Origin of the sequence: Devosia psychrophila (assembly GCF_000971275.1) — a bacterium.
In the GTDB taxonomy this organism is placed as follows: Bacteria; Pseudomonadota; Alphaproteobacteria; order Rhizobiales; family Devosiaceae; genus Devosia; species Devosia psychrophila.
Window position 1 is genome coordinate 1 of record NZ_LAPV01000056.1, and the last position, 57,671, is coordinate 57,671.

The window sequence follows — 57,671 nt, forward strand, 5'->3', positions numbered from 1 at the left end:
GCGCCCCTGTTCGAGGCACGCACTCGATCACCCCAAAACAGCAAAACCCATAGCGCAACACCTGCGGACCACGGGTTCCTGCATGAGAGGCTTTCGTACGCCAAGAGGCACCCGAAACCCTTCACCACAACGGACCTCGGGAACAAGATGCTGGTTCTTGTTCGATATCGCTCAAACTCTCGCGGTGCCTGTACGCGCTTGGGCAAAGGCATATGACGCCGACCCCCAACTGAGATCCAAGCCAAGCCTGCATCAAGTGCGTTTGCCACGTTCGTGAGGAGGGGCATTGAGTGCCAATCGCATTTGCTCCTCAACAATTTCACAAGCGGTCCGGTCAGCCTCTAACGCAGCGCGTTTGATGTCTTTGATCAGACCGGGATCCAGATAAATCATAAACGGCCTACGACCATCCTTGCGAGGCGGCGCTTTTGGGACTTTGTCGACTTCAGCCACGAAGATGCTCCCGGAAAGATCAGGCTCGCTTGGTTTTTCGCGTTTTGGGGAGGCGATACCTGTGCGCGCCCCACTTTAGCGCAGCGGCAGCCAAAATACAGCGAGCCTTTCACAAAGCCTCTCAGTCGATTCAGCGCGATTTCTAAGTGCACGAAGGCTGGCCGATGATCTCGGCTGGGGGGCGTCGGCATTCGTTACCTGAAAGTTGGTTGAGACCATTGATTTTCCACAGACTCCGCCATCGTTATGGGTAACCGAAAGGGGAAATTATGGGTTCCCTTCTACATCTTGCGCCTAAAAGACTTATTGACGGCGCCCCGGCATCGGGCGTATCTCCCGCCTCAGGACATCTCGCCCTAACGCGAGACGCATAGACCTGGGAGGGTCGCTGAATATGGCTCCAATGCCCCACATCGCGCCGGCGGTTAAACCGGCAAACCCCAATTTTTCGTCGGGCCCTTGTGCCAAGCGTCCTGGGTGGACGGTTGAAGCGCTTGCCAATGCGCTGGTTGGTCGGTCGCACCGCTCCAAGCCCGGCAAGGCGCGCATCCAGCGCGCTATCGACCTGACGCGCGAACTGCTGCAGGTTCCGGCCGATTACCGCATCGGCATCGTTCCCGCTTCCGACACCGGCGCCGTCGAAATGGCGATGTGGTCGATGCTCGGCGCCCGTGGCGTCGACATGCTGGCCTGGGAAAGCTTCGGCGAAGGCTGGGTCACCGACGTGAGCAAGCAGCTCAAGCTCGAAGACGCCCGGATCATCAAGGCCGGCTATGGCGAATTGCCAGACCTCGGACAGGTGGATTTCGACCGCGACGTGGTGTTCACCTGGAACGGGACGACGTCTGGCGTCCGTGTTGAAAACGCCGACTGGATCGCTGCCGACCGCAAGGGCCTGACCATCTGCGATGCCACTTCGGCGGCGTTTGCGCAGAACCTCGATTTCGCCAAGCTCGATGTCGTGACCTTCTCTTGGCAGAAAGCGCTGGGTGGCGAAGCTGCCCACGGCGTTCTTATCTTGTCGCCGCGTGCGGTCGAACGCCTCGAGACATATAAGCCCGACCGGCCGCTGCCGAAGATTTTCCGCCTGACCAAGGGCGGCAAGCTGCTCGAAGAAGTGTTCGAGGCCGCGACCATCAACACGCCCTCGATGATCTGTATCGAAGACGCCATCGATGCCATGGAATGGGGCAAGTCGCTGGGTGGCCTCAGCGCCATGCAGGCCCGCGCCGATGCCAATTTCAAGGTGCTGGAAGACTGGGTCGCCAAGACCGAATGGGTCGAATTCCTCGCCAAGACGCCGGCCAACCGCTCCAACACCTCGGTGTGTTTCTCGATCGTCGATCCTGCCGTGACGGCGCTCGATGGCGACAAGCAGGCAGCGTTTGCCAAGGCCATCGTGTCGCGCCTCGACAAGGCCGGCGTCGCCTATGACATCGCATCCTACAAGGACGCCCCCTCGGGCCTGCGCATCTGGGCCGGCTCGACCATCGAAGCGTCCGACCTAGCGGCGCTGGTGCCCTGGCTGGACTTTGCGTTCGCGGAAGAGCTCAGCGCGCTCAACAAGGCCGCTGCCTAAACATAGAAACCCCCACCCAACCTCCCCTGATAGGGGGAGGGGCTGATCGAGTTTTTGGCACTATGTTGCCTTGAACGCGGAGCCGTTCCTCCCCCTATCAGGGGGAGGCTAGGTGGGGGTATCCCCTTCAAAAACTCTCGATATTTTCAGGGACTCCCCCCAATGCCCAAGGTTCTCGTTTCCGACAAGCTCAGCCCGACTGCCGTCCAGATTTTCAAGGATAATGGTGTCGAGGTGGATTACCTGCCCGATCTCGGCAAGGACAAGGATAAGCTGCTCGAAGTGATCGGCCAGTATGATGGCCTGGCCATCCGCTCGGCCTCCAAGATCACCGAAAAGATCATTGCTGCCGCGACCAATCTGAAGGTCATCGGCCGCGCCGGCATCGGTGTCGACAATGTCGACATTCCGGCTGCGACCAAGAAGGGCATCATCGTGATGAACACCCCCTTCGGCAACTCGATCACCACGGCCGAGCACGCCATTGCCATGATGTTCGCACTGGCCCGCCAGCTGCCGGAAGCCGATGCTTCGACCCGCGCTTCGAAGTGGGAAAAGAACCGCTTCATGGGCGTCGAGGTCACCAACAAGACCCTCGGTCTGATCGGCGCCGGCAATATCGGCTCCATCGTTGCCGACCGCGCCATTGGCCTGCGCATGAAGGTCATTGCCTTCGACCCATTTCTGACCCCCGAACGCGCCCAGACGCTGGGCGTCGAAAAGGTCGAGCTCGACGACCTGCTGGCCCGCGCCGATTTCATCACGCTGCACACGCCGCTGATCGACGCGACGCGCAATATCATCAGCGCCGAGGCCCTGGCCAAGACCAAGAAGGGCGTCCGCATCATCAACTGCGCCCGTGGCGGGTTGATCGACGAAGACGCGCTGCTTGCGGCGCTGAAGTCCGGCCAGGTTGCCGGCGCGGCGCTCGACGTGTTCCTGCAGGAGCCGGCCGAGAATAACCCACTGTTCGACCTGCCCAACGTCATCTGCACACCCCATCTTGGCGCAGCGACCACCGAAGCGCAGGAGAACGTGGCGCTGCAGGTAGCCGAGCAGATTTCGGCCTATCTGATGAGCGGCGAAATCACCAATGCGCTCAACTTCCCGTCCATCTCGGCCGAGGAAGCGCCGATCCTGACCCCATGGGTCAAGCTTGCCGAAACGCTCGGTTCGTTTGCCGGCCAGCTCACCGAAACGGCGATTACCGGCATCAAGATCGAGTTCGAAGGCACCGTCGGCCTGCTCAACACCAAGCCGATGGTGGCCGCTGCGATCAACGGCGTGCTCAAGCCGTCGCTGGGCGATATCAACATGGTTTCGGCGCCGCAGATCGCCAAGGATCGTGGCATCGTGGTCGAGACCACGACACGTGATCGCCAGGGTGCCTATGAGGGCTACATTCGCCTGACCATCACCACCGAGCGCCAGGAGCGCAGCATTGCCGGCACTATCTTTGCCAATGGCAAGCCGCGGGTCATCCAGGTCAAGGACATCAACATGGAAGCCGAGCTGTCGCCGTCCATGCTGTATGTGACCAACGAGGACAAGCCAGGCCACATCGGTCGTCTCGGCACGCTGCTCGGTACGCTGGGCATCAACATCGCCAACTTCAACCTCGGCCGCGTCGAAGTCGGCTCCGACGCCATCGCGCTGGTGTCGATCGACGGCACCCTGACCGAAGCACAACTCGGCGAAATCGCCAAGCTCGAAGGCGTCAAGCAGGCCAAGGCACTGCGGTTCTGACATGTCAAAGCGTCTTGATCAGATGCGGAGGCATCCGCAATCGGATTGGACAAATAGTGACGTAGCAGCGCTTTGCCGCGAGTTTGAAATAGTGTGTGAGCCGCCTCGCGGGGGTGGCTCACACTACAAGATTTATCATTCGGCGATGACCGAGATTTTGACGGTGCCTTTCAAAAGGCCCATCAAGGCAGTAGATAGCAGGCGGTTGGTTGCATTCGTGACCGAAGTGGATCGGCGCCATGGCAAGCCTTGAATACCCAGTGATCGTTTCGCCTCTTCCGCCAGAAGATGGTGGGGGCTTCAGCACAACCGTGCCCGACTTGCCCGGCTGCATGAGCGATGGCGACACGCCAGAAGAAGCCATTGCCCACTTCCAGGATGCCATCGGCGTTTTGATTGAAGCCGCAATGGATATGGGGCGCCCGATTCCACGCCCATCCCGCCATCTGGCTATCGCTTAACTTTAGCCGATCATCCCCAACCGTGCCCATGCCTTCGGCGTAATCCCCGCCAGTTCCTCCACCGCCGCCCATTTGGCGGCATGAACTTCTTCTGCCTGATGTACCAGCGGCGTCGCTGGGTCCGCGATGAACAGATATTGCAGGTCGTGGTGGACATGCGGCTTCTCGTGGCGCGATGGCTTGCCGGGGACGTCGTGGCTATCGATGACGAACGGATTGTCCGTTCCGGCGTGCCAAGGATGCAGCGTTAGGCCAATTACCGCCGTCTCCTCGACCGCTTCGCGTTCCGCTGACTGCCAGAAATAATCTGCGGGTTCGTAATGACCACCCGGCTGCAGCCAGCGGCCGATGGTGGCGTGGTCGATCAGCAGAGCCTGTGAATGGTCGGGTGACAGGACGATGGCGCTGGTGGTCAGGTGGCCGGGCATGGTGCTGCGCTGATTGAGATGATCGCCCTGTTCGATCTGCCATTGCAGTAGCGACAGCATCTCCCGCGGCCCGGCAGTTTCGCGCAGATACTGCTGCACCAAGGCCTCGATATCGGTTAGAAAGTGTTCGTCGGTCGGCATGGTGCTTGTTCCGTCCACGTCAGACTCTATGCCTCGCCGACCATTCGGCCAGCACAATGCCGGCGATGATGATGGCCGCGGCTATGTAATGGTAAAGCTCCAGCCGTTCGCCGAGGATGAGGACTGAACCGAGCGTGCCGAACACCGGGATCAGGTTGTGGCTCGGCGCGGCGCGATTGGGGCCGACCAGTTCGACGCCGCGGGCATAGGCGATCTGGCTGAACATGGATGGAAACACCATCACATAGGCAAGCACGGCCCAGACCACCGGCGACATGCTGGGGATGGTGGCGTAGCTGGTGAAGCCGGGGCCGAACAGCTGCAGCATGACGAGGCCGGTGATTGCTGCGCCGGTGAATGCCACAGCCATGAAGCTCATCATGTGGACCTGCGGTCGAAACCGCAGGGCCAATGTGTAGGCCGTGTAGGTCAGGCAGGCCAACAGCACGAAGCCATCGCCGATATTGATGTCGAGCGTCAGGATGCGCCGCAGGTCGCCATGGGTGGCGGTCAGCATGACGCCGGAAATGGCAATCAGCACGCCGATGATCTGCAACGCCTTGGCTCGCACCCGAAAGACGACAAAATTGGCGGCGAGAATCATCATGGGCAGGGCGCCGGTTTCGATGGAAGAATTGACCGCCGTGGTTGTGGTCAGCCCGACATAGAGCAGAACATTATAGAGCGCATAGCCCAGCGCACCGAAGGCCATCAGCAAGGGCCAGGTGCGGCGGATCACTGGCCAATCAACCGCTAGGAAGCGCCAGGAGAAGGGCAAGATAAACAAGGTTGCCCCGACGCAACGTGCGGAAAGCAGCAGAAACGGGTCGATTTCGCCCACTACCAGCTTGGCCGCAACGACATTACCACCCCAGAACAGTGGTGCCAGAATGAGAAGCAGATAGGGCTGGTCGAGCACTGGCGCGGAAATGCCGCGATTTTGGTTATCTAGCGGCTTTGTCATCGTCGCTCGGGTGATGTAAGGACAATCGGACTTAGCAGTTATTCGGTCACGTTCAAACTCATACCCAAGGTGACCGGGGGGACAGACGTCCAATGGGATAAGGGTGCGGCAAACAGGCCGGGCCCTTTGCGTCGCGCCTATCTGGAGAAGGTATTTTCATGGCTAATGTGGTTGTCGTCGGCTCGCAATGGGGCGATGAGGGCAAGGGCAAGATTGTCGACTGGCTCTCGGAGCGCGCCGATGTGGTGGTGCGCTACCATGGCGGCCACAATGCCGGCCACACACTGGTCATCGATGGCGTCAGCTACAAGCTGGCGCTGCTGCCTTCGGGCCTGGTGCAGGGCAAATTCTCGGTCATCGGCAATGGCGTGGTGGTCGATCCACACCACTTCGTGCAGGAGTTGGCCAAGCTGCGGGCGCAGGGCGTCGAGATCACCCCTGAAATCCTGCGGATTGCCGATAATGCACCGCTGATCCTGTCGCTGCATCGCGAGCTCGATGCGATCCGCGAGGACTCCAATTCGGGACTCAAGATCGGCACCACCAAGCGCGGTATCGGTCCGGCCTATGAAGACAAGGTCGGCCGTCGCTCCATCCGCCTGATCGATTTGTCCGAACCAGATACGCTGATGGTCAAGATCGAGCGCCTGCTCGGCCACCACAATGCGCTGCGTCGCGGCATGGGCCTGGTCGAGATCGAGGCGCAGAAGATTTATGACGAGCTAATCTCGGTTGCTGCTGAAATCCTGCCCTTTATGGACCAGGTCTGGAAGGTGCTCGACGACAAGCGCAGGGCCGGTGCGCGAATCCTCTTTGAGGGTGCGCAGGGCGCATTGCTCGACAATGACCACGGCACCTATCCGTTCGTTACCTCCTCCAATACCGTCGCCGGCCAGGCTGCTACCGGTTCGGGCCTTGGTCCGACGTCCATCGGCTACGTGCTGGGCATTACCAAGGCCTATACGACCCGGGTCGGCGAAGGCCCGTTTCCCTGCGAGCTGGATGACGAAATCGGCCGCCACCTGGCGACAGTCGGCAAGGAAGTCGGCGTCAATACCGGTCGCCCGCGTCGCTGTGGCTGGTTCGATGCCGTCTTGGTGCGCCAGACCGTGAAGACCTCGGGCATTACCGGCATTGCGCTGACCAAGCTCGACGTGCTCGATGGCCTCAAGGAGATCAAGGTCTGCGTGGCCTATGAACTCGATGGATCACGCATTGATTACTTGCCTGCCTCAATGGGGGCTCAGGCCCGCGTTAAACCGATTTATGAGACCCTCGAAGGCTGGTCCGAGACCACTGCCGGCGCGCGCAGCTGGGCGGATTTGCCGGCACAGGCGATCAAATATGTAAGGTATATCGAAGAACAGATCGGCGCCCCGGTGGCGATGCTGTCGACGAGCCCGGAAAGGCTCGATACCATCCTTGTCGTTGACCCATTCCAAGACTGATATTTTTTGTTACAACACGTCGCTGCAATTGTGAGTACCAACTAACCAATGGCGGACTACAAGGAGCTGTTGCGCCGGGCTGTCTCGGCGCTTCCCGAGAACAATGGGGCTGTCCGTAGGGCAGTTTATGAAAAGGCGCGCTCGGCCCTCGTGGGGCAGTTACGCGCCATCACGCCCCCATTGCCGGCACGTGAAATCACCCAGCATCGCCTGCAGCTCGAAGACTGTATCCGCCAGGTCGAGCAGGAAGCCAGCGAGGCCGTCATCACGCTGGGTCGTGATAACGTGCTCTCGCCACGCATTTCTTCGCCGCCGCCCGCCGCACCTCGCCCCGAGCCCGATGCCGCAGGGCCGGTTGAAACACCGTGGCCTGTCGAGGCGCCCAAGGTCGTAGAGACGCCACGGGCGGTCGAGCCCCCTCGACTTGTCGAGGCTCCCAAGCTCGCTGTAAACTCGACTGTAGTTCGGGATACGATGTCCATCGAGGATATCATTTCCCAGGCTGCGGAAACCTCGGGCGCTCCGGTCAAACTGGTCAAGCAGGTCGAATCACCGGCCGAGAGGACGGTCCCGGAACTGCGCTCGTTTCCATCTATAGTGGCGCGTGCCGAAGCGGCAAAAACCGGCCCGACCTCGCCATTGCCCCAGCCGTCCAATGCTCGACCGATCGAAGCGCCCCTCAAGGCGCCCAGTTTTGAATCCCGCCGCGAGCCGTTGCCGCAGGCTGCAAACTCCGTGGTGGAGCCGACGCGCCCGGCGCCACGCGTCGAACCTTCGATGGGCAACCAGGCTGTTGCCCGCCAGCAGGTCATCGCGCCAATCGCCGTTGTTGCAGCGCCGCCCGTAGACAGGGCTTTGTCGACCGTGCGGGAGGTCGAGGTCGAGCGCGACCCAAGCGAAGCGGAAGGCGTCATCGAGCGTGCTATCGAAACGCTGGACCGCGAAGCTCGTGGTGAATCGACCTCGGCGCCGCCGGAGCGCTCGCTCGACAGCTTTGCCATGGCCAATGCCGGCAATGCTCCCGACGATTCCGGCTTTGCCGATGCCCCGCCGCCATCGCGCGGTGGTGGCGGTCTCACCATTTTCCTCGTGGTCTTTGCAATCCTGCTGGCCGGTGTCGGGGGCGCCGGGTTTTGGGCATGGCGTGAAGGCTATGTCGATCTCGACCAGATGTTCGGCCAGGCCACGGCGCCGGTAACGGAAACTGCAGACGCCACCACCACGCCGACGCTCGATCCAATCCAGCCGGTCGATAGCGCTGCCGGCCCAGGCAATACGTCGGCCACCGCAACGACCGATCAAGTTGATCCCGAACTCAGCGGCCTGTCCGCCGATGAACGGCTTGAGCCAACCCCGCAGGCGGTGCAGCCCACGGGAACGGAAACCGTGCTGCCCGACATTGGCACCGGCGAAATCAAGAGTGAAGAGCGCCTGCCGGGTATCGAAGCCGCGACTGCCGCTGCCAACGATCCAGCGGCATCGGTCGATCCGGCCGTGCTGGCCGGCAGCCAGTCACTGTTGCTGGAAGCCAGCCAGGATGGCACGACCGGCGCCGTTCCCTTCTCGGGCACGGTGGAATGGAGCGAAGGCGTCGATGAACTGGGCCTGCCGACACTCAAGGGTACGGCCAGTATTCCGGCGCGTAACCTGGGCGTCGATATCACCATCCGCAAGAACTCGGACCCAAGCCTGCCGGCCAGCCATCTTATGGAAGTCGATTTCAAGGTCAGCGACACCTTCATCGGCGGCACCATTGCCAACCTGCCGGGCGTGTTGCTTAAGGATGAAGAACTGGTGCCGGGCACGGCTCTGGTCGGTGCTTCGGCACGCGTCGTGGGCAATTCGTTCCTGTTCGCGCTCAGCGCGACGCCGGCCGATGCGACGACCAATACCGACTTGCTCGAAAACCGCCGCTGGATGGATTTGGCTGTGGTCTATGGCACGGGCCGCAATGCCATCATCACCCTCGAAAAGGATGACACGGCGCAGGTCCTGTTCGACAAGGTCTTTGCGACCTGGGCGCAGTAGCGCCCGGCTCGTCGCTCACGCCAGTTCACACGACCTCGTCCTTCGACGGGCTCAGGTTAAGTCTATGCACAGATCCAACCCACCCACGGGTTTTCCCTCGGACTTGATCCAAGGGTCTTTCACCGCCTATGCCGGGTTGATAGTGGCCCTCGGGTCAAGCCCGAGGGAGAAAGCGGTGGGGTGTTCGCATCTGGGCGCAGTAGCGCCCGGGTCAGTGCCTAAAGCTACTAGATCGCCAACAATTGCCCATCCCGCAGCACATAACGCCTGCTTGCCAGCGTCTCGACATCATTCGCATGGTGGCTGACCAGTATGGTGTGCCAGCGGTGGCGGACGGTGAGTGTGCGCACCAACTCGCGGATGACCACGCGCGTTTCGTCGTCCAACGCTGAAAACGGCTCATCGAGCAGCAGCACCGGCCGGGCTCGCAGCAGGGTCCGTGCCAGGGCGACGCGCTGTTTCTGTCCACCGGACAGGGTCCCGGCCTGCTGGTTGCCCAGGCCATCCAGCCCAACTTCGGCCAGAGCCGCCGCGATCTTCTGTCTCTGCTCGGCCTTCAGTGTGTGTCGGGGCAGGCCGAGGGCTATATTGCTGGCGGCACTCAAATGCTCGAACAGGCTTTCCGACTGGAGCAGCAGCGACAGCGGCCGCTGCTCAGGAGGCAGTGGCACAAGGTTTTCATGATCGAGCTCGATCTGGCCCGATATGGGCACCAAGAACCCTGCCAACAGGTCGAGCAGCGTGGATTTCCCCGACCCGCTGGCGCCCGACACGGCGGTGACCTCGCCGGCATGCGCCAGCAGCGAAAACTCGTAAGGCACGGTCTGGCGGGGATGGGCGAAGGCCAGCTTTTCAACGCGCAGCATGGGCGATTCTTTCAAACAGCTTGGGCAAGCCGACAAAGGCCACAACGGTGCCAATCAGCAGGATAGCGGCGATGGCCGCGGCATCATTGCCGCGATAGGAGCCGAGCGCGCGGAACATCATCAGCGGCAGGGTCTGGAAATCCTGAGTGCCGAACAGGGCTATGACGCCGAGGTCGCCGAGCGAGAAACAAAAGGCCAGCGCCAGCATGACGCCGATATCGCGGCCGATCAGCGGATATTCCACGGAGGCGAACTGCTGCCAGCCGGACAGACCCAGCGAGCGGATCAGCTTTCCACGGGTGCGGGCGATTGCTTCGAGTGGCGGTCCAAGCGTCGCCATGGCAAAGGGCAGGGCGAGCAGGCTATTGGCGAGAATGACGACAAAGGGGGCGGCAAAGGATGCCTCAAGGCCCAGTTGACGCACCAGCAGGAAGAAGCCGAGCGATAGCACGACGGCCGGCACGGCGAGATAGGCAAAAGCTGGCATGCCGAGCAGCGTCCTCACTATGCCCCGGCCGGTGGCTCCGCGGCCCAGCGCCAGCGTGAGGGCGAGTGCAAGCGTCAGCAGTGCAGAGGCTGAGCCAATCAGCAGGCTGCTGGCCGTAGCCCACCAGAAGCTGGGCTTGGCGACGATGCGCCCGATGCCGGAGCTGAGGCCGTCGACCAGCACCGACAGGAGCGGCAGGGCGAAACCGACAAGGCAAAGTCCCAGTACGGTGATTTGCAAGGCTTGTGCCAGCCCGGCATCGCGCCAGCGCGGCGCGGTCGAGGCGCCGAAGCTGGTGGGGATCGGCGCCAGAGCCGACGCGGCGAGGATTACCAGCGAGCAAACTGCAATCTGGGTAGTGGCCAGATAGACGGCGCCGACCAGATCGAAATCCTGCCGCACGGCAGCGTAGATTGCCACTTCAAGCGTCTGGTTGGCCGGACCGCCGCCCAGCATCAGCACGATGGGGAAGCTGGTGAAGGCGAGCAAGAAAATGATGGCGGCAAGGCCAGGAACAGTGCCGCGGATCGCCGGCAAATCGAGCAGGGTGAAGCGCTGCCACGCCGAGAGACCCAGCGACTGCCCGGTCTTGAGCCGGGCGCTTGGGATGGCATCGAGCCGTGCCAGCATGATGCGCGCGGCAAAGGCCCCGTCGAGCACCACATGGGCCAGCAAGATACCGCTCAGCCCAAACGCCGGATTGCCAATGGACGTGCCGAAGAGCGCCTCGCTGGCCCGATTGATCCAGCCATTGCGGCCCCAGATCGACAACAGCCCAAACGCTACAACCATGCCCGGCGTCACGATGGCCGAAGCGAACAGGCCAACCACCATATCCCGCCCCGGAAAGCGCAAGCGGTTGAGCGACCATGCCAGTGCCGCGCCGACAAGGAGCGACAAGACTGCGGTCAGGCCGGCCTGGATCGAGGTCATGCGCAGCAGGTGTGGGATATCGATGCGCGATCCGGTGCTGTTACCCGTCGCGGCAGCCATGATCGCCCAGAGCACCAAGGCAATGAGCGTGGCGATCGCGGTGGCAAGGGTTAGGGCAGCGAGGATACGGATGGGGCGATGAGGGAGGGTCAGCATGACTTTTGTCCCAATCACCGGGTGGCACCCTCCCCCTTGAGGGGAGGGTTGGGGCGGGGGCTGCTTGGGCACGAGGCCTGCGGGCTAGCGTGCACCCCCACCAAACCTCCCCCGTCAAGGGGGAGGTGCTGCATTGCATTCGTGGCCATCTCTGCGGCTTACTGCACAGCCGCCAGCATCTGGTCGATCCAGCGCTGGCTGTTGGCCGCGATGTCTTCGTCCGTCAGCGTCAGCGTCTTGGCCGGTTGCGGCAGGGTAGCGAAGGCCGGGTCAAGCGCGTCGCCGATATCGGTCACCGGGAACATCCAGTTGGTCGAGGGGATGAGCTTCTGCCCATCCATCGAAGTCAGATACGCGAGAAACTGCTTGGCCAGTTCCGGCTGGTCAGACGACCTCAAAATTCCCGCTACTTCGGTCTGAGCCAGATGACCCTCGCTAAAGATCGCAGCATGGATGGTGTCATCGCCCTCGGAAATGATGTGATAGGCCGGCGAAGTGGAATAGCTCAGCGCCATGTCGGCCTCGCCGGTCAGGAACAGATTGTAGCTCTCGCTCCATTCGCGCGTCACGGTCAGGATATGTGGCTTTAGCCCGGCCCAGATTTCCGGCGCACGGTCGCCATAGGCGGCAGCGATCCACAGCACGAGGCCAAGGCCCGGCGTCGCCGAACGCGGGTCCTGCACCACGATCTTGAAGTCCTCGGGCAGTGCAATCAGCTCCTCGAACGACTTCGGGGGCGTCGCGACGGTGTCGCTGTCATAGACAAATGCAAAATGGGCATAGTCGAATGGCACGAACTGTCCATCGGTCCAAGGCTCGGGGAGGCTGAGCCCCGACAGGTCGAGACCATGATCGGCGAACAGGCCGGTGGCGCGGGCTTCGCCGGCAATGGCGGTATCGAGCCCGACGATGATGTCGGCTTCTGTGCTGGCGCCTTCGAGCTGTACGCGGCGCAGGGTGCCGATGGAGCTGTCTGCTGCTACCCACTCGACGGTACAGACGCACGTGGCCTCAAAGCCGGCCTTGAGGCCCGGGCCGGGGCCCCATTCGGCGGCAAAGCCGTCATAGGTGTAGATGGTGAGCTTGGGCAGGTCCTGCGCAAAGGCAGGAGACGCGATAAGTCCCGTAAGGACCGCAAGCGCCAGACGGGTGGATTTGACCATGGGTCATCCCTTCATTGGTTTGCGGCCATGAGTGAAGGGATGTGTGTCAATGGTGAGGGCGTCGAGAGGCCCTTGCCATCTCGAACTTCCTCCGCCAGCATGACCTGGTTCAGGTTCAATGGGTAACTCTCAGCTCCGGAAACCTCCGGAACACCCCAGCGAGACACCTCACACTTAATGAGAGCTTTGTGACAGTGCAAGACACTTCCGTTCCCATGGCGGATGCGCCAATGGTCGTATCCGCCAGACCCCTGGCGATTGTTGGTGGCGGTGCCGTTGATGCCAACCTGCTGGTGGAACTGGCCGAACGCGGCGTCATGCTGGTAGGTGCCGATGGTGGCGGCGATGCGATCGGCGCTGCCGGATTGGTCCCAGCCGCCATCATCGGCGACCTCGATTCGCTGAGCGATCGTGCCGCCTGGGAGGCGCGAACACGTGTCATCCACATCCCGGAACAGATCACCACCGATTTTCAGAAGGCGCTGTATTCGACGCGGGCGCCCGTGACGCTGGCGCTGGGCATGACCGGCAAACGGCTCGATCACACGCTGGCTGCGCTGAGTGCGGTGCTGCAGTTCGCGCCGAGCCGTAAGCTGCTGCTGGTGGATGAGGTGGATGTGGCGCTGGCGGTGGTCGGGCCGATCAGCTTCGAGGCAGGCCCCAAGGAGCGCGTCTCAATCCATCCGCTGCTGCCGATCAGGTTTGATCATTCATCGGGACTGTTTTATCCGATGGACGGTCTGACGCTTGAGCCAGGCGGGCTGATCGGCACGTCCAACGAGGGGACCGGTGGGAATGTCGAGGTCGTGCCCGCTGACGATACACCGTGGCTGCTGATCCTTGGCAAGGAGCGGTTGTGGGATCTGATGGCGGCGAGCCAAGAGCGCTAGCCCCCACGAACTCGGTGTCATCCCGGACTTGATCCGGGCTCCATCCTGAGATGATTGGGCCCGGTCGATGGCTATTCGAGCTACTTTGCGGCGGGGGAACAATCTCGAGATGGATCCCGGATCAAGTCCGGGATGACATCGCGGGTGGGATGGCTAGGAGAATTTGGATTCAACAAAAAAGGCGGGCCTGAGCCCGCCTTCCGCATTCAGGTAAACCAATTTAATGCGCTGCAGCCGCAACCCTGACGGCGTCCTGCACTTTTTCAAATGCGCGGACTTCGATCTGGCGGATACGCTCACGGCTGACGTCATACTGCTGGGCCAGCTCTTCCAAAGTGGACGGGCTTTCCTGCAGGCGGCGGGCGTGGAAGATGGCCTTCTCGCGCTCGTTAAGCACGCTCATGGCGTTGTTGAGCAGGCCCATGCGCTCGGAATATTCCTCGCTCTCGCCCAGCGTGGTCTCGGCACTTGGGGTGTCATCGACCAGCCAGTCCTGCCATTCCGAACTTCCTTCGTCAGCTCGCATCGGCGAGTTGAGTGAGGCGTCGCCGGACAGGCGGGCATTCATCGAGACCACATCGGCCTCGGTGACCTTGAGCGTGGTGGCGATCTGGGTGATCTGGTCGGGATGCAGCGCACCATCGTCCAGCGCAGCGATCTGGCCCTTCACCTTGCGAAGGTTGAAGAATAGGCGCTTCTGGGCGGCGGTGGTGCCGATCTTGACGAGGCTCCAGCTCCGCAACACATATTCCTGGATGGCAGCACGAATCCACCACATGGCGTAGGTTGCCAGGCGGAAGCCCTTTTCGGGCTCGAAGCGCTTCACAGCATGCATCAGGCCCACATTGCCTTCCGAAATCACTTCGGAAATCGGCAGGCCGTAGCCGCGATAGCCCATTGCGATCTTGGCGACGAGACGCAGGTGGCTGGTGATCAGCTTTTGCGCTGCGCGGGGATCTTCGTGTTCCTTGTAGCGCTTTGCCAGCATGTATTCTTCATTCGGTTCCAGCATGGGGAACTTGCGAATTTCCTGAAGATAACGGCTCAGGCCGCCTTCTGCTGAAAGCACCGGCAAATTTGTCTGGGCCATTAATGCACCCCTTTCCTGTCCCCCACTGTAGCCACGCTGGATTGCGGCAAGATTGCCGAACCGCGTGCCCATCAGGGGCGAAATGTGATTGACGCGATGTCCAAACCCGGCCCATCGGCAAACTACGATGGATATATAAGCCGCAATCAGGCGAATGTAAGAGCACAAGCGCGCGAAAACGTTACAAATGCGAAAGGGTTCCAACCCTTGCATCGCTCCGTCCAAATATTACGCGCGAGCAGCCCACGTGGTTCATTCACCAAGCGGTGACTCGGCACGCTCTAGCGCGCAAACGCCTTGTCGTAGTCCTGCAGCACATCGTCCAGCGCCTGCAAATCTGGCGGCAAGGGCGCCTCGAAGTGCAGCTCCTCGCCGGTCACCGGATGCTCGAAGCCCAGCTCCGCGGCATGCAGCGCCTGCCGACCCAGCGCCTGGATGGGGCCAGCCACGTCGGGTGTCAGCTTGTTGATCTTGGTGGCATAGCCGGATGCATAAACCGAGTCAGCGACCAGCGGATGGTTGATATAGGCCATGTGGACGCGGATCTGGTGGGTGCGGCCGGTTTCGAGATGACACTGCACGCGGGTGATGTCCCAGCCCTCGCCGCCAAAGCGCGCTTCGACGAAATAGTGGGTGATCGCCTCGCGGCCATCCTTGCGCACGGTCTGCTTCAACCGGTTATTCTGGTCACGGCCTAGCGGCGCCTCGACGGTGCCCTTGGCGGTCTCGGTGGTGCCCCAGACATAGGCGATATAGGCGCGGTGCAACGGGCCCGTGCGGCCATGGTCGGCAAACTGCGCCGATAGGTGCTTGTGAGCCAGTTCGGTCTTGGCGGCCACCATGACGCCAGAGGTGTCGCGGTCGAGGCGATGTACGATGCCGGGGCGCTTGACGCCGCCGATGCCCTGCAGGCTATCGCCGCAATGGAACAGCAGCGCGTTGACCAGCGTGCGGTCAGGCGAGCCGGGGGCAGGGTGCACCACCATGCCGACGGGCTTGTTGATGACAATGAGCTGGTCGTCTTCAAACAGGATGTCGAGCGGAATATCCTGCGGCTGCGGATCGGCATCCTCGGGGGGTGGGGCAAGAAGGACGATTGTCTCGCCTTCCGTTACCCGGTATTTGGGCTCGCTAATGGTCTTGCCGTTGATGCTGACGGCATCGGCGAGGATCAGCTCCTTGAGCCGGCTGCGGCTCAGCGCAGGGTGTGCCTTGGCCAAAGCGGCATCGAGCCGGTTGCCGGCCAGGTCTGCATCGACCACGACCTCGACTTCCTCGCCCTCGAACTCTTCAACGGTATTTTCGGCCATGAGCGATTCCAATCAGACTGAGCCGAACGGCTCCAAGGCGGATGAGCCGCTGTCTCCCGAGGCGCTGGCCATGTTCAGCAAGGCGCGCCGTTCGTTCGGGATATCGATCGGCATCCTGTTGCTGGGCTTTATGGCGATTGGCTTCGCCCTTGTCTATCGCGTGATGCGCGATCGTCCCGAGCCAACCATCGTCGCTGAAGTCACCATACCCGTTAGGGCAGAGGTGGTTTCAGCGCTGGTGAGCGATGGGGCGATCAATGTGACGTATATGATCGATGGCATAACGACGCTGGCGCTGTTCGATCAGGCGACTGGCACGATGACGCGTGAAGTGGTGATTGGGGCTGAGTAGGTTGGCTGGTGGGTGTGGGAAGAAGGAAGAATACCCCCACCTAACCTCCCCCTGAAAAGGGGGAGGAATCTGTGCGGCGATTTGGGCAACATGGTGCCATAAACTCGATAAAGTCCCTCCCCCTCATCAGGGGGAGGCCAGGTGGGGTACCCGACAAGGACTCTACCGCCCCTGTATTTCCCTTAGCGCCGCCATGCGATCGCTCACCGATCCGCCCTTGCGCTCGCCCTTCAGTGGCTCGATCGGCAGCATGTCGCTCCCCACCCCGTCATCGGCAAAGCGCTGGACGCGGTCGAACAGGCTTTCTTCCGAGGGCTGGGTCACCGCAGTATCGGTATCCACTGCATAGACCAAGCGGCTGACGCTGGCGGCGATGTCGTTCAGCCGCTCGCGCAGGTGGGCTTCTTCGAGCCGCTCGGTGTCCCAGTCTTCGAGAATGGTGGATTCCACATTGGCCACCTTCTTGCGCAACTGTTCGACTTCGGCTTCGAGGCCCAGCTTGTCGGCCAGCAGTTGCTGGTTGCGGGTGCTGGCCTTTTCCAACGTATCGGTGGTTTCGGCGAGCAGCGCGTTGAGCCGGTTTTCGGCGCTGGCCATGCGCGCTTCGGCGGTGGTCAGGTTGTCGGCATCGGTGGAGCGGTCGTCGCTGTGGCCGGCCAATGCTTCGCGCATCTGGGCGATGGCGGCGGTGGTTTCGGCGCTGCGGCGGTCCGAGCTTTCCAGCCGGGCGATCAGGCTGCGGGCCTGGTCTTCGAGGAAGGTGGCGCGCTTTTGTTCGATGGCCAGCGCCGTGTTCAGCCGGTTGGCGTCCTCGTCATTGTGGCTATCGAGTTCGCGGTCGCGCATGCGCAGGCGCTGGGCGAGGTCGGTGGTCTCGCGCTCTAGCTCGGTGGTGCGAGCACGCAGTTCGGCCTCGCGCTCCTCAAGCTCGGTGACCACGGCCTGGTGCCGGTCGCGTTCGACCTTGAGCGCGCCAAGGTCGCTGCGCTTCTGGTTTACTTCGCCAAGTTGCTCGGCAAGCCGCTTGCGCAAGGTTTCGACATTCATTTCCAGCCGGCGCGTTGACAGCGCAAACTCGGCACGCAATTGATCCTTGTCGGCGCGGAATTCGGCCATGGTGATTGGCGTTGCGGCTTCGATGCGCCGCTTGGTCAGCCGGACCGCGCGTTTCCACACCGCCGGCAGGACGATCAGCGACATCAGGCCAGCGACCAGCAGACCTAGCGCGAAATACATGATGTTCTCGATGACCATCGGCCCAACTCCGGCGCCCGCGTCAATACGCAATGCGGCTCATTCTGTTCTGACATCCGCAAGATAGCCTCGCCAGATTTGCCAGTGGTTAACCCTAACGCTTTGTCTGGACGGCGTCACGATCCAGCCCACATCTGTGATTGGCTGCGTGAGGTTGTTGCGAACAAAACGAGAAACGTGCTCCGCTGCGGCAGCTTTACCGGACCGATTCGTGCTCACCGCCCCAGATTATCTCGACATCCTCAATCCAGAGCAGCGCCGCGCCGTCGAGCATGGCGTCGGCTCGGCCACGTCGGGTCCGCTGCTGGTGATTGCCGGGGCTGGATCGGGCAAGACCAATACGCTGGCGCATCGGGTGGCCCATCTTATCGTCAAGGGCGCCGACCCTCGGCGCATCCTGTTGATGACCTTCTCACGCCGTGCCGCAAGCGAAATGAGCCGCCGTGTCGAGCGCATCGCGGCGCGTGTCATGGGCACCTCGTCCGGCGCGGTCACCGATGCGCTGAGCTGGGCCGGGACATTTCACGGCATCGGCGCACGCCTGCTGCGCGAGCATGCCACCCAGCTCGGGCTCGATCCTGCCTTCACCATCCATGATCGCGAAGACAGCGCTGACCTGATGAACCTGGTCCGGTATGAACTGGGCCTCAGCGAAGCCAAGAGCCGTTTCCCCACCAAGGGAACCTGCCTTGCCATCTATTCGCGCGTGGTCAATGCGCAGGGCGACCTTGAAGAGGTGCTGAAGAACCACTTTCCGTGGTGCGCCATGTGGCCCGAGCAATTGCGCAACCTGTTCGGCGCCTATGTGGCGGCCAAGCAGAACCAGAACGTGCTCGATTACGACGACCTGCTGCTCTATTGGGCCGGCATGATGGCCGAGCCAGCCATTGCCGCCGAGGTTTCTGCGCGGTTCGACCATGTGCTTGTCGACGAGTATCAGGACACCAACAAGCTGCAGTCATCGGTGCTGCTGGCCCTGCGGCCGGGCGGGCAGGGCCTGACGGTGGTGGGCGACGATGCGCAGTCGATCTATTCGTTCCGCGCCGCCACGGTCCGCAACATTCTCGATTTCCCGGCGAGCTTTTCGCCGCCGGCCGATATCATCACGCTGGATCGCAATTACCGCTCGACCCAGCCGATCCTTGCCGCCGCCAATGCCGTGATCGATCTGGCCAGCGAGCGCTTCACCAAAAACCTGTGGACCGAGCGGCTCTCCGACGCCAAGCCGTATCTGGTGACGGTGCGCGATGAGGCCGATCAGGCGCGCTATGTAGTGCACAAGGTGCTCGAAGCGCGCGAGGGCGGCATGACGCTGAAAAACCAGGCCGTGCTGTTCCGCACCTCAAGCCATTCCGGGCCGCTCGAAATCGAGCTGACACGGCGCAATATTCCGTTCGTAAAGTTCGGTGGCCTCAAGTTCCTCGATGCCGCCCATATCAAGGATCTGCTGGCCATCCTGCGTTGGGTGGAAAATCCGCGCGACCGGGTGGCCGGCTTTCGTGTGCTGCAATTGCTGCCCGGTGTCGGCCCGGCTTCAGCGGGGAGAGTGCTCGACGCCATGGCGACCGGGCCCGACCCTGTGTGGGCGCTGGGCGAAATCCCGACGCCGCCGCGCGCTGCCGAAGGCTGGAGCGGGCTGGTGGAAATGTTCACCCGGCTGTCGCGCCGCGAGACAGCATGGCCGATAGAGTTGGGCTATGCCTGGCTGTGGTACGAGCCGCTGATGGAGGCGATCTTTGAGGATGCCATCATCCGCCAGGCCGATATCTTGCAGCTCGAACAGATCGCCGGCGGTTATCAAAGCCGGGAGAAGTTTCTGACCGAGCTGACGCTCGATCCGCCCGACGCCACCAGCGACCAGTCGGGAGTACCGCTGCTCGATGAGGATTACCTGATCCTCTCGACCATCCACTCGGCCAAGGGCCAGGAGTGGAAGTCGGTGCATGTGCTCAACGTAGTGGATGGCTGCATTCCGTCGGACCTCGGCACTGGTTCTACCCATGAGCTCGAAGAGGAGCGGCGCCTGCTCTACGTAGCGATGACCCGAGCCAAGGATGAGCTCAACGTCATCGTGCCGCAGCGCTTCTTTGTCACCCAGCAGCACAAGCATGGCGATCGGCACCTGTATGCCCAGCGCACGCGTTTCATCCCGCGCAACATGGTGCCGCTGTTCGAGGATATCCTCTGGCCCCCGGTGACGCCCGCCTATATCGACGGCCTGTCGCCCGCGCCGGTGCGCATGGATATCGGCGCCCAGATGCGCGGCATGTGGAGCAAGTAGCTACGAAGCGGGCTTGGCTTGATTGGGGCGCCACACGGTCTCGGTCTTGAGGTCGGCATCCTGCACCACCACTTCAACCTCATTGTCATCGAGCTTGCTGGCTTCCTCGATGGCAGCGGCAACGGCTTCCTCGCGCGACGAATAAGGCCCGGTAAGATCGCCCTTGAAGCTAAAGTGCCAGGACCGATCCTGGGCCGCGACGACAAAATGTTGACTGGACATGACGCACCTCCGCACCGGTAACGCGGAACAGGGTGGCGAGATGCGTGGGTGGATAAATATGTGCAGGAAGGGTTCTTGTTAGAGGGTACTCCCACCCAACCTCCCCCTGTCAGGGGGAGGTTGGGTGGGGGTACTCCGATCCATCAATAGATCAGAACGGGTTCCACGTTGGCTCATTGGTAAACTTCAAATATCCGACATTGATGCCGAGACGGGCGCCGACACCTGAGCGGATCGGCACCATGACCACGTTGGACCGCTTGATCACCGTCATACCGAAGCCGCCCAGCACATAGGCTGAGCCATCGACGCCGGCGAAGCGGCCGAGCACGTCCTGGATCTGGTTGAGGTTATACACCAGCATCATAACCTTGGAGCCGTCGCCGCCGATATCGAAGCCGATGGACGGGCCCTGCCAATACACGTTGAACTCACCGGCATTGCGGGTGTGCAGAACGCCCTCGCCATAGCGGGCGCCGGCAAACAGGGCGCCACCGGCATCTTCGCCGAGGACATAACCATTGGGCAGGCCGAACTGGCTGACCGCACGCTCGACCAGCGAGGCGAGGCCCTGCGAGGTCGAACCAAAGAAGGCGCGACCGTCATCGACCAGTTCCTCGCCCGAAAAGCTATCGCTGAGCGAGCCCTGCGCGAAGGCCACGGGGATTGGCGCGGCAAAGGCGGACACCAGGGCGATAAGGAGGGCGAGGCGCTTGAACATCTAAGTCTCCCGAGGATTGACGTGCCGTCAGTACGAAGTCGTTAAGGCTTGAACCGTAACTTCGTGGCGAACATTAGTCGCGGGCGCGCCGATCGTTAGGTCGATGATGAAGCAAATCTCTAAACAAATCTTAACCATGCTTGCCTTTGTTTTGCCGCTTTTAGGCATGGTGTCGGCTGCCGTATTGCCGGCCCGGGCGCAGTCCGTGGTCACGATGTATGTGACCGATCCGCTGACCGGCGTCGGCATCTATGGCTGGGATCCGGTGAGCTACTTTACCGAGCCCGTGCCACTGCTGGGTCGTGGCGACTATGAATACGTCTGGCAGAACGTGCCTTGGCATTTCGCCACGGAGGCCAATCGCGACATCTTCAAATCGGCACCCGAAATCTACGTGCCGCAGTTTGGAGGCCACGGCGCCATGGGTGTGGCGCGCGGCTACGTCTCGGATAGCGATCCCAAGATGTATACCGTGTTCAAGCAGCGGGTTTACCTGTTCTACTCGGCTTCAGGCCGCGAGGCGTTCGTGCTGGCTCCCGATGAGGCGGCGATGGCGGCCGAGGCCAACTGGCTGAACCTCTCCAAAAACCTCTCGATCAACTAGGTTTTTACGCCAGGCATGGCGAGAAAATGCCCCCAACTTCATGTCCAATTTACCGTCCAGCCCGTAATGTCGGCAGAATTGATTCTTACGGAGAGTGCCGGCATGGACATCATCGAGCTCAAGGCAACCGACCTCGCGGCCATGCTGTGTTCCAGGGTCTGCCACGACCTGATCAACCCGATCGGGGCGATCGGCAACGGTCTTGAAGTGCTGGCCGATCCCAACCAGGGCGAAATGGCGGAAGGCGCGCGCGACCTGATTGCCAGCGCCGCCCGTCAGAGCCGCGCCAAGCTCGAGTTCGCCCGCCTCGCCTACGGCGCATCGTCGACCGCAGGCACCGATATCGACACCCGCGAATGCGAGCGCGTCGCCCGCATCCAGTTCGAAATTGAAAAAGCGGACCTCGAATGGAACGTGCCGCTGATCCTTTTGCCCAAGCATAAGGCCAAGCTGTTCATGAACCTGCTGCTCATCGCCGCCATGTCGGTGCCGCGCGGTGGCCACGTCACCGCTGCGATCCTTGGCGATGCCGGCAATGAGCGTTTCGAATTTACATCCAAGAGCGACCCCGAAAAACGTCAGAAGACCCTGATCCCTTCCGGCGCCGCTGGCCTGCTTGCCGGCACGCCGGACGAGGGCTTCGTCGACGCACGGGGCATCCAGCCGTTCTATACCGGCCTGCTCGCCCGCATGACCGACATGGAGGTCAATATCGGCATCGAGAGCGACATGTTTTTCCTGACCGCGACACCCAAGGCCAAGGTCGAGGCGGCACTGGAAACGCCCTCCGCGTGAGGGAATGGCGGCTAAAACGCTCGCATAGTGCTAACCAATTCCTAGGATGTGTCCCTCATGATCGAGGGAAGCGTCAGCCTCCGCGGAGCCATAACGGCCATGAAATCCTGCCTCATCGTCGATGATTCGAGTGTGGTGCGCAAAGTCGCGCGCCGCATCCTCGAAGACATGGACTATATCGTCGATGAAGCCGAAGACGGTCAGGACGCCTTCGACAAATGCCGTCAGGAAATGCCCGACGCCATCCTGCTCGACTGGAACATGCCGATCATGAGCGGGCTGGAATTCTTAAAGCTGCTAAGGGCTTACCTCGGTGGCGACAAGCCGCACATCGTGTTCTGCACGGTCGAAAACGATATCGGCGCCATCGCCATGGCGCTCAAAGCGGGCGCCAGCGACTACATGATGAAGCCGTTCGATCGCATCATTCTCGAGGCGAAATTCGAAATGCGCGATCGCGCCGCCTAGCTAAAAGCCCCAGCCTGCGGTGCGACAGGACAAGACCACATGCACAAAAAGCAAAATCTCCCGCACAAGATCTGCGTTACCTGCGGCCGCCCCTTCGATTGGCGCAAGAAGTGGGCGCGGGTTTGGGATGAGATAAAATACTGCTCCGACCGATGCCGTCGTGCGGCCAAGGAAAAATCCTAAACGATGTTTTTTTCCTCAGCGCGGCCAAGCAGGTAGGCCTTTTCACGCTCGTTTCGCGTCAGTTCGGCCGCCTTGCGGAATTCCAGCATGGCCTCGGTGTGGCGGCCCAGCTTGCTCAGCATATCGCCGCGCACGCCATAGAGCAGATGATAGTTCTGCAGCGCCGGGCTGTCTTTGATGGTGTCGATTAGTGCTAACGCGGCGCTAGGGCCTTCAGCCATGGAAATCGCCACGGCGCGGTTCAGTTCGATAACCGGCGATGGGGTCACTTGCGCCAGCACGGCATAGAGCGCTGCGATGCGCGGCCAGTCGGTATCACCGGCCTTTTGAGCACGGGCATGACAGGCGGCAATGGCAGCCTGTAGGGCATATGGCTCATTTTCTCCTTTTAGATCAATGGCTTGTTGTAGCGATGTCAAGCCATGCTGGATCAGCAGTTGATCCCAGCGCAACCGGTCCTGATCCAGCAACAGCACCGGCTGGCCTTTGGCATCCGTGCGCGCCGAGGTGCGCGAGGCCTGGATTTCCATCAGCGCCAATAGGGCATGCACCTCGGAATCTCCGGGCGCCAGGCGGGCCAGCACTAGGCTGAGGCGGATGGCTTCGTCGCAGAGTTGCGGCCGCATCAGGTCATCGCCGGCGGTGGCCGAATAGCCCTCGTTAAAGATCAGATAAAGTACCCCGAGTACCGAGCCCAGCCGTTCGGCGCGCTCTTCGCCACGCGGCACTTCGAAGGGAATGCCGGCATCGGCGATGGTTTTTTTGGCGCGGACAATACGTTGGCCGATGGTTGATTCCGTCGCAAGGAACGCTCGGGCTATCTCCTCGGTCGTCAGGCCACCCAGCAGCCGGAGGGTGAGCGCGACACGCGATTCGGCCGGCAGGATGGGGTGGCAGGCGGTGAAGATCAGCCGCAGGAGGTCGTCGCCGACCTCGTCATCCAGCGCCTCAACCAGGTCCGCCTCATGGTCCGGCGTATTGTCCTCGATGATGCGGCCGACCTCTTCGAGCTTGGTCGACGCCATCTTGCGGTGGCGGAAATAGTCGATGGCGCGGCGCTTGGCGGTTTGCATCAGCCAGGCACCGGGATTGCTCGGAATGCCGGTTTCCGGCCATTTCTTCAGCGCGACCAGCAAGGCATCCTGCGCCATTTCCTCGGCTAGCGAGATATCGCGCAGCATGCGCGTCAGGCTGGCGATCAGCCGGGGCTGCTCGGACTTCCAGACCGTGTTGATGACGCGATGGGTTTCGGATTTGGGGCTCATGGCCCGATGAAACCAGCATAAACCGCTGCGAGCAAACACTTCCTCCGCCCAAATAAAAACCCCACGCGACTTGCGTCACGCGGGGCAAAGTTCGACAGGGGAGGTAGGTCCTTAGGCAACGTTCTCGTTGTAGCCTTCGTCAACGTCGGGCTCGCGCAGCACATAGCCGCGGCCCCAGACGGTTTCGATGTAATTCTTGCCGCCGGTCGCAACAGAGAGCTTCTTGCGTAGCTTGCAGATGAACACGTCGATGATCTTGAGTTCGGGTTCGTCCATGCCACCATAGAGGTGATTGAGGAACATTTCCTTGGTGAGCGTCGTACCCTTGCGGAGGGAGAGCAGCTCCAGCATCTGGTATTCCTTGCCGGTGAGGTGCACGCGTTGGGTGTGCACTTCGACGGTTTTGGTGTCCAGGTTGACGGTCAGTTCGCCGGTCGAGATGACTGACTGAGCATGGCCCTTGGAACGACGGACGATGGCGTGGATGCGGGCCACGAGTTCGTCCTTGTGGAACGGCTTGGTCATGTAGTCGTCGGCGCCGAAGCCGAGACCGCGGACCTTGTCCTCAATGCCGGCCAGACCGGACAGGATCAATATTGGCGTCTGCACCTTGGCGACGCGCAATGTCCGCAAGACTTCGTAGCCGCTCATGTCGGGTAAGTTCAAGTCTAACAGTATGATGTCGTAGTCATACAACTTGCCGAGATCGACACCTTCTTCACCGAGATCGGTGGTGTAGACGTTGAAGCTTTCGGACTTCAGCATCAGTTCGATGCTCTGCGCAGTCGCGCTGTCGTCCTCAATAAGGAGTACCCGCATTATATTCCCCTTGTCATTTCGTTCCTGCTGGAACCGTGGACCTGGACTGCCACGCCAACCCTACTGGATATGACTGAACCCTAAGCTCAAATAGTTAACAAAGTTTAATTCGGTTCGGCAATACGCAAACGGTGTTAGTATGAATTAAGTCTAAGTCATTGAAAATTATGGGTTAATCTTATCAATTTTTCTTAACAAAATGGTTTAAGTAGACGTTCTAAGCGACTCATCCGACTCGCGCAATCGTAGCTGTATGGGGGGTTGGCGGGGTATCGACGCAATGCAGCGGACAGACCGGGCCAAGTCCTCAAATAGCGCCATTTGCTTAACAATGGGTTACGGTGTGATTCGAAAATGTCCTCGAATCGAGCCCGTTGGAAACCATAAACCGACCGTGGCGATGAACGGAACCTGAACGCATTATGAAGGCACTGATCTCTGCTATTGACGCGATCGACGACATCGAGGTGTTCGGCCGAGTCAAATCGGTGCAGGGCCTGCTGATCGAGATCGTCGGGCCGGTGCGCGAGTTGCGCGTCGGTGGTCGGGTGCAGATCGAGACGGTCAATAATGAGCAATTGGCGGCCGAGATCATCGGCTTCAAGGGGGGACATGCCCTGTGCCTGCCGTTCGGCCAACTGGGTGGCGTCCGGATGGGATGCAAGGCGGTGTTCCAGCGCCACGACGGCGCAGCATTCCCGTCCGAGGCTTGGCTGGGCCGGGTGATCAATGCCAATGGCGAGCCGATCGACGGCAAGGGACCATTGCCGCGCGGCGCCAAAGCGTTCCCACTTCGGCAGGACCCGCTGCTGGCGCACGACCGCGTGCGGGTGGGTGGTCCGCTTAATCTCGGCGTGCGCTGCCTCAATACCTTTACGACGCTGTGCGAAGGCCAGCGTATGGGCATCTTTGCCGGATCTGGCGTCGGCAAGTCGGTGCTGATGTCGATGCTGGCGCGCAATACCGATGTCGACGTCTCGGTAATCGGGCTGATTGGCGAGCGGGGCCGCGAAGTGCATGAGTTCGTTCAGGAATATCTGGGCGAGGAAGGCCTGGCGCGGGCCGTGGTGGTGGTCGCCACCTCGGACGAGGCGGCTTTGATGCGACGGCAGGCGGCCTATATGTCGCTGGCCCTCAGCGAGTTCTTCCGCGACCAGGGCAAGCGCGTCCTGTGCATGATGGACAGCCTGACGCGCTTTGCCATGGCGCAGCGCGAAATCGGCCTCGCCATCGGCGAACCGCCCACCGCGAAGGGTTATCCACCGACAGTTTTCACGGAATTGCCACGATTGCTCGAAAGAGCGGGTCCAGGCACGCCTACGACCGGTTCTATTACGGGTCTATTTACCGTTTTGGTGGAAGGTGATGATCACAATGAGCCCATTGCGGATGCCGTACGCGGTATTCTCGATGGTCACATCGTGATGGAGCGCGGGATTGCGGAACGGGGTCGTTACCCTGCAGTCAACGTGCTCCGGTCCATCTCGCGCACCATGCCAGGGTGTGTCCCGACCGAATTTCGGCCGGTCCTGGCGAAGGCAAGAGAGCTCATGTCCATTTTCTCGGACATGGAGGAACTGATCCGGCTGGGGGCTTACCGGAAAGGGTCAGATCCGAAAGTGGACCGCGCGATCGCAATCAATCCGGCGCTTGAGGCTTTTCTAAGTCAAAGCCGGGAGGATACGACATCGATTGCCGAGGGCTATGAAATGCTCAAGGTGATCATGGAGCAAGCGGGCGCGGCAGGCTGATGGGGCGGTGTTTGCGTCCCGGAACTGACTTGGTGTGTAAGGAGTACAGGTCTTGAAATCGCGCAGCGAGAGCCTCATTCGGCTCAAGAAGTTCCAGGTGGACGAGAAGCGCCGTCAGGTCGCGCAGATCGAAATGATGATTAGCGATTTCGAGCGCATGGCGTCCGAGCTCGACCAGCAGATCGAAATCGAGCAGACCAAGACGGGCATTTCGGATGTGGCGCATTTCGCCTATTCGACCTTTGCCAAGGCCGCGCTGACGCGCCGCGACAACTTGCTCAATTCTGCCAGCGACATGAAGGGCAAGCTTGAAGCAGCCCAGGATGGCCTGGCCGAGGCTCTCGAAGATCTCAAAAAGGTCGAGCTTCTCGACCAGCGCGAGCATCAGCGCGAGAAGGACGAGCAGCTGAAAATCGAACAGCAGGAATACGACGAAATCGGCCGCCTGCGCTTCTCGCGGCAATAGCTCCGCTCAATCGAATTCAAAAGGCCCGCTCAGTACGGGCCTTTTTTTGATTGGACGAGCAAGGCCGCTACTCAGCAGCCACACCCAAATCCGGCCCCGAGCCGTCACCAGTTCGCGGTGTGAATAGATAAGTTTGTTTTCTTCGAGCAGATGCAAAGCCGTTGTCACGCTCATCTGCGGTCATTCTGCCCGATCGTGCCTCATCAGTATCCAGTGTCAGTTGCTCGTCCACGTGATGGGTGGCTGTCCCTATTCTATCGCAAAGCAGCACACGAGGACGGGCAATCGTCGGCGCCTGCGTCTCATGACGTCGGATCTTGCTGGCAATCGGCACTTCGGCTGGAGATATTCGTCGGCGCCTCGGGCAAATGCTTATTGCCGAGGGTGCGTGAATTAAAGCTGGTCGATAAGTTATTCAACAATTTCCAGCGCCATGAACAAAGTTGCCTGCTGGGTGTCCTTTTCGAATGAGAAGTTCCCACCAAAACTGGTAACTCTCGCCTCTAGTCCGTCGAGCCCGAGGGCAAAGCGCTCGCGGGCGACAGCAGAATCCGGATTCTGGCGGACTCGGTTTGAAATAGCCACCTGGATTTTCCCATCGATAACCGTTGCAGCCATTTTAGTTGTTCCAGGTACTCCGTGACGAAGAGCGTTTGACAGTCCCTCTTGGCAGAACCGATAGACACATAGATTGACTGGATAGGGCGCTCGCACCTCGCCTACGGAGATTTCGGCAACGATCTTTGTGCCGCCGGCCGATGAGTGCAAAAGCGCCTTTGCAATCAGCGCGCCCAGATCGAGGTCCCGGATTTCAGGCAGGGTCATCCCGGTTGCGATATCGCGCACCTCGCCAAGTGCTTCAGATAGTGCTTCCTCTATATCGGCCAGCCGCTTTGATCGATCCTCCTTCAGCCTTGTGCTGCGCACCGAGCCCAAATTGAGCAGCGCAAGAGCAATCAGTTGCACGGGACCATCATGCAGGTCGGCCTGGAGTGTGCGCAGGTATCGGTCTGTAATTTCCGTAGCACTTTTTGACGCTTTTCGAGCGATTTCGCGGGTCTTGCGGTATTTGGCAGCCAAGGCTTCGGACTGTCGCAATCGAGTCGCAAGATTCGCCTTTTGCAGCTCGATGGTCTTGGACCCATGTCTGACGATGCTGAAGAGTACAGCGGATACGAGTGACGCAGTAGCCAGCACGGCCAGGCAAGTCAGAATAGTCGATCTCAGCAAGGCCTCTTCGAGCGGAGCCGTGAGCTCATGGATTTCGGCAACGCCGATGACTTCGCCGGCCTTGTCCAGATAAACCGGGATATAGATTTCGGAGTAATCATCCTTGAAATTACGCCCCACATGTTCCTCCGTCCCGAGCTCGGTGAAGGAGGCAATCACCTGTCCCTGCAACGCTTGTTTCACTCCTGGGGGCAAGGGAAAACGTCGACCGATAATTTCGTGGCTGTTGGAGTAGGCGATGGTTCCATCGGAAAGCCAGACGTCGAGATAGGGGAACCGACTGATAAAGGCAGGTTGCTGCATGACGTCGTCAAGAAAAGCGCCGGTTTCCGGGGACACCAATGTGGTGGTCGCTAGCTCCTGAAGATGGGGCGAAACAACGCTATCCACGAAAAGTGCAGTCGTAGCGGCGCGCTGGGTAATGACGTTTTCGGTCACGATGCTCATCATCGCCAGAGCGCAAAGGACCAGCGCTACGACCAACATTGTACCACCGGCCAACGATGCCTGGCTGGCAAGGCTGAGATTGACCCACCTGCGGCCCAAACCAATCCGCCATCTGCTTATTATCGTGCCGTAGTCACTCACGCCGGCCTCAATGTCTCTACGATCAGTAGACAAACCACGGGACGAACGCGCGTCATACGATAAGGTCAATTCGCCACAGGTTCACCATGATCTGGCGAGCAATCCTATTGTTGCTATCAGAAGTGAAATAGAACCTAAGACCTACGGCTGAGGAAAACATCGGACTAAGGTCTGATGTTTGCACGGACTTCGTGCCCTCTCTATCGCCGGACCTCCTGACCTAACGCTGTGCACCTATAAGCGGGACTATGACCTCAACACTGGGGTCGCTTCCGCCTGCTGTCGTTGACCGCGTTTCGCCGTCGACCGCTTTCAGAAGCATCGAATTTTCGCCTGGGAGCGGCCATCGCGGCCTGCACGCCCGGCGTTTGGGAGAGTAAGTTATGGCAACGTACGAAACGAGTTTTGTCGTCGACATGGGCGACCTGAACAAGATCCTCCAGCAGATCAAGGTTGCCGAGCGCAACGTCGCCGGTGAGAGCCTGGTGGACATTATTGGCCAGGACGCGTCGCTATTGCCAATTGGTCTTAGGACGGTCGATGGCAGCAATAATCATCTGTTGCCCGGTCAAAGCCAGACCGGTGCCGCCGACCAGATTTTCCCGCGCTTGCTGACGCCGGTGTACAGCAATGATGCGGATGGTGACACGATCATGCTCGCGCCTCCGGGTACACCAGGATTTCCAGATGGTCTGTTTGCGACCAACACCAATTACAATCCTACTACCGCTCCGGTCCCTGGGCCGGTCAACTCTCACAGCGTCGTTGACGCCGACCCTCGCATAATCTCGAACCTTATCGTCGATCAAACGCTGACTAACAAGTCGGCGCTGGTGGCGGCATTGCTGGTAGCAGGGGCGGCCGATCCGAGTGCCGCAGCCGATGCAATCTTGGCCGCCAGAGACGCCGCTGCAATATCGATCGCCAACACCGCGACGCACACAGCATATGTCAACGCAGAAGCGGCGGCGGGGCAGGTTCAAACGACGCTCGGCAGCTTGCTTGCAGAACTGGCCACCTTCCGCACTGGCATGAACGACAACATCCTGGATGCTGATGATGCCACGGCAGTCAACAATGCCGCCCAGGCGGCGCACGCAGCAAGTCTCGCGCAGGATGCGGTAGTGGCATCGCTGCAATCCAACTCCGGCGTCTCTGCAGCGGTCGTATCTGAAGCCCAAACGGTGCAAGCGTCCCTGGCGAGCCTCGACTCCATACTGTCTGGTTACGCCCTGCTGACCGCCGGCAGCTTTTCGTTCGCGCAGTTCAACGATCTCGTCAACGCCCAGACGTTGGCGACTGGTATCTCCACGGATGCCACAGCAAATCTGCTTGCACTGTCGCAGGCTGAGACTGGCACGTCGCAGGCTGGTGCTGCGACAGCACTGACGGAACTTATCGAGGCCAATGGCCTCGAGATTTCCTCGGATGGCTCTATCCTGATCGAGCATCGGTCGGCCGACATCGGACTTTCGCCGCCCAACAGCGTCTGGATGGCCTTCTTCGGCCAATTCTTCGATCATGGCCTGGATTTGGTGACCAAGGGCGGCAATGGCACAATCTATATCCCGCTGCAGGCCGATGACCCCTTGATCGCCGGTGCTGATCACATTTTAGGCGGTGCTGGCGCCGCTGATGACCTGCCAGCTCACCTCCGCTTTATGGCTTTGTCTCGGACAACAGGCTTCAATGCGGATGGCACTCCGAGTCCCACAGGCACGGAGTCACAGAATACCACGACACCTTTTATCGACCAGAATCAGACCTATACCTCGTCTGCCTCGCATCAGGCTTTCCTGCGCGAATACCGGCTGACCGTGGATTCGCCTGCCGCGGGTACAGCCTTGGACTCCTATGCCGTCAACACGGGGCGGATGCTGAACGGGGCTAATGGCGGCGTTGCCAATTGGGCAGAAGTCAAAGATCAGGCCAAAGAAAAACTAGGCCTGACTATGGATGACCGCGATGTTCTTGATGTTCCTCAACTCGTGGTTGATGCTTACGGTAAAATAATTCTTGGGGCGAATGGCTTCGCTCAAGTAATGGTCACCGTGATCGAGGTTGTAGCGGGCGTAACATTTACAACATTACTAACTGTCGAAGGTAAGGCTCATGGCCTTGATCTACACAATATCACCCTGGCCGATCTTCCAGCCAGTTTCGTAGCCCATCCGGGTGGAACCTTCGTAGTGCATACAGTCGGAACAGGGCACGCTTTTCTAAATGACATCGCCAATACTGCAGGTCCCGTCGTTATCGGGGGCGCGTTAGCGGCGGATGCTGATAACATAAATGGAAATGCAGTACCGAATGACGGTCAAGGCCATAACACGCAGTACGACAACGAGCTGCTGGACAAGCACTTCATCACCGGCGACGGACGCGGCAACGAGAATATCGGCCTCACCGCCGTCCACACCATCTTCCACTCCGAACACAATCGGCTGGTTGAGGCCAACAAGGACACCATCATCGCCTCGGGCAACCTCGCCACCATCAATGAGTGGCTGGCGCCAGGTGCTGGCGGCGTGCGCCAGGAGCTCGACCAAGCCGAGCTTGACGGGCTCAATGCGCTCTCGGGTCAAGCCAGGGCAACCGCCATCGATGCGCTGAACTGGGATGGCGAGCGCCTGTTCCAAGCGGCGCGGTTTGTCACCGAAATGCAGTATCAGCATCTGGTGTTCGAAGAGTTTGCCCGTCGCATTCAGCCCAATGTCGACCCTTTCGTTTTTACCAACTCCGCGGATCTTAATCCGGCGATCGTCGCTGAATTCGCGCACACGGTGTATCGCTTTGGGCACTCCATGCTGACGGACACGGTCGATCGCTTCGACAGTGATTTGTCACTGGTCAACAGCAACGTCCCCGGAGCGGACGACCCTTTGCAACTCACCTTGATCCAGGCCTTTCTCAATCCTGACGAATTTTCGAAAAGCGGCGTTAACGATGAGGCAGCCACTGGTTCTATCATCCGTGGTATGTCACGCGAAGTGGGCGCTGAAATCGACGAGTTTGTCGTCGAAGCCCTCCGCAATAACCTGCTTGGCCTGCCGCTCGATCTGCCGGCGCTGAACATCGCCCGCGGCCGCGAAACCGGCATTCCCAGCCTCAACGACTCCCGGGCCCAGATTTACGCCATGACCGGCGCTGTCGACGTCAAGCCCTATACCAGCTGGACCGATTTCGCCCAACACCTCAAGCATCCGCTATCAGTCATCAACTTCATCGCCGCCTATGGCACGCATGAGGCGATTACTTCAGCCCTGACACTCGAGGGCAAGCGCTCCGCTGCGACCTTGCTGGTGCTCGGTGATGGCAACAACGCCGATGGCGTGACCATCAATGGCGTGACCTACAGCAATGATGAACGTCTGGCCTTCCTCAATGGATCTGACCTGTACGCGACCGGCGGCAGCGACCCAGCGGCGATTGCTCGACTTGCCGCTGCAGCTATAGGCAGTCTAGGTGGTCTGAATACGGTCGACCTTTGGATTGGCGGCCTGGCGGAAGAGCTCAACGAGTTTGGCGGCCAGCTCGGATCTACATTCAATTACATCTTCGAATACCAGATGGAACACCTGCAGAACAGCGACCGGTTCTACTACCTGAGCCGCACGCAAGGCATGAACCTGCTCAACCTGCTGGAGCCCAATACCTTTACCGATCTGGTGATGCGCAATACCGATCTGGGTGAAATTCACTCCACCCACCTGCCAGCCAATTTGATGTCGGTTGCTGACATGATCCTGGAGCTTGATAACATTCCCGGCCAGGAAAACTACAGCGGCGTTGCTGCACGTGACGGCACGAATCCGGACGATCGCAGCTTGCTCGACCCGGTCTGGGAAGATGCATTCCTGCAGAGTATCGATCCCAAAGTGCTGCGCCTGCAAGGCACTCTGCGTGTCGGGCAAGTTGATGCCGATGGCAAGCCGATTTACGATGGCGGCGTGCTGAAGTTCTCCGGTGGCGAGCACGTTGTGCTTGGCGGTACGGAAGGCAATGACACTCTGATCGGCGACAAGGGCATCGACGCCCTGTGGGGCGACGGCGGCAACGATTACCTCAATGCCGGCATGGAATCTGACCATGTCTATGGCGGCGAAGGCGACGACATCATCGAGGACCCATTTGGCGACGACTTCCTGCGCGGCGAGGCTGGCGATGACGTGATCGTCGCCGACACGGGCCTCGACCTGCTGTTTGGCGGCGAAGGCCAGGATTTTATCATGGGCGTCACTGACTTCAAGGAAGTCTTTGCCGGTCCGGGCAACGACTTCGTGCTGGGCGGAACCGCTCCCGACGGACTATTGGGCAATGAAGGCGACGATTGGTTGGAGGGCGGCGAAGGCTTCGACAGCCTTTCGGGCGAAAACTCCGAACTGTTCTTCGACTCGCCGATCATCGGCCACGACATCCTGAACGGCCAGGGCAACGACACCGACTATGACGGTGAATCGGGTGATGACATCATGGTCCAGGGCGCTGGCATCCAGCGCAATAACGGCATGCTCGGCTTCGACTGGGCGATCCAGAAGGGCGATCCGAATAATGGCGTCATCGATCTGGGCATCTCGCGCTTCCTGACCCAGACGGCCCTGACGCTGCGTGACCGCAACGACTCGGTGGAAGCCGCTTCCGGTTGGAAGCACAACGATACCCTGATCGGCACCAGCGCACCGGTGGGTGCAGTCGGCGTGCAAACCGGCCCGATCGGCGGTCCCCTCACGGACAGCTTCCTGTTGTCACAGAACGTTGCACTGATCCGTAACTTTGAGGATTTCCTCAAGCTGGCGCCCGGCGCCGTCATCGGTCAATCCGCCGCGACCGTGGCGGCAATGGCCGTACGCAACGCGCATTTCAGCAGTCTGACGCCCGACACCACAGTGTTCGATCCTACCGGTGGCGGCGATATTCTGCTGGGCGGTGCCGGTAGCGACACCATCACCGGCAATGCCGGCAATGATCTGATCGATGGCGACCGGTGGCTCAACGTGCGCATCGCCATGCACGACACCAAGGACCTTTCGTCCATACCAGTAACTTCGGTGGACGGCCTAACCAGCATCGTGACCGGCTCCGGCCACGCCGATTGGGATGGCAAAACGCTTGCAGACCTGATGCGCACCGGCAAGATCAATCCTGGCCAGCTGGAAGCAGTGCGCGAACTGATCACGGACGGCGTCCTCGCATCGGATGTTGACGTGGCCGTCTACCACGGAAACCGGGCTGACTTCTCGATCGTGGTCAACGCCAATGGTACGGTCACTGTCACGGACAACGTTGTCGCGCCAATCTTTGACGTCGATGGCGTAACCAGGATCCCACTCCTCGACGATGAGGGCGTAGACACTCTCGTCAATATGGAGCGCATAAGATTTGCCGACGGCGAGATTGCTATCAACAAGCCACCCACCGGCGCTCCTGTCATTAGTGACCTCACGCCGACCGAGGGGCAGCAACTTTCGCTCAATACCGCTTCGATCGCCGATCTTAATGGTCTTGGGGCATTTTCCTACCAGTGGCAGTCATCCGCCAACGGTACGACATGGACGAATATCGCCGGAGCAACAAACTCGACCTTCACGCCACAGGATATCAACCTACTCGGTTTCAACGGGTTGGATGCTCAAGCTGGCTTGATGTTGAGAGCTCGGGTAAGTTTCACGGACGGTGACGGCAACACCGAACAGCTTTTCTCTGCTCCCACTGGCCCCACCGGCGCGAACTGGGCGAGCCCAATTGCCGCTACCTTTAACGGCACGGCCGGTGACGATATCGCCAACGGTTCTAACGGGCTCACCTTCAACAATGTTTTTATTGCTGGCGGTGCCGACACACTTATTGGAAATGCCGGAGACGATCTGCTGATCGGGAACAACGGCATTGACCTCCTGAACGGTGGCACCGGAAACGATACGCTCAACGGTGGCAACCAGACCGACACAGTTACCTACGCCAATGCCTCGGGTTCGGTCAGCGTCAGCTTGGTGACGAATTCTGCTACGGGTGCAGATGGGATCGATACGTTAATCGGCATCGAAAACATCACTGGCGGCGGTTTCAATGACACGCTGACTGGGAATGGGCAGGCCAACGTCCTCACCGGTGCTGGTGGCAACGATAGTGTGACTGGTGGCGCCGGGACTGACACCGCCGTGTTTGCTGGCAACGCGAGCAATTCCAGCTTTGCGTTGTCAGGCGCCAACATCGTCGTCACTGATCTTACCGGAGCGGAAGGAACTGATACTCTTGATTCCATTGAAACCCTGAGTTTTGCAGGGGCCAACTATACCGTGGTGCAAGGCAGCGCCGCAGCAGACGCCAATCTGAATGGTGCCGCGGGCTCCCAGGCGATCTTTGGCTGGGCGGGCAACGACTCCCTCAGCGGCGGCGCCGGCAGTGACATCCTTATGGGTGGAGCCGACAACGACACCATCAATGGTGGTACCAATAACGATCTTATCCTTTGGCGGGCGGGCGATGGACGCGACTTCATCGACGGCGGCGCCAACGTCGACACCCTTCATGTCAATGGCGACGCTAGCGCAGAAACCTTTGCGATATACGCGGTCACACCCGCAAACGTTGCAATACGAACAGCTCTGCAAACAAGCTTAGGAACAACCTTCAACGCAAACACCGAAATTGTCATCACCCGTACCTCCGGGACGGTGACGACGGTCATCGCCGAACTCGACAACATCGAAGAAATCAGCATTAACAATCTGAACGTCACCGCCAATGACGGAGGTGGCCTAAATACTGCTGGCAGCGGCGATACGATAACCGTCTCCGGCGACTTCACCACGACGAGCCTTAACTTCAGCACTATCACGGTGAACGGCACCGCCGGCAACGACACGGTCAACATCGCTTCCTTGACGTCAGCCCACCGTATCGTTTTCCACTCGAACGGTGGCAATGACACCGTCGTCGGCAACCTTCGTCCGCAGGATGTGATTGACCTGGCTCCGGGCTCATCGCTTGCCAGCTACCATTCCACCGTCGATGGTAACGGGACGACCACGTTCTCAAACGGCACTCATTCCATCACCTTTGCCAGCACGGGCACGCCACAATTCGTGGAGAGCGGCCCAAGCAATGGCGGTAACGCGGTCACAGGTGCTTTCGACTATTCCGCATCCGACCTTTCCGGCCTCAAGGCACTGATCAATGGCCAGCAGCCGGCCGGCGGGGACGATGGCCTTACGACGGGCGTGCGAAATCTGTCCGGTCACGGCAACAATATTGCGAACCCGACCTGGGGTTCGGCCGATGAGCCATTCACCCGCATCACCTCGGCACACTACGGTGCGCCTGATGCAAACGGCAATCTGGCGATCAACCCGATCTTTGCGGGGCTCGATCCGCGCAATATCAGCAACATCCTGGGGACCCAGGAGGCTGACCTGCCTCATGCCAACAACGACGCCAATATCTTCTTCATGGCGATGGGACAGTATATCGACCATGGCATGGACTTTCTGGGCAAAGGCGGCAATGGCACCGTGCAGATTGGCGACGCTGGCGGCTCGAGCTCGACCAATCCGGCCGATCTGAGCCGCGGTACGGTGGCTGGCTACGACGCCAATGGCGTTCCGCTTCACATCAACCATACCTCGCCCTTTATCGACCAGAACCAGGCCTATGGCTCCAATGCCCTGGTCGGTGCGCTGTTGCGGGAAGGCGACGGCCAGGGCGGCCTGACCTCCCATCTGCTGCAGGGGAGCGTTGATCCTTCAAACGCCAATTTCAAGCTGCTGCCGACGCTGCGCGAACTCATCGAGCATCACTGGGCCAACAATACGGAGTTTGCGATGCCGGATGGAAGCCTGGTCGCGTTCCAGGCCTACTTCGCCGGTCTGGTCAATTCGAGCGGCGTCATCAACCCGGCCATGCTGCCGGCGATGACCAGCAATTTCATGGGAAGCGGCCATTCGCTGCTGCTCGACACCAACCCCTACATCAACGTGCTCGACCATTATGTGGCCGGCGACGGACGCGCCAACGAGAACTATGCGCTCACCTCGATCCATACGATCTGGGCCCGTAATCACAACTTCCATGTCGATGCACTTGAAGCCGCTGGCTTCCAGGGCACCGCCGAGGAGCTGTTCCAGGCCGCCAAGATCGTAAACGAAGCCGAATACCAGCGAGTGGTGTTCAACGAATACGCCGATGTGCTGCTCGGTGGGCTGCGTGGCGGTGTCGACAGCACTCATGGCTTCGATGGCTATGACCCAACGCTCAACCCGGGGATTTCGCAGGAGTTTGCCGCTTCGGTGTTCCGGTTTGGCCATTCGCTTATCGGCCAGACCATGACCATCCTCGACGCGGATGGAAATCCGACCCAGGTTTCGCTGTTTGACGCCTTCCTCAACCCAAGCAACGACGCCGACGCCTTTACGCTGCCGATGGCGCAATTGAATGCCTATGGGTATTTCCCGCAGCCGGGCTACGAACAGTTCGGCGTCGGCAGCATCATCGGTGGTATCGTTACGCAGCCGGCCGAAGAGGTGGACTTCAACCTAGTCGATGCGATCCGCAATGACCTGGTCCGCATCAACGCCGACCTGTTCGCCTTCAACGAGGCCCGTGGCTGGGACCTGGGCTTGGGCACGCTCAATCAGGTCCGCCGTGACCTGGCCAATTCGAACGATCCCCATGTTCAGGAATCGGCCAGCTATGCTGGCGACCTGTCACCCTATGTATCTTGGGAAGACTTCCAGGCACGGAACGGCCTCAGTGCGACGGTCATCAATCAGTTCCGGCAGGCTTTCCCCGACCTCCTGGTTGCCGCAGCTGACGTCGTGGCATTCGCGGCGATCAATCCCGGCATCCTGGTGATGCAGGCCGATGGCTCGGGCATTGTCAAAGGCATCGATCGCGTCGACCTGTGGCTCGGCGGATTGGCTGAGCAGCACATCAACGGCGGCGTCGTCGGCCAGACCTTCTGGGTGGTTCTGCAGGATCAGTTCGATCGTCTGCAGGATGGTGATCGGTTCTACTATCTGGATCGCGTCGAAGGCTTCGATTTCTATCAGAACTTTGTCGATGGCGAAGGGTTCTCCGACATTATCGCCCGCAATACCGGGCTGACCAATCTGCCGGAACACATCTTCCAGACCGACGAACTCAATGACGGCGCGGACGGTGACGACGGAGAAGATGGTGACGGTACCCCCATCGGTGACGACGAGGATAATGACGACGGCGACGATACCGATGGCGACGGTGACGATCAGGACGACGGAGACCAGGACGACGGCGACAACGGCGATGGCGATGGCGATGCTGACAATGATGACGACGGCGATGATGACGACGGTGAGCCGATAGTACCGGGAGGCGATGGTTGCGACGACGATGACGACGACGATGCCGGTTCAGGCAGCAATAACCCGCTGCCGGTAGGCGGATCGCTCGTCGGTACTCTAGCGAGCGACGTGCTGATGGGTACCGCTGGTGCGGACCTGATCTTCGGCATGGCAGGGACGGACCATATCGTCGCTGGCGCCGGGGTGGACGTGATCACGGCCGATGCAGGCGACGACTTTGTCGGTGCCGGAGCAGGACGTGACATTGTTTTCGGCGGAACTGGCAATGATGATGTGCTGGGCGGTGCCGATGCCGACCTGATCTACGGCGAAGATGGCAATGACCGCATTTTCGGCGATGACGGCAATGACATGCTCGACGGCGGGAACGGCAACGACACCGTGTTTGGCGGCACCGGCAACGACATGTTCATCGGCCATATCGGCGATGGCAACGACACTTACGATGGTGGAGAAGGGATCGACACGCTTGATTTTGGTTCGCTCACGGCGGCCGTTACCGTCGACTTTGGAACCGGCGTCGGGGGCCGCGGCAGCGTAGTGGGTGCCCAGTCTGGCACCGATACTCTCTACAGCGTGGAAAACATCACGACAGGATCTGGGAACGATCGGATCGTCGCCAGCTTGGCGGTGAATGTCATGGACGGCGGCGACGGTAACGACGTCTTCGTGTTCGGCTCAGTGGCTGCTGCTAATGGCGATACCATCCTTGGCTTCGAGGCCGGCGACAAGATCGACCTGTCCGGGATCGACGCCAATGCCGATGTTGCGGGGGTGCAGCGCTTCAGCCTGATCGGCGGCCAGGCGGCGACTGCACCGGCTCAACTGGTGATCACTCATGAAAGCCGCGGCGACGGTGATTTCACCATCGTGTCGGGGAATGTGAATGCGGGAAACGCGGGTGATTTCCACATCGAGCTTGCCGGTAACCACACCCTGACCAACCAAGACTTCAATCTCTAGCACGAGTGGCCCCGGCGGATGTCGGCGGGGCCTCACACAAGATTAGGGATCACTTCCATGACATCGTCAAACTCCAAAGCTCTCGCCGAACACCGTGGCGATCTGATGCTGAAGCGCGAATTCAAGGGCATCGGCGTCTTCCTGTTCTGGATTTCAGGAATTATCAACGTGCTGGCGCTGACCGGCTCGTTCTACATGCTGCAGATTTATGATCGCGCATTGGCCAGCGGCTCTATTCCTACGCTGGTCGCGCTCTCGATCCTGGCGATTGGCCTCTACCTATCGCAAGGGGTGTTCGACATCATCCGCGCGCAGGTGCTGGTGCGCATCGGCGCCCAGCTCGACCGGATCCTGTCGCCAATTGCCCATCGCGTGAGCGTGGACATGCCGCGTTTCGGCTTCTCGACGTCGGAATCGCTGGAGCGCGGGCGCGATGTCGATACCTTGCGCGGATTTATGGGCAGCCAGGGACCGATGGCGCTGTTTGATCTACCGTGGGTGCCACTCTACGTGTTGTTCGTCTACCTGCTGCACCCATTGCTTGGTGCAGTCACCCTGGGCGGCGCCGTTGTTTTGACATTGCTCACCATTCTTACGGAGTTACGATCCCGCAAATTGTCGAGCGCCGCCCAACAGGCAAATGTCGCGCGCGGAACGATTGCGGATTCCAATGCCCGCAACGCTGAAATTCTCAAGGCAATGGGTTTTTCCGGCCGAGCAGTGGCGCGTTACACCGCGGCCAATCAGGAGCATATCCAGTTGCAGACCAAGGCCAGTGACGTGATCGGCACTTTCAGTGCCATTTCGCGGGTGCTGCGCATGTTGTTGCAATCGACGCTCCTTGGCCTTGGCGCCTATCTAACGATCAAAGGACAGATGTCGGCCGGCTCGATTATTGCGGTTTCGGTTGCCTCCTCACGCGCTCTCGCGCCGATAGATTTGGCGATCGGCAACTGGAAGGGCGTGGTGGGAGCCAGGCAGGCATTCAAGCGTTTGCGCGAAACCATGGTTGCACTGGGCAATATGAGCAAACCATTGCCACTGCCGGCGCCGAAAAGCTCGATCAAGGTCGAGAAAATCACAGTTTCGGCACCCTCCAATGGCCGTGTCTTGCTATCTGAACTCAGCTTCGAGCTGAAGGCGGGTCAAGCGCTTGGCGTCATCGGGCCGAGCGGGGGCGGCAAGACGACTTTGATCCGGGCGCTGACGGGCATTTGGCCTACGCTGCGCGGCAGCGTCAGACTTGACGATGCCGAACTCAATCAGTGGGACGAAGAGGTTATCGGAAATTACGTCGGCTACCTTCCCCAGGAAGTGGCTTTGCTCGACGGGACGATTATCGAGAACATCACCCGCCTGGCACCAGAGCGCGACGGCCAGGCGATCGTTGCCGCGGCCAAAGCTGCTGGAGTGCACGATATGATCGTCCGCTTGCCGGATGGCTACGACACTCAACTCGGCCCAATGGGCACAGCCTTGTCAGCCGGCCAGCGTCAGCGGATTGGCCTCGCTCGAGCACTCTATAAGAACCCCTTTCTGGTTATCATGGACGAGCCCAATGCTTTTCTGGATGCCGAGGGCGAGCAGGCGCTTAACATTGCGATCGCCGGAGTTCGGGCACGCGGCGGCATTGTCGTCGTGGTTGCACATCGCCCCAACGTCCTGGCTGAAGTCGATCTGGTCGCGGTCATTCAGAACGGCAAGTTGACGGCCTTTGGCCCAAAAGACCAGATTATCGCTGGACAGCGTGCCGGGGCACCTATCCCTGCCAATCCGATCCCTGCCAATCCGGAGATCGCCCCGGCGCCCCGCAGAAGCGGCGGATCATGGCTATGAGCGTGTCATCATGATTATCGAACCCAAAAGCACGAGACTAAATGCCGAGCCCGTCGAGAGCCGGAAGACCTTCGAAGGCAGGGGCATGGAACGCCTTTCCAAGGTGCCGATGTACTTTGCCCTCCTGATCACAGGGGTGGCAGCCTATCTCAAAAGCGTTCTGCCGACCTCGTTTGAAGTCACCGGCCCGCATTTGGGGCGATACCACCCGGACTCTGATAGCAACGGCAATGCCCTAAGGGACGCTCGCGAATTCGCAGATCTGGCTAGCATGACCGATATGCTGGACGATCTGGAAACTGGCAGCATCGGCGGCGCCGACGATGACGGCCCGGCTAACAGCATTAGTGGCGCCTCGGCTTGGGACACCAATTATATACCTTATGAGAGCCCAACGCTCACTTTTGCCAAGGTCTTCGAAGGCCTTGGGACCACTCACAACTTCTTCCCTGCCGCATTCGGGTTTGCGGCTTTTAACGACAATCGCGGCAACGGGGGATCCAGGGATGGTGGGGGCGGCGTTGCTTCTACGGCTTCGGGCACTGGCGGTGGCGGCGCTGGCGTTTCCGGTGGCAGCGGCGATACCACAAGTCCGGGCGGTGATCACGATGATGGTGGTGACGGTAGCAATGGTGGTGGTAACGGGAGCAACGGTGGCGGCACCGGTGGCAATGGTGGCGGCAATGATGGACCTCGCAACAATCGGGCACCAACGGTCCTGGGGCCGGTCCGTCTCAACGATGTGTTTGCCGGCCAGGTCGTCCTGATCGCTTTGAGTCAGTTGCTGTTCGGCGCGGCCGATGCGGACGAAGACCCGCTGACGATCATGAATTTGAGCGTGAGTGGGACCGCGGTCACCCATGTCCAGGGCGGCTGGTCGCTGGCGACACTTTCCGGAACGCTTGGCCGCGTGGAATTTTCTTATGACATTAGCGATGGCCAAGCGGTGGTGCGCCAGACGGCCTATCTCGACATTGTCCGCCACCGTGTTTCCCTGACGCCGAATGACGACCTTTATGTCGGGACGCCTTATGACGACGATGTGGACGCGTTGGCTGGTGACGACATCGTCGATGCGCTTGAAGGCGACGATCTGGTGCATGGTGGCGCCGGCAACGACCACATCAATGGCGGAGCGGGGCACGATCATCTTTATGGCGACGCGGGCGACGATGTGATTTTTGGCGGCTTTGGCAATGACCTGATCTGGGGCGGTGCGGGCAATGACCGCCTGTTCGGTGACGCCGGCGACGACACAATTTTCGGAGACGATGGGGACGATTATGTAGCCGGCGGCATCGGCGACGACATCCTGCATGGTGGTTCGGGCGATGACGCCATTGTTGGCGAAGACGGCAATGACATACTGCTGGGTGACGCCGGCGACGACCAAATGGACGGCGGCGCCAGCGATGATGTCCTGCAGGGCGGGGAAGGCGGCGACAGGCTTCTCGGCCAAGCCGGTAACGATGTGCTGCTTGGTGAAAGCGGCTGCGACCTGCTGCGGGCTGGCGATGGCGAAGACTATTTATCGGGCGGTTCTGGGGGGGATCGACTTTACGGCGATGGCGGCAATGACATTCTCGCCGGTGATAGTGGTAACGACTACCTCGATGGTGGCGCCGGCGACGACACCATTGATGGCGGCGCCGGGTGCGATACTCTTGTCGGCGGGTCCGGAGCCGACCGCATGACCGGTGGTCAGGGCGATGATGTGGTCAATGCAGGCTGGGGAAATGACACCATTATCGCCGATGCCGGCGATGACCACATCGATGGCGGGGAAGGGTCCGACACGCTCGATTTTTCAACAGCATGCGACGACGTCACCGTGGACATGGTTGCTGGCAGGATGCGGAGCGAGCACCTGGGCGAGGATTGTTTCAGCAACGTTGAAAATATTGTGGGTGGGGCCGGCGACGATCTCTTTATCGTCAATGCCAATCTAAAAGTCAGTCTTTCGGGCGGCGGCGGGCACAACCTGTTCGTATTCGAGAGGGCCAATGGCACCCCGTCGGTAAGCGCGACTGTTGTACATGACATCCTGGACTTCGTGGTGGGGGATCGAATTCTGGTCAAGGATTACGACATAAGCCACCAGTCGGAACGCGCCCAGGACGACTTCTTCAAGGTAGTCTACGAACACGACAATGACGACTGGCTGAGATCGGACCTGCCGGTGATAGTGACCTACGAGCGCCTGAATAATGTCGATCACACCATTATCCAGGCCGACATGAACCGTGACTCCATCTTCGAGGTCAAGATCGACCTTGTTGGCGTCCACATTCCCTTAATGGCCGACTATCACGCCTGACAAATTTTCCCTTCAAACGCAGCGTAGCGCGGAGTGACCCGATGACAACGATGGACATTACGACTTTTCCAGGCACCGGCCGGACACTGCGGTCGAGAAAAGCAAAGCCGGATCCAGCCTTTTCAACGCGCGGACGGGTGGTCTGGGGCGTCTTGTTTGCCCTGTTTCTAGTGGTCGGTGTCGGAGGCTGGTCGGCGACGGCCAAGTTGTCCGGAGCCATCATTGGATCTGGCACCGTGCTGGTCGATGAAGATGTCAAAGTACTGCAGCACATCGACGGCGGGGTTGTGCGCGAAATTGCCGTGCGCGTTGGCGATGCTGTTACGGCGGGGCAGGTTCTCATCAGGCTGGACGACGTGCAAATCCGTGCTGAACAAAGCATCATCAATGGCCAAATGGCTGAACTCATCGCTCGCGAGGCACGCCTGCTCGCAGAACGCGACGGGACGGAGGCGATCGCTTTTCCTGATAACTTCCTAAGTCTGTATCCCGGTGCTGACGCTATCGCGCGGGGCGAGCGCCAACTGTTCGAAGGCAACAAGGTCAACCTTCAATCGCGGGAACAGCAATTGCGACTTCAGGCAAGTCAAATGGAACAGGAGATCAGTGGGCTGACCTTCCAACGAACGGCCCTGACGACTGAGCTTGGACTGGTGACCGAAGAGCAAGTACGGGTCAAGCCATTGGTCGATAAGGCGCTCGTGGAAGCCGCCCGTCTCACAACCCTCGACCGCGACATCGCTCGCATGCAGGGTCAAGAAGGCGAGCTGGATGCCAATTTGGCCCGCAGCCGGTCCCGTGTCAGTGAAATTGCACTGCAAGTTCTCGCCCTGCGCCAGACAATGCGAACCGACGCGCAACGCGAATTGCGAGACATACAGGCCAAGGTGGCTGAGCTCACGGAGCGGTTACGCGCCGTGGACGAGCGTTTTGCGAGAACAGACATCCGCGCGCCCGTTGCCGGAACTGTAAACGAGCTCATGGTCTCAACACTCGGTGGCGTCATCACGCCGGCGGAACGCCTGCTCACCATCGTGCCGGTCGATGCGGAACTTAAAATCGAATTTAGGATTGCCCCTAAAGATATTGATCAGATTTCGCTCGAACAGCCGGCTAAGCTGAGGTTTTCAGCTTTTAACCAGCGCACGACGCCCCAGATCGACGGACGGATAGTGCGCGTGTCTGCCGCGGCTCAAAAGGACCCACAAACCGGCGAAAGCTACTACTTGGGCGAAGTTGCCGTAACTGGAGACATTTCTGTTTTTGGCAGCAGGGGGCTCGTGCCGGGCATGCCAGTGGAAGTGTTCGTGCAAACTGATGAACAGACAGCAATCGCCTACTTCACCAAGCCGTTCACTGATCAAATAAATCGGACTTTCAAGGAGGAATAAGCCAGCTTGCGGGCGCTTTCGCGGACGCTGAGCGGAGACGTCCCTGACCGGTCAGGACAATCAGAGGTGGCGCCAGCGTTAATCACAATTTTAAGATGACGCATCATTTATTTTTACTTCTTTAATAATCGGTTATGATCTCCGTAGTTCACCGGAGAGAGGGTTGCCAGAGATGGCAACGCCGCCGTGATGCAAAAACTATCTATCGCGTTTGCTGACGATCATCCTGTTCTCCTTCGTGGGATGTCTGGGCTTTTTGCCGAGCACGACAATTATGTGATTGCTGGCCAAGTGAGCAGTGCAGACGCGGCTATTGCTCTGGTACTCAGCAAACACCCTGACATTCTGATCACCGACCTCAGTATGCCGGGCGACGTTTTTGGGGCCATCGGTAAGATAGCGCTTCAAGCCCCACTGACCCGGGTAATTGTTTTTACAGCCTTTTCCAGTGTGGAGTCCGCACTAAAGGCGCTGAGTGCCGGCGCTGTTGGCTTCGTGCTTAAAGGAAGTCTCTGCGAAGAACTATTCGAAGCTGTGACGACCGTTCGCACTGGCGAAGTTTACATAACCCGCCAATATGCTGCCCAAGTTATGGCGGGCTTGCGCGACGAAAATCGCCGTCGCTCGCTTAATGCAGCGATCCGGTTGAGTGTCCGGGAAAAACAGATTGTCGGCCAGTTGCTCCAGGCGCGGACCAACAAAGAGATTGCTGAAGTCTTGAAGATAAGCGAAAAAACCGTCAAGCATTACATGACGTCGTTAATGTCTAAATTACATGCTCGAAACCGTGTCGAAGTCGCTGTTGCCGCCCAAAAAAACAACGAATTAGAGAGAAGCTCCGCATCAAATTAGTTAATCCCATTTGGGTGGCGGTCGTTTCTTCAATCTCGGCAGTGCGCAGTTGCTGCAATAGTCGATCAACACTTTTTTATGGACGCGGGTAAGCTGTAACAGTCTTGGCGGCTGCAGCCCGGCGCCCGGCCTATTGCACCGAACTGACCGCCCATACGCTCGAGGCAGCACTTGCGGCCGCTGACAGGGCGTGCCGCTCAGAACATAAATGCCATCATGCATGCTTTTTCAAAGCACGATGCCGACTTCTCGCGCGCTGGCGCCTTGCTACAAACCGTTCTCTGTCCAAGGAGGCGCGACTTCGGCGACCCGCTAAATCAAGCGGAAAGACCAATTGCAGGCCGTGCAACCTAGCCTCACTGGTAGCGGCTTAGAGCTATGGACAACTCTTTAAACTGCGACATCAGACCTTTAGCGCTTGTGGTGGATGACGACCCGCTGGTTCGGATCGACTTGGTCGATATGTTGGATGACCTCGGTTTCAACGTTGTGGAAGCGGATTGCGTCAGCGCCGCCTTGGCCTTCCTGCAGACGGGCGGCGAGCGGGTCAGTTTCCTGCTCACTGACGTGCAGATGCCAGGTTCGCGTAATGGCGTGACGTTGACAAACCGTGTCAGTTTCGTTTGGCCTCATATCCGCATTTTGGTCACGTCGGGCGTCAGCCAGCCTGCGGTCGGAGAACTGCCATTCCAAGTGCAGTTCATCGCCAAGCCGGTAACGCCGCTGGCGCTGATGGCCTATGTGGACAAACTTACCTCACCGACGCCGCCGCCCACCTAAATCCAAGACCAATGAAAATCTTGCGTTTTTAGGTTGTTGTGAGCTGGCGCCGGCCGAGTTCGGCCAAGTAGTCGCGTAACAGGGAGGCGCGGCGGGGGCGAAAGCTCGCGCCCGTGGTTTCGAGGTGGCTGATCCGCTCCAGGCGGAACATGCGGAAGGCTTCTCGCAGGCAGCACCAGGCGAGCAGGGTCAGCGCGCCTTGGGTATACATCACCGCCAGCGGCAGCACCTTGCGCTCGGTCGGGGCTTTGGCTTTGTCGGCATAATGGATGAACAGCGCGCGCTCCTGCCAGCATGCCTTGCGGATGGCGTCGATATTGTCGGGTGTGTGGCGGGGGTCGGGGCGATAGACCTGCGAGATGGCGTGTAGCAGGTGCTGTTCGCGGTCGTCGGGCAGGGTAGCGGCAACCTTGGCCAGCACAGAGGCGGCAGCCTTGGCCAGTGTCGGATCGCCCATGTGCTGCAGCCGATTGAGCCGTCAGGTTGGTCGCCGCTATATGGCATGCTCAAGGACCGGTTTGGCGTGACCTGGGTGATGGATGTTGCCGTGGCTTACGGCGGGTAGGGACGCTCTCACCTCTCCCTTGCGCGGAGAGGTGAAGCGTTGCCGCCTTAAGGTGTTATGACCATGCGTTGGGTTGCGCGCTGGGCGTCGTAAGTCGTCGCGTCGAATTCGGGCTGAACTTCAAGCTGTTCGCGCGAGGCGTTGATGAACAGATAGCGGTTGCCGAAAGTGTCCGACGAGAAGGCGAGATTGTCGAAGCCGACTGCAACCGGCTTGGCGCCGAGGCCGAGGAAGCCGCCCACGTCGACGATGACGGCATCGAAGCTGCCGTCTGCATTGGTCAGAATGTCGCCAATGGTGCCAATCTGCTCGTCATTGATGCCATATACGCCGATGCCGCGCAGGTCGTCGGCGGTCAGTTCGGTTTCGTCGAAATCGGAAAAGCCGCTGCGATCGAGAGGCGTGGTGATCGGCGTGCGGTTGGGCTGGTCGGTGGTCAGAGCGGGATCGACAGGCGCGGCGTTGGGATCGCCATCGACCAGCTGGTCTTCTTCTTCCTGAGGACTAAGCGCCGGCTCGCCAGTCGCTTCTTCGCTGTCGGACCAGATGAAAGCGGGGGCTTCGGTCAGCGTCTCGGCGGTGGTTTCGAGCACCCAGCGGCGCGAGCCATCTTCGCGCGCCCGCCATGTAAGCTGGGAGAAATTGACGGCCACGCTCTTTTCGCCGACGCCGAGAAAGCCGCCAACGCTGATCACCACGGCAGAAATGCCCTGGCCGGAGGTGACGACCATATCGGTGATAGTGCCGATCTCTTCAGCATCATCCTCGATTGAGGAATGCACCGTCTGGCCCAGCAACTGTGTGATCAGAACGTCTTCACCGCCGGTCGCATAGCCCTGCGACAGCACCGTTGGCGGGGTGAGCCCGCTTTGTTCCAACTCTGTCGGAGCGGTTGTGACAGCGGGTGCTTGCGCAAATGTGGGGGATGCCAGCAGCAGGGCAAGCAGGGAGGCAGTGAGGGTGGGGCGCAGCATGGCAGTCTCCTTTGACGCAAAAGGGCCGGCCCGAGGGCCGACCCTTCAACAAGACAATCCGCGAGGGATTAGTTGGTTGCCGGGGCAGGTGCCATTGCGCCGCCATCAACTGGAGCCGCAGGAGCCATTGCACCGCCATCGGCCGGGGCCATTGCACCGCCATCAGCGGGGGCCACCGTTTCGCCGTTGGCATCGGCAGGTTCATCTTTTTCCCAGACGAACTCTGGAGCAGCGGTCAGGGCCTCAGCCGTGGTTGGCAGCACCCAACGCTCGGTATTGTCGGCAGCGACGGTGAATTCCAGTGACTGGAAATCAACTGCAACGGACTTTTCGCCGATGCCGAGGAAGCCGCCCACGCCAATGACCACAGCGGAAAGATGGCCGCTTTCGTCAAACACAAGGTCAGTGACATTGCCGATTTCTTCGGCGTCATCGCCGGCAGACGAGTAGACTGCCTGGTCGATCAGCTCGGATGCCAGGTTATCGGTGTCGACAGCGGTGTAGCCGGCCGACATATCCCATGGCTCATCGACGTCGGTTTCTTCCATGGCGCCCGATTCAACCGGCGCTGCATTTGCGGCCGGGGCCGTCGTGCCTGCGGCGGGAACCGCATCAGTGGCGGCGGGAGCGGCGGGGGCTGCAGTCGCCGGAGCGGCTGGTGCAGCAGGAGCTGAAGTCGCTGGAGCGGCCGGTGCAGCAGGAGCGGCGTCCTGCGCGATGGCGCCAGTGGTGAGCAGGGCTGCAAGGGCCGTAGTGGCCAGAAGGGTGCGGATCATAGTAGGCTCCGTTTGTTCATTGTTAAAGTGAACGGGCCGTGCGGTGCAAAACTTGCCGGTAGAGTACCGTGCGGCCCATTTTATGTTTTGACAACGTTGCCAACTGCGCAGACGTTCCGAGCAGTTTTGCCGCAGTAATTGAAAAGACCGGCGCTGGATTGGCGACAAGGAGCCGGGGTCTTCGTGTGGCAGAGTGGCTTAAACGCCTGCTAGCCGGTCAATTGCGCGGTTTCGCGGTCGTAACTGCGCATGGCGCGGTGTGGCATGCCGCCGTCCTGGAATTCGGGGCCGAAGGCCGCAAAACCTAGTTTTTCGTACATGCCGAGCTTGTCGGACTGCGCCGTGAGATAGAAGCGATCGCGGCCTTTGGTTTTGGCCTGTTCCATCGCGGCAAGCATCATCTGTTTGGCGATGCCGTGGCCCCGAAAGGCAGCGCGCACGGCGACGCGGCCGATTTTGATGTGCTCGGGCTTGTCGATCAACCGCAGTGTGCCGACCACTTCGCCCTCGACGACAGCGACGAAATGGGTTGCCGTCATATCGTCGGCGTCGTGTTCGTCTGCCTCGGGGACTTTCTGTTCCCAGACGAAAACTTCACGGCGCAGCGCGAAGGCGGCGTTGCAGAGGGTGGAAAATGGCGGAACGATCAAGACGGTGATTTTCATGGCCGATTGATAGCCAGTCGCCGCCGGGCTGTCATCCCACAGCGTCCAGTCTCGCCATCTGTGCCTGCACCGGCGCGCCGTGCACTAATGAATTGACGAAGGCCAGCTTCTCGATCACCTGCGGCGTGAGAATGAACGGATAGGCGTCCGGGTGCCCCATGGCTCGATTGAGGCTGTTGAGCATGCTGGCCATGGGTATCCAGTAGTCGATGATCAGGTCGAAATTGGGCTCCATGTAAGGGTCAAAGCGGATCGGATCGACCGTCAGGTGGTCATCCTGGGTGCGGGGGCGGGCGCGCACGCCGAAGGCGCCGGCCATTTCCACGGTGTCGGTGATGTGCAGATAATGAGCGAAGGTTTCGGCGAAATCCTCCCATGGGTGGGCGGTGGCATAGGCGCTGATATGGGTCCGCGACCAGCCTATCGGTGCGCCATTGGCGTAGTAGCGTTGGAGCGCCTGGCCATAGTTGGCAGAGGCGTCGCCGAACAGGATGGTGAAGCGCAGTCGGGCCGCCTGGCCGTCGACCAGCAGGTCCCAATAATGGTGCCCGATCTCGTGACGGAAATGGCCGAGCAAGGTGCGGTAAGGTTCGCCCATGCTGGTGCGGCGGGCCTCGCGCTCGGCATCGTCGGCTTCAGCCAGGGCTATGGTGATAATGCCGTTGTCGTGTCCGGTCATCACCGGCATGCCAACCGACACCGGCATATCCGCTAGAAAGCGGAAGGACAGGCCATGCACTGGATCCTCGTTTCGGGTTTTCAGAGGCAGGCGCAGGCGCTCCAGCGAATAGAACAGGCGCTTCTTGGCGCGTTCGATCACCTGCCAACGGCTCAGATTGGGCGGGTTGGCAATATCGGGGATGGTCTCGTTGTGGCGGCAGGCGGCACAATAGATGTCACCACCCGGCACGGCGCGGATCAGCCAGTTGCAGGCGCCGTGATGGGCGTTCTCACAAAACACATAGGCATCGTCGGGAAAGGCGGGCGTCGACCAAAGCCCGCTGCTTTCGACCAGCGAGACCAATGCATTCTTGTCGGGCAGATAGCCGAGCTGATGCCCACAGCGCTCGCATGAGGCATTCTCGAAATAGACGGTATTACCGCAATGATCGCAGACGAACAGTTTCATGCGAGACCCCGGTTGACGCTCGCGAACAATGGCCGGCACTGACGGTGGTTCCGGCAGCTACGCAAGTTGTTTGCCGGGGGTTGCAAGTGCCTTCAATTGAGGGGAGACATTTGTCATGCCCGCCAAATTTAACACCGTGGATGCCTATGTCGCTGCATTGCCCGATGGCGTGCAAGAGATCTTCGCGGCCTTGCGCGAAACGATCCTTAAACTGGCGCCGGCAGCCGAGGAAGTTATCCGATATGACATGCCGGCCTGGCGACTAAACAGCACGACCGTAATCCACGCCGCGGCCTGGAAATCCCATATCGGCCTCTATCCGGTCTACCGCGGTGATGCCGATTTCGAGTTTGCCATCGGGCCATTCCGGGACAAGAAAGACACCGTGAAATTTCCCTACAAGAGGCCCATGCCGTTCGAGCTCGTCGAGCGGATCGTCAGGGTGCGGCTGGAATTGGACGCACGGCCATGAGCCTGCAATTTACGCAGCAGCAATGCGCTGCAGGGTGATTGCCAAGCTGGCGATCATGGTATGGATGCCGCGCCTTTACGGAGCAGTAGACCATGGCCGACCTTTCCAGCTTTCCCCTCACCAAGATCTGGCCGGCGGCCAATCCGGACGTGATCCAGTTGTATTCCTTTCCCACGCCGAACGGGGTCAAGGCCTCGATCATGCTCGAAGAAACGGGCCTCGCCTATGAGGCCCATGCCGTCAACATCATGAAGAACGAGACATGGGGCCCCGAATACCTCGCGCTCAATCCAAACGGCAAGATCCCGGCGATCATCGATCCCAATGGCCCGGGCGGTAAGCCGCTACAGCTGTTCGAGTCGGGCGCCATCCTGATCTACCTGGCGGAAAAGACCGGTCAGTTCATGCTGGCCGATCCGGCCAAACGCTATGAGACCATCCAGTGGGTGATGTTCCAGATGGCGGCGATCGGACCGATGTTCGGCCAGCTTGGCTTCTTCTACAAATTTGCCGGGAAGGACTTCGAGGACAAGCGTCCGCGCGATCGCTTTGTCGCTGAATCCAAGCGCCTGCTCGGCGTGCTGGAAAGCCGGCTGACCGGGCGCGACTATATCATGGATGAGTATTCCATCGCCGATATCGCCCTGATCGGCTGGGTGCGCGCCTTGACCGTGTTCTACGGCGCCGATGAAATCCTAGAATACGCAAGCCTCAAGAACGTGCCGGCATGGCTTGAGCGCTGCCTTGCCCGCCCGGCTGTGCAGCGTGGCCTCGAAATTCGGGCGCGCGGCTAAGCAACTCCTCCGCCCGGCTTTGCATTGGAGTCGTGCAGAGACAGGAGGCCGACATGCATACCAAACACGAGGACGACATCCGCGACCGCGCCTATGCGCTGTGGGTGGAGGCTGGCTCGCCTGACGGGCGGGATGACGAATTCTGGCATCGTGCCGAGAGCGAGTTGGCAGAACAGGGCGATCTGGACAGTTCGGAAAGTGCGAGCGGCATCGCTCAGCCGCCGTTGGTGGCAGGCCTGCCAATCCACTGAATTACATGACCAGCAATGCTTCGGCGACGCGAAGGAATTCGCGTCCCGATTCTGGATTGCCGATTTCAAGCATTAGCAGGCCGGTGGAGACGCGCTCGATATAGGCCCATTGCCAGATCGGCTCGGCCGGCACCTGGGTATATTGCGTCAAAAGGCGAACGCGGGCACGGGCAATATTGTGGGCGTTGCGGCCTTCCAGCCCATCGTTCCAGGCGCGCAGCAGCACTCCCAGATCATAGGCCGGATCGATGGCAAGGCCATCGGGATCGACGAACTTGAACCGCACCGGGTCGGTTCCGGGCAGGACCAGCGTATTGGCCGGATGCGGATCGCCATGCGCCAGCACGGTGGCTTCTGGGCGATACAGGGCGGCGCGCTCTCGGCAGTAACGCAGGGCGGTTTCAATCACCGATGAGGGGCATGGCTGGCCGCCGCGCTCCCACATGGCCAGAATATCGGCGGCAAGCTGATTGGCCTTATCGGCACCGGTCAGATACTCACCGCCCAGCGGCACTGGCATCCAAGCTTCGATCAGCGTGGCGCACATGATGTCGATCTGCTGCGGATAGGGCAGTTCAAGCGTATCGAGACTGGAGCCGAGCTTTTCCAGCAGCATCGCATTGCGGCTGGCGTCGTGCTTTAGCAGCCGGGCATAGCCTTTGCCATGGGCACGCAACAGCATATCGGTCTCGTGGCGGGCCAAGCCGCTATCGGGGGTGGCGACCTTGATGACATAGACGTCGCCCGTGGTGTCGGTGGCTTCGGCAACATAGGCAGCGCTCCCGCCCTCCAGGGCCTCCCCAATGGTCAGCGACCAATCCTGCTCCAAGCTGGCCAGCACCGTGTCGAGACCGGCTAGCCAGGCTTCGCCGCGCGCGCCTTCGGACATGGCACGGCGCTGCACCGGCTCGGGGACTGAAAATCTGCTCCCTGGCTCCATGTCAGATGCTCCCGACCGTCTTGAGGCGGATGCGCGGATGCACTTCGTTCTGGCTCATCACTACGGTTTGCGGGCGGAACCGCTCGATGATCGAGCGGACATGTGGGCGGATCGAGGGCGAGGTGATCAGGACGGGCAACTCGCCGGCCTGGGCCGCGCGCTCATAGCCCTGCTGGATGCCCGCGATGAACTGCTGCAGCTTGCTCGGCGCCATGGCGAGGTGGCGGTTTTCGCCATCGCCGACCATGGCTTCGGCAAAGTCGCGTTCCCATGTCGGCGACAGGGTCAGTAGCGGCAGGTTGCCATCGGGGCCGAGATTGGCGGCGCAGATCTGACGGGCCAGGCGGCTGCGCACATGCTCGGCGATCATCTGCACGGTGCGGCCGGGGCCGGCGATTTCGGCAATGCCTTCGAGGATGGTCGAGAGATCGCGGATCGAGATGCGTTCAGCCAGCAGCGCCTGCAGCACCCGCTGCACGCCGGATACCGAGATCAGGCCCGGCACGATGTCTTCCACCAGCTTCTGCTGTTCCTTGGGCAGGCCGGACAGCAGCGACTGGACGTTGGCATAGCTCAACAAGTCGGAGACATTGCCCTTGAGCACTTCTGTGAGGTGGGTGGAAATCACCGTCGACGGGTCGATGATCGAGAGGCCGCGCAATTCGGCCTCGTCGCGCAGGGCGGGCTCGATCCAGGTGGCGGGCAGGCCGAAGGTTGGCTCGGTGGTGTGGGTGCCCGGCAGGTCGATCTGGTTGCCATAGGGATCCATGACCATCAACTGGTTGGCATAGATCTCGCCAGCGCCGGCTTCGACTTCCTTGATGCGAACCTTGTAGACATTGGGCTCGAGCTGCATGTTGTCGAGGATGCGGACAGGCGGCATGACGAAACCAAGTTCGACCGCGAGCTGGCGGCGCAACGCCTTGATCTGCTCGGTGAGGCGGTCGCTGCCGTTCTCGTCTTCCTTGACGAGGCTCAGCAGGCCATAGCCCAGTTCGAGCTTGAGCTCGTCGATCTTGAGGCTGTCGGTGATCGGAGCTTCCGAATTCGCAGCATTGCCGGGAGCACCGGGGGCGCCGGGCATGCCGGGCTGGGCCTTGGCTGCCTTCTGGATGTCCTCTTCGGCCTTCCTAGCGTCCTTGGCGACGGCAGCGCGCCAGGCCAAGTAGCCGACGCCGCCGGCCAGAGCCACGAATGGGATGAACGGCATGCCGGGCATGAAGGCCAGCGCGACCATCACGGCCGAGGACATGCCAAGAGCACGCGGATAGCCGGTGAACTGGGCCGAGAGGGCCTTGTCGGCAGAACCGGTGACGCCAGATTTGGAAACGAGGATACCGGCGGCGGTCGAGACGATCAGCGCCGGGATCTGGGAGACGAGGCCGTCGCCGATGGTCAGCAGGGTATAAACGTTGCCGGCTTCCTGGAAGGAAAGGCCTTCCTGCATCATGCCGATCAGCATGCCGGCCGACACATTGATGAAGGTGATGATCAGGCCGGCGATGGCGTCGCCGCGCACGAACTTGGACGCACCGTCCATGTTACCGAAAAAGGCGCTTTCGCCTTCCAGCTCGGCACGACGCTTCTTGGCGGAATCTTCATCGATCAGCCCGGCGCTGAGGTCGGCGTCGATGGCCATCTGCTTGCCGGGCATGGCGTCGAGGCTGAAGCGAGCGGCCACTTCGGCGATACGACCAGAACCCTTGGTGATGACGATGAAGTTCACGATGACGAGGATGATAAAGATCACCACGCCGATGACGAAATTGCCGCGCGTCACGAAATTGCCGAAGGCCTCGATGACGTGACCAGCCGCGGCGGTGCCGTTATGGCCTTCGGAGAGTATCAGGCGGGTGGTGGCAAGGTTGAGGCCCAGCCGCAGCATGGTGGCGATCAGCAGCACGGTCGGGAAGGACGAGAATTCGAGCGGCTTCTGGATAAACAGCGCCGTCATCAGGATCATCACCGAAAAGACGATGGAAATCGCCAGCAGCCCATCCACCAGGAGCGGCGGCAACGGCACGATGAGGATGACGATGAGGCCCATGACACCAACGGCCAGGGCGATGTCGCCCGAGCGCATGATGTCGAGGACCGACCCGACGGAAGGAATCTTGAAGGCAGGACGCGCGGCGTTGTTCGGTAGGTCTGTCATATAGGGGTCCGAAGACTAGAGAGTCGGGTCAGGCTACGGAGCGGCGTTCGCCGGGATCGGGTACAGGGGTACCCTCGTCGGAATACTGGTTCAGCTTGTTTCTGAGCGTCCGGATGGAAATGCCCAGGATATTTGCGGCATGGGTACGATTGCCGAACGTGTGGTCAAGCGTATCGAGGATCAGGTCGCGTTCGACATCGGCCACGGTGCGGCCAACCAGCGCTGCCGACATGGTCTGGGCGGTCTGGGCCAGTTGCGCTGAAAGCGAATGCGTCGAGGCCGCTTCGGTCAGGCCCATGCCGTCGGGCAAGACGATTGCGTCCGGCCCGATGATGTCGTCCGACGACAGCAGCACGGCCCGATGCAGGGTGTTTTCCAGCTCGCGCACGTTGCCGGGCCACGGGGCCTTGAGCAAGGCAGCGCGGGCGTCGGCCGACAGTTCGCGCGGCGGCAGGCCATTGGCCTTGGAATATTTGGCGACGAAGTGCTCGGCCAGCACCGCGATATCGCCGGGACGATCGCGCAGCGGCGGCAGCTTGAGGTTGACGACGTTGAGGCGGAACAGCAGGTCTTCGCGGAAAGAACCTTCGCGCACGGCCTCGTTGAGGTTGCGGTTGGAGGTGGCGAGGATGCGGATATCGACCGGCACCGGCTTGCCACCGCCGACGCGGTCAATCAGGCGCTCCTGGATGGCGCGCAGCAGCTTGGCCTGCAGGCGCACGTCCATTTCGCTGATTTCGTCGAGCAGCAGGGTACCGCCAGAGGCTTCTTCGAACTTGCCGATGCGGCGGGCGATGGCGCCGGTGAACGCACCCTTCTCATGGCCGAACAGCTCGCTCTCGAGCAGGGCTTCCGGAATGGCGGCGCAGTTGACCGAGATGAACGGCTTGTTGGCACGCTTACTGCGGGCGTGGACGTATTTGGCGATGACTTCCTTTCCGGTGCCGCTTTCGCCGGTGATCAGGATCGAGGCGTCGGAGCCGGCGATCTGGTCGGCCATCTTGACGACGCGTTCCATGGCGGGGTCGCGGAACAGGAAATCGGTGGACTCGCGGGTGACGGCGGCGATGACGGCTGCGATCAGTTCGGCATCGGGGGGCAGGGGGATATATTCCTTGGCACCGGCGCGGATGGCGTTGACGGCTGCTGCGGCATTGGCTTCGACGCCGCAGGCCACCACCGGAATGGCGATGCGCTCGGCTTCGAGGCCGGCGATCAGGCCGGCGATATCCATCACGACATCGACCAGCAGCAAGTCGGCGCCACGTCCGGCGCGCAGGGCTGCCAGCGCGATCTCGACCGATGGCGCATGGGCAACCTTGGCCCCACCATTCATCGCCATCTTGGTGGCTTCGCTGAGTTGGCCCTCGAGGGCTCCGACGATGAGCAGACGCATCCTGGCCTCCCTTACTGTGGTTTGATGATTTCGGTCATGGTGACGCCGAGCTTGTTCTCGACGAGGACGATTTCACCACGCGCCACGAGGCGCTCGTTGATGAAGATCTCGACCGCCTCGCCGACCTGGCGATCCAGTTCGATGACGGTGCCGGTATCGAGCCGCAGCAATTCCGAAACCGGCATCTTGGTGCGGCCGAGCACGACCGAAACGCGGACATGCACGTCGAACACGGCTTCGAGGTCGCCGGCGGTGCGTTCGACATGGCCGACGGGGCCATCAGCGCGATTGGGGGCGAGCATTTCCTCGAAGGAAATTTCCTCGGTTCCGGCGACGTCGTTTGGATCGGAAGCGCTCAATGGCCGCTCTCCTGTTGCTTGGCCTGGCCGCTGGTGGCGGCGAGATAGGCTGAAATCTTGCTGTCGATGTCCTTGGAGACGGCGCCGATGTCGCGCACCAGGCCCCCGTCGACCCATTCGAGCCGACCGTCGCCAAGGCGGATGTCGGGATCGCCCATCACGACGAGACGCCCGGCAAAGCCCGAGGTCTGCATGTGGGCAGTGGCGATGTCGCGGATGCCGTCAGCAATGGCAGGATTGCAGCGGACCACCAGATGTGGCACGCCGCTGAGGTTCTGCATGCATTCGGCGATCAGCGCGTCGAGTTCGAGCGTCGGGTAGCGGGCCAGCAGGTGCAGCGCCAGCTTGCGGCCGATGCTGCCCGCCAGCTCGACGGCCTCGCGGCGCACGTCGCGAGTGGCGTCATCCAGTGCTGCGGCCATTTCGGCCGTCTGGGTGGCGAGTGTTCCGGCGGCTGCGGCGAGCGTCTGTGCGGCGACGGCAGTGGCGTTGCGTTCGCCGGTCGCGACGCCCTCGGAATAGGCTTCCTCGCGCGCCTGGGCGATCAGCTGGGCCACCAGGTCTTCGGGCACC

47 protein-coding genes and 1 riboswitch (1 of these 48 running past the window's edge) are annotated in these 57,671 nt (G+C 60.4%); of the genes, 23 read left to right on the forward strand and 24 right to left on the reverse strand.

What is annotated here, in order from left to right; all coding sequences use genetic code 11:
* Nucleotides 1–252 precede the first annotated feature (252 nt).
* Entirely contained in the window at nucleotides 253–453 is a 201-nt protein-coding gene (locus tag WH91_RS24080; protein WP_244542428.1) for a hypothetical protein, read from the reverse strand.
* 403 nt (nucleotides 454–856) lie between these two features.
* Between WH91_RS24080 and WH91_RS04320 the strand changes: the two genes are divergently transcribed.
* The 3 genes from WH91_RS04320 to WH91_RS04330 all read left to right on the forward strand — a co-directional run bounded on the left by WH91_RS04320 (nucleotide 857) and on the right by WH91_RS04330 (nucleotide 4,239).
* Nucleotides 857–2,032, forward strand: a complete 1,176-nt coding sequence (locus WH91_RS04320) for a phosphoserine transaminase (protein WP_046169788.1) — start codon at nucleotides 857–859, stop codon at nucleotides 2,030–2,032.
* 162 nt (nucleotides 2,033–2,194) lie between these two features.
* On the forward strand, nucleotides 2,195–3,778 hold the full coding sequence (serA, locus tag WH91_RS04325) for a phosphoglycerate dehydrogenase (RefSeq protein WP_046169789.1): 1,584 nt from the start codon (nucleotides 2,195–2,197) through the stop codon (nucleotides 3,776–3,778).
* 239 nt (nucleotides 3,779–4,017) lie between these two features.
* Nucleotides 4,018–4,239, forward strand: a complete 222-nt coding sequence (locus WH91_RS04330) for a type II toxin-antitoxin system HicB family antitoxin (RefSeq protein ID WP_046169790.1) — start codon at nucleotides 4,018–4,020, stop codon at nucleotides 4,237–4,239.
* Nucleotides 4,240–4,241: 2 nt separating this feature from the next.
* Here WH91_RS04330 and WH91_RS04335 read toward each other — a convergent pair whose 3' ends face one another.
* Complete coding sequence (locus WH91_RS04335; RefSeq protein ID WP_052952583.1) at nucleotides 4,242–4,808, reverse strand: NUDIX hydrolase; 567 nt, start codon at nucleotides 4,806–4,808, stop codon at nucleotides 4,242–4,244.
* 19 nt (nucleotides 4,809–4,827) lie between these two features.
* On the reverse strand, nucleotides 4,828–5,772 hold the full coding sequence (locus WH91_RS04340) for a DMT family transporter (RefSeq protein WP_046169791.1): 945 nt from the start codon (nucleotides 5,770–5,772) through the stop codon (nucleotides 4,828–4,830).
* Nucleotides 5,773–5,930: 158 nt separating this feature from the next.
* Between WH91_RS04340 and WH91_RS04345 the strand changes: the two genes are divergently transcribed.
* Both WH91_RS04345 and WH91_RS04350 read left to right on the forward strand, forming a co-directional pair.
* Nucleotides 5,931–7,220, forward strand: a complete 1,290-nt coding sequence (locus WH91_RS04345; RefSeq protein ID WP_046169792.1) for an adenylosuccinate synthase — start codon at nucleotides 5,931–5,933, stop codon at nucleotides 7,218–7,220.
* 48 nt (nucleotides 7,221–7,268) lie between these two features.
* On the forward strand, nucleotides 7,269–9,248 hold the full coding sequence (locus WH91_RS04350; RefSeq protein ID WP_046169793.1) for a hypothetical protein: 1,980 nt from the start codon (nucleotides 7,269–7,271) through the stop codon (nucleotides 9,246–9,248).
* Between the two features lie 227 nt (nucleotides 9,249–9,475).
* On the opposite strand, the gene WH91_RS04355 is transcribed toward WH91_RS04350, so the two are convergent.
* The 3 genes from WH91_RS04355 to thiB all read right to left on the reverse strand — a co-directional run bounded on the left by WH91_RS04355 (nucleotide 9,476) and on the right by thiB (nucleotide 12,853).
* On the reverse strand, nucleotides 9,476–10,114 hold the full coding sequence (locus WH91_RS04355; protein ID WP_046169794.1) for an ATP-binding cassette domain-containing protein: 639 nt from the start codon (nucleotides 10,112–10,114) through the stop codon (nucleotides 9,476–9,478).
* Nucleotides 10,101–11,690 carry an ABC transporter permease family protein gene (locus WH91_RS04360; RefSeq protein ID WP_046169795.1) on the reverse strand — a complete coding sequence of 530 codons (1,590 nt, stop codon included), beginning with the start codon at nucleotides 11,688–11,690 and terminating at the stop codon, nucleotides 10,101–10,103. Before WH91_RS04360 ends, WH91_RS04355 begins: the two co-directional genes overlap by 14 nt.
* Before the next feature lie 158 nt (nucleotides 11,691–11,848).
* On the reverse strand, nucleotides 11,849–12,853 hold the full coding sequence (thiB, locus tag WH91_RS04365) for a thiamine ABC transporter substrate binding subunit (protein WP_046169796.1): 1,005 nt from the start codon (nucleotides 12,851–12,853) through the stop codon (nucleotides 11,849–11,851).
* A 69-nt stretch (nucleotides 12,854–12,922) separates the two neighbouring features.
* A riboswitch (TPP riboswitch) is annotated at nucleotides 12,923–13,021 on the reverse strand.
* Between the two features lie 62 nt (nucleotides 13,022–13,083).
* On the opposite strand from thiB, the gene WH91_RS04370 reads away from it, so the two are divergent.
* Entirely contained in the window at nucleotides 13,084–13,743 is a 660-nt protein-coding gene (locus tag WH91_RS04370; RefSeq protein WP_158409514.1) for a thiamine diphosphokinase, read from the forward strand.
* A gap of 220 nt (nucleotides 13,744–13,963) precedes the next feature.
* On the opposite strand, the gene rpoH is transcribed toward WH91_RS04370, so the two are convergent.
* Nucleotides 13,964–14,833 carry an RNA polymerase sigma factor RpoH gene (gene rpoH, locus WH91_RS04375; RefSeq protein ID WP_046169798.1) on the reverse strand — a complete coding sequence of 290 codons (870 nt, stop codon included), beginning with the start codon at nucleotides 14,831–14,833 and terminating at the stop codon, nucleotides 13,964–13,966.
* Nucleotides 14,834–15,114: 281 nt separating this feature from the next.
* Nucleotides 15,115–16,143, reverse strand: coding sequence for an RluA family pseudouridine synthase (locus tag WH91_RS04380; protein WP_046169799.1), 1,029 nt, complete (start codon nucleotides 16,141–16,143; stop codon nucleotides 15,115–15,117).
* On the opposite strand from WH91_RS04380, the gene WH91_RS04385 reads away from it, so the two are divergent.
* Nucleotides 16,142–16,495, forward strand: a complete 354-nt coding sequence (locus WH91_RS04385; protein WP_046169800.1) for a hypothetical protein — start codon at nucleotides 16,142–16,144, stop codon at nucleotides 16,493–16,495. The genes WH91_RS04380 and WH91_RS04385 overlap by 2 nt on opposite strands.
* A 162-nt stretch (nucleotides 16,496–16,657) precedes the next feature.
* Here the strand turns inward: WH91_RS04385 and WH91_RS04390 are convergent, their stop codons facing one another.
* On the reverse strand, nucleotides 16,658–17,749 hold the full coding sequence (locus tag WH91_RS04390; protein WP_046169801.1) for a coiled-coil domain-containing protein: 1,092 nt from the start codon (nucleotides 17,747–17,749) through the stop codon (nucleotides 16,658–16,660).
* A 211-nt stretch (nucleotides 17,750–17,960) separates the two neighbouring features.
* Between WH91_RS04390 and WH91_RS04395 the strand changes: the two genes are divergently transcribed.
* Nucleotides 17,961–20,030, forward strand: a complete 2,070-nt coding sequence (locus WH91_RS04395) for an ATP-dependent helicase (protein ID WP_046169802.1) — start codon at nucleotides 17,961–17,963, stop codon at nucleotides 20,028–20,030.
* Here WH91_RS04395 and WH91_RS04400 read toward each other — a convergent pair whose 3' ends face one another.
* Together WH91_RS04400 and WH91_RS04405 are read right to left on the reverse strand one after the other, a co-directional pair.
* A complete protein-coding gene (locus WH91_RS04400) occupies nucleotides 20,031–20,252 on the reverse strand; it encodes a hypothetical protein (protein ID WP_046169803.1) in 222 nt (73 codons plus the stop codon).
* Nucleotides 20,253–20,403: 151 nt separating this feature from the next.
* Complete coding sequence (locus WH91_RS04405; protein WP_046169804.1) at nucleotides 20,404–20,973, reverse strand: DUF1134 domain-containing protein; 570 nt, start codon at nucleotides 20,971–20,973, stop codon at nucleotides 20,404–20,406.
* Nucleotides 20,974–21,109: 136 nt separating this feature from the next.
* Here WH91_RS04405 and WH91_RS04410 point away from each other — a divergent pair, with 136 nt between their 5' ends.
* The 4 genes from WH91_RS04410 (at nucleotide 21,110) to WH91_RS23145 (ending at nucleotide 23,023) form a co-directional block, all read left to right on the forward strand.
* On the forward strand, nucleotides 21,110–21,577 hold the full coding sequence (locus WH91_RS04410) for a YHS domain-containing (seleno)protein (RefSeq protein WP_052952584.1): 468 nt from the start codon (nucleotides 21,110–21,112) through the stop codon (nucleotides 21,575–21,577).
* A 102-nt stretch (nucleotides 21,578–21,679) separates the two neighbouring features.
* A complete protein-coding gene (chpT, locus tag WH91_RS04415) occupies nucleotides 21,680–22,372 on the forward strand; it encodes a histidine phosphotransferase ChpT (protein WP_046169805.1) in 693 nt (230 codons plus the stop codon).
* A 99-nt stretch (nucleotides 22,373–22,471) separates the two neighbouring features.
* Nucleotides 22,472–22,840, forward strand: a complete 369-nt coding sequence (locus WH91_RS04420) for a response regulator (protein ID WP_046169831.1) — start codon at nucleotides 22,472–22,474, stop codon at nucleotides 22,838–22,840.
* A gap of 39 nt (nucleotides 22,841–22,879) precedes the next feature.
* Entirely contained in the window at nucleotides 22,880–23,023 is a 144-nt protein-coding gene (locus WH91_RS23145) for a DUF2256 domain-containing protein (RefSeq protein WP_074797673.1), read from the forward strand.
* Here the strand turns inward: WH91_RS23145 and WH91_RS04425 are convergent.
* Complete coding sequence (locus WH91_RS04425; RefSeq protein WP_046169806.1) at nucleotides 23,020–24,288, reverse strand: RNA polymerase sigma factor; 1,269 nt, start codon at nucleotides 24,286–24,288, stop codon at nucleotides 23,020–23,022. The genes WH91_RS23145 and WH91_RS04425 overlap by 4 nt on opposite strands.
* 111 nt (nucleotides 24,289–24,399) lie before the next feature.
* Nucleotides 24,400–25,107, reverse strand: coding sequence for a response regulator transcription factor CtrA (ctrA, locus tag WH91_RS04430; protein WP_046169807.1), 708 nt, complete (start codon nucleotides 25,105–25,107; stop codon nucleotides 24,400–24,402).
* 422 nt (nucleotides 25,108–25,529) lie between these two features.
* Here ctrA and fliI point away from each other — a divergent pair, with 422 nt between their 5' ends.
* Both fliI and fliJ read left to right on the forward strand, forming a co-directional pair.
* Nucleotides 25,530–26,858 carry a flagellar protein export ATPase FliI gene (gene fliI / locus WH91_RS04435; RefSeq protein WP_046169808.1) on the forward strand — a complete coding sequence of 443 codons (1,329 nt, stop codon included), beginning with the start codon at nucleotides 25,530–25,532 and terminating at the stop codon, nucleotides 26,856–26,858.
* 52 nt (nucleotides 26,859–26,910) lie between these two features.
* Entirely contained in the window at nucleotides 26,911–27,324 is a 414-nt protein-coding gene (gene fliJ / locus WH91_RS04440) for a flagellar export protein FliJ (RefSeq protein ID WP_046169809.1), read from the forward strand.
* Between the two features lie 411 nt (nucleotides 27,325–27,735).
* On the opposite strand, the gene WH91_RS04445 is transcribed toward fliJ, so the two are convergent.
* Entirely contained in the window at nucleotides 27,736–29,142 is a 1,407-nt protein-coding gene (locus WH91_RS04445) for a sensor histidine kinase (protein ID WP_046169810.1), read from the reverse strand.
* Between the two features lie 383 nt (nucleotides 29,143–29,525).
* On the opposite strand from WH91_RS04445, the gene WH91_RS04450 reads away from it, so the two are divergent.
* From WH91_RS04450 to WH91_RS04480, 6 genes are all read left to right on the forward strand, one after another.
* Nucleotides 29,526–39,446, forward strand: coding sequence for a peroxidase family protein (locus tag WH91_RS04450; protein ID WP_052952585.1), 9,921 nt, complete (start codon nucleotides 29,526–29,528; stop codon nucleotides 39,444–39,446).
* 57 nt (nucleotides 39,447–39,503) lie between these two features.
* Nucleotides 39,504–41,282: a type I secretion system permease/ATPase gene (locus WH91_RS04455; protein WP_046169811.1), complete on the forward strand. Its 1,779-nt coding sequence runs from the start codon at nucleotides 39,504–39,506 to the stop codon at nucleotides 41,280–41,282.
* Between the two features lie 10 nt (nucleotides 41,283–41,292).
* Nucleotides 41,293–43,599 carry a calcium-binding protein gene (locus WH91_RS22415; protein ID WP_052952586.1) on the forward strand — a complete coding sequence of 769 codons (2,307 nt, stop codon included), beginning with the start codon at nucleotides 41,293–41,295 and terminating at the stop codon, nucleotides 43,597–43,599.
* A gap of 41 nt (nucleotides 43,600–43,640) precedes the next feature.
* On the forward strand, nucleotides 43,641–44,990 hold the full coding sequence (locus WH91_RS04470; RefSeq protein WP_052952587.1) for an HlyD family type I secretion periplasmic adaptor subunit: 1,350 nt from the start codon (nucleotides 43,641–43,643) through the stop codon (nucleotides 44,988–44,990).
* A 189-nt stretch (nucleotides 44,991–45,179) separates the two neighbouring features.
* Complete coding sequence (locus WH91_RS04475; RefSeq protein ID WP_046169812.1) at nucleotides 45,180–45,842, forward strand: response regulator; 663 nt, start codon at nucleotides 45,180–45,182, stop codon at nucleotides 45,840–45,842.
* Nucleotides 45,843–46,265: 423 nt separating this feature from the next.
* Complete coding sequence (locus tag WH91_RS04480; RefSeq protein WP_244542426.1) at nucleotides 46,266–46,622, forward strand: response regulator; 357 nt, start codon at nucleotides 46,266–46,268, stop codon at nucleotides 46,620–46,622.
* Nucleotides 46,623–46,650: 28 nt separating this feature from the next.
* Here WH91_RS04480 and WH91_RS04485 read toward each other — a convergent pair whose 3' ends face one another.
* From WH91_RS04485 to WH91_RS04505, 5 genes are all read right to left on the reverse strand, one after another.
* A complete protein-coding gene (locus WH91_RS04485; protein ID WP_052952588.1) occupies nucleotides 46,651–47,079 on the reverse strand; it encodes a helix-turn-helix transcriptional regulator in 429 nt (142 codons plus the stop codon).
* Nucleotides 47,080–47,234: 155 nt separating this feature from the next.
* Entirely contained in the window at nucleotides 47,235–48,161 is a 927-nt protein-coding gene (locus tag WH91_RS04490; RefSeq protein ID WP_046169814.1) for a PRC-barrel domain-containing protein, read from the reverse strand.
* Nucleotides 48,162–48,229: 68 nt separating this feature from the next.
* Nucleotides 48,230–48,937 (reverse strand): PRC-barrel domain-containing protein, encoded by a 708-nt coding sequence (locus WH91_RS22420; protein WP_052952589.1) that lies wholly within the window; start codon nucleotides 48,935–48,937, stop codon nucleotides 48,230–48,232.
* 209 nt (nucleotides 48,938–49,146) lie between these two features.
* On the reverse strand, nucleotides 49,147–49,602 hold the full coding sequence (locus WH91_RS04500; protein ID WP_046169815.1) for a GNAT family N-acetyltransferase: 456 nt from the start codon (nucleotides 49,600–49,602) through the stop codon (nucleotides 49,147–49,149).
* Between the two features lie 31 nt (nucleotides 49,603–49,633).
* On the reverse strand, nucleotides 49,634–50,731 hold the full coding sequence (locus tag WH91_RS04505) for a zinc-binding metallopeptidase family protein (protein ID WP_046169816.1): 1,098 nt from the start codon (nucleotides 50,729–50,731) through the stop codon (nucleotides 49,634–49,636).
* Nucleotides 50,732–50,846: 115 nt separating this feature from the next.
* Here WH91_RS04505 and WH91_RS04510 point away from each other — a divergent pair, with 115 nt between their 5' ends.
* The 3 genes from WH91_RS04510 (at nucleotide 50,847) to WH91_RS04520 (ending at nucleotide 52,248) form a co-directional block, all read left to right on the forward strand.
* Complete coding sequence (locus tag WH91_RS04510; protein ID WP_046169817.1) at nucleotides 50,847–51,203, forward strand: iron chaperone; 357 nt, start codon at nucleotides 50,847–50,849, stop codon at nucleotides 51,201–51,203.
* 92 nt (nucleotides 51,204–51,295) lie between these two features.
* Nucleotides 51,296–51,997: a glutathione S-transferase N-terminal domain-containing protein gene (locus WH91_RS04515; protein ID WP_046169818.1), complete on the forward strand. Its 702-nt coding sequence runs from the start codon at nucleotides 51,296–51,298 to the stop codon at nucleotides 51,995–51,997.
* Between the two features lie 53 nt (nucleotides 51,998–52,050).
* The gene (locus WH91_RS04520) at nucleotides 52,051–52,248 is read left to right on the forward strand and encodes a DUF2934 domain-containing protein (RefSeq protein WP_046169819.1); all 198 of its coding nucleotides are present in this window, start codon (nucleotides 52,051–52,053) and stop codon (nucleotides 52,246–52,248) included.
* Nucleotide 52,249: 1 nt separating this feature from the next.
* Here WH91_RS04520 and WH91_RS04525 read toward each other — a convergent pair whose 3' ends face one another.
* The 5 genes in view from WH91_RS04525 to WH91_RS22425 are tightly spaced (at most 53 nt apart) and all read right to left on the reverse strand, a layout consistent with a single transcriptional unit that may run on beyond the window.
* Nucleotides 52,250–53,188: an aminoglycoside phosphotransferase family protein gene (locus WH91_RS04525; RefSeq protein WP_046169820.1), complete on the reverse strand. Its 939-nt coding sequence runs from the start codon at nucleotides 53,186–53,188 to the stop codon at nucleotides 52,250–52,252.
* 1 nt (nucleotide 53,189) lies between these two features.
* On the reverse strand, nucleotides 53,190–55,343 hold the full coding sequence (flhA, locus tag WH91_RS04530) for a flagellar biosynthesis protein FlhA (protein ID WP_046169821.1): 2,154 nt from the start codon (nucleotides 55,341–55,343) through the stop codon (nucleotides 53,190–53,192).
* A gap of 28 nt (nucleotides 55,344–55,371) precedes the next feature.
* The gene (gene flbD, locus WH91_RS04535; RefSeq protein WP_046169822.1) at nucleotides 55,372–56,739 is read right to left on the reverse strand and encodes a sigma-54-dependent transcriptional regulator FlbD; all 1,368 of its coding nucleotides are present in this window, start codon (nucleotides 56,737–56,739) and stop codon (nucleotides 55,372–55,374) included.
* Nucleotides 56,740–56,750: 11 nt separating this feature from the next.
* Nucleotides 56,751–57,041 carry a flagellar motor switch protein FliN gene (gene fliN, locus WH91_RS04540; protein ID WP_046169838.1) on the reverse strand — a complete coding sequence of 97 codons (291 nt, stop codon included), beginning with the start codon at nucleotides 57,039–57,041 and terminating at the stop codon, nucleotides 56,751–56,753.
* Nucleotides 57,042–57,094: 53 nt separating this feature from the next.
* Nucleotides 57,095–57,671: the 3' portion of a FliH/SctL family protein gene (locus WH91_RS22425; protein ID WP_052952590.1), read on the reverse strand. The gene runs 98 nt beyond the window's last position; only the last 577 of its 675 coding nucleotides appear in the window; its start codon lies off the right edge, out of view — the gene reads right to left on this strand; it ends in the stop codon at nucleotides 57,095–57,097.

Coding starts and splice junctions, on each gene's coding strand:
- flbD (WP_046169822.1), bottom strand. CDS start 56,739: ATGCGTCTGCTCATCGTCGGAGCCCTCGAGGGCCAACTCAGCGAAGCC.
- WH91_RS04350 (WP_046169793.1), top strand. CDS start 7,269: ATGGCGGACTACAAGGAGCTGTTGCGCCGGGCTGTCTCGGCGCTTCCC.
- WH91_RS04410 (WP_052952584.1), top strand. CDS start 21,110: ATGCTTGCCTTTGTTTTGCCGCTTTTAGGCATGGTGTCGGCTGCCGTA.
- WH91_RS04475 (WP_046169812.1), top strand. CDS start 45,180: ATGCAAAAACTATCTATCGCGTTTGCTGACGATCATCCTGTTCTCCTT.
- thiB (WP_046169796.1), bottom strand. CDS start 12,853: ATGGTCAAATCCACCCGTCTGGCGCTTGCGGTCCTTACGGGACTTATC.
- WH91_RS04455 (WP_046169811.1), top strand. CDS start 39,504: ATGACATCGTCAAACTCCAAAGCTCTCGCCGAACACCGTGGCGATCTG.
- WH91_RS04405 (WP_046169804.1), bottom strand. CDS start 20,973: ATGTTCAAGCGCCTCGCCCTCCTTATCGCCCTGGTGTCCGCCTTTGCC.
- chpT (WP_046169805.1), top strand. CDS start 21,680: ATGGACATCATCGAGCTCAAGGCAACCGACCTCGCGGCCATGCTGTGT.
- WH91_RS04505 (WP_046169816.1), bottom strand. CDS start 50,731: ATGAAACTGTTCGTCTGCGATCATTGCGGTAATACCGTCTATTTCGAG.
- WH91_RS04390 (WP_046169801.1), bottom strand. CDS start 17,749: ATGGTCATCGAGAACATCATGTATTTCGCGCTAGGTCTGCTGGTCGCT.
- ctrA (WP_046169807.1), bottom strand. CDS start 25,107: ATGCGGGTACTCCTTATTGAGGACGACAGCGCGACTGCGCAGAGCATC.
- WH91_RS04380 (WP_046169799.1), bottom strand. CDS start 16,143: ATGGCCGAAAATACCGTTGAAGAGTTCGAGGGCGAGGAAGTCGAGGTC.
- WH91_RS04370 (WP_158409514.1), top strand. CDS start 13,084: ATGGTCGTATCCGCCAGACCCCTGGCGATTGTTGGTGGCGGTGCCGTT.
- WH91_RS04520 (WP_046169819.1), top strand. CDS start 52,051: ATGCATACCAAACACGAGGACGACATCCGCGACCGCGCCTATGCGCTG.
- fliN (WP_046169838.1), bottom strand. CDS start 57,041: ATGCTCGCCCCCAATCGCGCTGATGGCCCCGTCGGCCATGTCGAACGC.
- WH91_RS23145 (WP_074797673.1), top strand. CDS start 22,880: ATGCACAAAAAGCAAAATCTCCCGCACAAGATCTGCGTTACCTGCGGC.
- WH91_RS04420 (WP_046169831.1), top strand. CDS start 22,472: ATGAAATCCTGCCTCATCGTCGATGATTCGAGTGTGGTGCGCAAAGTC.
- WH91_RS04385 (WP_046169800.1), top strand. CDS start 16,142: ATGAGCGATTCCAATCAGACTGAGCCGAACGGCTCCAAGGCGGATGAG.
- WH91_RS04515 (WP_046169818.1), top strand. CDS start 51,296: ATGGCCGACCTTTCCAGCTTTCCCCTCACCAAGATCTGGCCGGCGGCC.
- flhA (WP_046169821.1), bottom strand. CDS start 55,343: ATGACAGACCTACCGAACAACGCCGCGCGTCCTGCCTTCAAGATTCCT.
- WH91_RS04500 (WP_046169815.1), bottom strand. CDS start 49,602: ATGAAAATCACCGTCTTGATCGTTCCGCCATTTTCCACCCTCTGCAAC.
- WH91_RS04335 (WP_052952583.1), bottom strand. CDS start 4,808: ATGCCGACCGACGAACACTTTCTAACCGATATCGAGGCCTTGGTGCAG.
- WH91_RS04470 (WP_052952587.1), top strand. CDS start 43,641: ATGACAACGATGGACATTACGACTTTTCCAGGCACCGGCCGGACACTG.
- fliI (WP_046169808.1), top strand. CDS start 25,530: ATGAAGGCACTGATCTCTGCTATTGACGCGATCGACGACATCGAGGTG.
- serA (WP_046169789.1), top strand. CDS start 2,195: ATGCCCAAGGTTCTCGTTTCCGACAAGCTCAGCCCGACTGCCGTCCAG.
- WH91_RS04360 (WP_046169795.1), bottom strand. CDS start 11,690: ATGCTGACCCTCCCTCATCGCCCCATCCGTATCCTCGCTGCCCTAACC.
- WH91_RS04490 (WP_046169814.1), bottom strand. CDS start 48,161: ATGCTGCGCCCCACCCTCACTGCCTCCCTGCTTGCCCTGCTGCTGGCA.
- WH91_RS04425 (WP_046169806.1), bottom strand. CDS start 24,288: ATGAGCCCCAAATCCGAAACCCATCGCGTCATCAACACGGTCTGGAAG.
- WH91_RS04340 (WP_046169791.1), bottom strand. CDS start 5,772: ATGACAAAGCCGCTAGATAACCAAAATCGCGGCATTTCCGCGCCAGTG.
- WH91_RS04345 (WP_046169792.1), top strand. CDS start 5,931: ATGGCTAATGTGGTTGTCGTCGGCTCGCAATGGGGCGATGAGGGCAAG.
- WH91_RS04400 (WP_046169803.1), bottom strand. CDS start 20,252: ATGTCCAGTCAACATTTTGTCGTCGCGGCCCAGGATCGGTCCTGGCAC.
- WH91_RS04525 (WP_046169820.1), bottom strand. CDS start 53,188: ATGGAGCCAGGGAGCAGATTTTCAGTCCCCGAGCCGGTGCAGCGCCGT.
- WH91_RS04330 (WP_046169790.1), top strand. CDS start 4,018: ATGGCAAGCCTTGAATACCCAGTGATCGTTTCGCCTCTTCCGCCAGAA.
- WH91_RS04355 (WP_046169794.1), bottom strand. CDS start 10,114: ATGCTGCGCGTTGAAAAGCTGGCCTTCGCCCATCCCCGCCAGACCGTG.
- WH91_RS04320 (WP_046169788.1), top strand. CDS start 857: ATGCCCCACATCGCGCCGGCGGTTAAACCGGCAAACCCCAATTTTTCG.
- WH91_RS04485 (WP_052952588.1), bottom strand. CDS start 47,079: ATGGGCGATCCGACACTGGCCAAGGCTGCCGCCTCTGTGCTGGCCAAG.
- WH91_RS22420 (WP_052952589.1), bottom strand. CDS start 48,937: ATGATCCGCACCCTTCTGGCCACTACGGCCCTTGCAGCCCTGCTCACC.
- WH91_RS04510 (WP_046169817.1), top strand. CDS start 50,847: ATGCCCGCCAAATTTAACACCGTGGATGCCTATGTCGCTGCATTGCCC.
- WH91_RS04450 (WP_052952585.1), top strand. CDS start 29,526: ATGGCAACGTACGAAACGAGTTTTGTCGTCGACATGGGCGACCTGAAC.
- rpoH (WP_046169798.1), bottom strand. CDS start 14,833: ATGGCCCAGACAAATTTGCCGGTGCTTTCAGCAGAAGGCGGCCTGAGC.
- WH91_RS22415 (WP_052952586.1), top strand. CDS start 41,293: ATGATTATCGAACCCAAAAGCACGAGACTAAATGCCGAGCCCGTCGAG.